The organism is Salinibacterium sp. GXW1014, assembly GCF_044769865.1.
Lineage (GTDB): Bacteria > Actinomycetota > Actinomycetes > Actinomycetales > Microbacteriaceae > Homoserinimonas.
Window position 1 is genome coordinate 1738982 of record NZ_JBIZWA010000001.1, and the last position, 56181, is coordinate 1795162.

General features: G+C 68.2%; 53 protein-coding genes and 1 riboswitch (2 of these 54 only partly in view). Of the genes, 27 read left to right on the plus strand and 26 right to left on the minus strand.

Features of this window, described 5'->3' with window-relative positions; all coding sequences use genetic code 11:
• The 9 genes from ribB to ACIQK7_RS08630 all read right to left on the minus strand — a co-directional run.
• Positions 1–671: the 5' portion of a 3,4-dihydroxy-2-butanone-4-phosphate synthase gene (ribB, locus tag ACIQK7_RS08590; RefSeq protein WP_403023339.1), read on the minus strand. It extends 631 nt beyond the left edge of the window; 671 of the gene's 1302 nt are visible here — the first part of the coding sequence; the start codon lies at positions 669–671; its stop codon lies beyond the left edge, outside the window.
• Positions 668–1297 (minus strand): riboflavin synthase, encoded by a 630-nt coding sequence (locus ACIQK7_RS08595; protein ID WP_403023342.1) that lies wholly within the window; start codon positions 1295–1297, stop codon positions 668–670. The genes ribB and ACIQK7_RS08595 overlap by 4 nt, the downstream gene beginning before the upstream one ends.
• Positions 1297–2454, minus strand: coding sequence for a bifunctional diaminohydroxyphosphoribosylaminopyrimidine deaminase/5-amino-6-(5-phosphoribosylamino)uracil reductase RibD (gene ribD / locus ACIQK7_RS08600; RefSeq protein ID WP_403023344.1), 1158 nt, complete (start codon positions 2452–2454; stop codon positions 1297–1299). Before ribD ends, ACIQK7_RS08595 begins: the two co-directional genes overlap by 1 nt.
• Positions 2455–2531: 77 nt before the next feature.
• A riboswitch (FMN riboswitch) is annotated at positions 2532–2691 on the minus strand.
• 71 nt (positions 2692–2762) lie between these two features.
• Positions 2763–3326: a GNAT family N-acetyltransferase gene (locus ACIQK7_RS08605; protein ID WP_403023347.1), complete on the minus strand. Its 564-nt coding sequence runs from the start codon at positions 3324–3326 to the stop codon at positions 2763–2765.
• Entirely contained in the window at positions 3326–4333 is a 1008-nt protein-coding gene (gene trpS, locus ACIQK7_RS08610) for a tryptophan--tRNA ligase (protein ID WP_403023350.1), read from the minus strand. The genes ACIQK7_RS08605 and trpS overlap by 1 nt, the downstream gene beginning before the upstream one ends.
• 987 nt (positions 4334–5320) lie before the next feature.
• Positions 5321–6184 carry an exodeoxyribonuclease III gene (locus ACIQK7_RS08615; protein ID WP_403023353.1) on the minus strand — a complete coding sequence of 288 codons (864 nt, stop codon included), beginning with the start codon at positions 6182–6184 and terminating at the stop codon, positions 5321–5323.
• Positions 6185–6234: 50 nt separating this feature from the next.
• A complete protein-coding gene (locus ACIQK7_RS08620) occupies positions 6235–7251 on the minus strand; it encodes a YihY/virulence factor BrkB family protein (RefSeq protein ID WP_403023356.1) in 1017 nt (338 codons plus the stop codon).
• A gap of 43 nt (positions 7252–7294) precedes the next feature.
• The gene (locus ACIQK7_RS08625; RefSeq protein WP_403023358.1) at positions 7295–7570 is read right to left on the minus strand and encodes an HPr family phosphocarrier protein; all 276 of its coding nucleotides are present in this window, start codon (positions 7568–7570) and stop codon (positions 7295–7297) included.
• A 26-nt stretch (positions 7571–7596) separates the two neighbouring features.
• On the minus strand, positions 7597–8403 hold the full coding sequence (locus ACIQK7_RS08630; RefSeq protein ID WP_325210914.1) for a DeoR/GlpR family DNA-binding transcription regulator: 807 nt from the start codon (positions 8401–8403) through the stop codon (positions 7597–7599).
• Positions 8404–8569: 166 nt separating this feature from the next.
• Between ACIQK7_RS08630 and ptsP the strand changes: the two genes are divergently transcribed.
• From ptsP to ACIQK7_RS08650, 4 genes are read left to right on the plus strand one after another with little or no spacing between them, the layout of a single operon-like run.
• Positions 8570–10228: a phosphoenolpyruvate--protein phosphotransferase gene (ptsP, locus tag ACIQK7_RS08635; protein ID WP_403023362.1), complete on the plus strand. Its 1659-nt coding sequence runs from the start codon at positions 8570–8572 to the stop codon at positions 10226–10228.
• 49 nt (positions 10229–10277) lie between these two features.
• Positions 10278–11870 carry a PTS mannitol transporter subunit IICB gene (locus ACIQK7_RS08640; protein WP_403023365.1) on the plus strand — a complete coding sequence of 531 codons (1593 nt, stop codon included), beginning with the start codon at positions 10278–10280 and terminating at the stop codon, positions 11868–11870.
• Positions 11871–11895: 25 nt separating this feature from the next.
• Positions 11896–12333, plus strand: a complete 438-nt coding sequence (locus ACIQK7_RS08645) for a PTS sugar transporter subunit IIA (protein WP_325210917.1) — start codon at positions 11896–11898, stop codon at positions 12331–12333.
• Positions 12333–13487, plus strand: coding sequence for a mannitol-1-phosphate 5-dehydrogenase (locus tag ACIQK7_RS08650; RefSeq protein ID WP_403023368.1), 1155 nt, complete (start codon positions 12333–12335; stop codon positions 13485–13487). The genes ACIQK7_RS08645 and ACIQK7_RS08650 overlap by 1 nt, the downstream gene beginning before the upstream one ends.
• A 6-nt stretch (positions 13488–13493) precedes the next feature.
• Here ACIQK7_RS08650 and ACIQK7_RS08655 read toward each other — a convergent pair whose 3' ends face one another.
• The 5 genes from ACIQK7_RS08655 to sdhC form a co-directional block, all read right to left on the minus strand.
• The gene (locus ACIQK7_RS08655) at positions 13494–15065 is read right to left on the minus strand and encodes an MFS transporter (RefSeq protein ID WP_403023370.1); all 1572 of its coding nucleotides are present in this window, start codon (positions 15063–15065) and stop codon (positions 13494–13496) included.
• 82 nt (positions 15066–15147) lie between these two features.
• Positions 15148–15909: a succinate dehydrogenase iron-sulfur subunit gene (locus tag ACIQK7_RS08660; RefSeq protein ID WP_403023372.1), complete on the minus strand. Its 762-nt coding sequence runs from the start codon at positions 15907–15909 to the stop codon at positions 15148–15150.
• Positions 15909–17735, minus strand: a complete 1827-nt coding sequence (gene sdhA, locus ACIQK7_RS08665; protein ID WP_403024020.1) for a succinate dehydrogenase flavoprotein subunit — start codon at positions 17733–17735, stop codon at positions 15909–15911. Before sdhA ends, ACIQK7_RS08660 begins: the two co-directional genes overlap by 1 nt.
• Before the next feature lie 11 nt (positions 17736–17746).
• The gene (locus tag ACIQK7_RS08670) at positions 17747–18193 is read right to left on the minus strand and encodes a succinate dehydrogenase hydrophobic membrane anchor subunit (RefSeq protein WP_403023375.1); all 447 of its coding nucleotides are present in this window, start codon (positions 18191–18193) and stop codon (positions 17747–17749) included.
• Positions 18193–18603, minus strand: a complete 411-nt coding sequence (gene sdhC, locus ACIQK7_RS08675; RefSeq protein ID WP_370454496.1) for a succinate dehydrogenase, cytochrome b556 subunit — start codon at positions 18601–18603, stop codon at positions 18193–18195. The genes ACIQK7_RS08670 and sdhC overlap by 1 nt, the downstream gene beginning before the upstream one ends.
• A gap of 262 nt (positions 18604–18865) precedes the next feature.
• On the opposite strand from sdhC, the gene ACIQK7_RS08680 reads away from it, so the two are divergent.
• From ACIQK7_RS08680 to ACIQK7_RS08715, 8 genes are all read left to right on the plus strand, one after another.
• Complete coding sequence (locus ACIQK7_RS08680) at positions 18866–19984, plus strand: mannose-1-phosphate guanylyltransferase (protein WP_403023378.1); 1119 nt, start codon at positions 18866–18868, stop codon at positions 19982–19984.
• 10 nt (positions 19985–19994) lie between these two features.
• Positions 19995–21062, plus strand: a complete 1068-nt coding sequence (locus ACIQK7_RS08685) for a BMP family protein (RefSeq protein ID WP_403023380.1) — start codon at positions 19995–19997, stop codon at positions 21060–21062.
• A 206-nt stretch (positions 21063–21268) separates the two neighbouring features.
• The gene (locus ACIQK7_RS08690) at positions 21269–22333 is read left to right on the plus strand and encodes a BMP family protein (RefSeq protein ID WP_403023382.1); all 1065 of its coding nucleotides are present in this window, start codon (positions 21269–21271) and stop codon (positions 22331–22333) included.
• Positions 22334–22409: 76 nt separating this feature from the next.
• Complete coding sequence (locus tag ACIQK7_RS08695; protein ID WP_403023385.1) at positions 22410–23909, plus strand: ABC transporter ATP-binding protein; 1500 nt, start codon at positions 22410–22412, stop codon at positions 23907–23909.
• Positions 23906–25246 (plus strand): ABC transporter permease, encoded by a 1341-nt coding sequence (locus ACIQK7_RS08700; protein WP_403023388.1) that lies wholly within the window; start codon positions 23906–23908, stop codon positions 25244–25246. The genes ACIQK7_RS08695 and ACIQK7_RS08700 overlap by 4 nt, the downstream gene beginning before the upstream one ends.
• The gene (locus ACIQK7_RS08705) at positions 25246–26526 is read left to right on the plus strand and encodes an ABC transporter permease (protein WP_403023391.1); all 1281 of its coding nucleotides are present in this window, start codon (positions 25246–25248) and stop codon (positions 26524–26526) included. Before ACIQK7_RS08700 ends, ACIQK7_RS08705 begins: the two co-directional genes overlap by 1 nt.
• Positions 26523–26933, plus strand: a complete 411-nt coding sequence (locus ACIQK7_RS08710; RefSeq protein WP_403023392.1) for a cytidine deaminase — start codon at positions 26523–26525, stop codon at positions 26931–26933. The genes ACIQK7_RS08705 and ACIQK7_RS08710 overlap by 4 nt, the downstream gene beginning before the upstream one ends.
• Before the next feature lie 59 nt (positions 26934–26992).
• Positions 26993–28285: a thymidine phosphorylase gene (locus tag ACIQK7_RS08715; protein ID WP_403023395.1), complete on the plus strand. Its 1293-nt coding sequence runs from the start codon at positions 26993–26995 to the stop codon at positions 28283–28285.
• 133 nt (positions 28286–28418) lie between these two features.
• On the opposite strand, the gene ACIQK7_RS08720 is transcribed toward ACIQK7_RS08715, so the two are convergent.
• Entirely contained in the window at positions 28419–29039 is a 621-nt protein-coding gene (locus ACIQK7_RS08720) for a hypothetical protein (protein WP_403023397.1), read from the minus strand.
• Between the two features lie 484 nt (positions 29040–29523).
• On the opposite strand from ACIQK7_RS08720, the gene ACIQK7_RS08725 reads away from it, so the two are divergent.
• Together ACIQK7_RS08725 and ACIQK7_RS08730 are read left to right on the plus strand one after the other, a co-directional pair.
• Positions 29524–30645 carry an adenosine deaminase gene (locus ACIQK7_RS08725; protein ID WP_403023400.1) on the plus strand — a complete coding sequence of 374 codons (1122 nt, stop codon included), beginning with the start codon at positions 29524–29526 and terminating at the stop codon, positions 30643–30645.
• Positions 30645–31085 (plus strand): PTS sugar transporter subunit IIA, encoded by a 441-nt coding sequence (locus ACIQK7_RS08730; RefSeq protein ID WP_403023403.1) that lies wholly within the window; start codon positions 30645–30647, stop codon positions 31083–31085. Before ACIQK7_RS08725 ends, ACIQK7_RS08730 begins: the two co-directional genes overlap by 1 nt.
• Positions 31086–31127: 42 nt before the next feature.
• On the opposite strand, the gene ACIQK7_RS08735 is transcribed toward ACIQK7_RS08730, so the two are convergent.
• Together ACIQK7_RS08735 and ACIQK7_RS08740 are read right to left on the minus strand one after the other, a co-directional pair.
• Positions 31128–32795 carry a phospho-sugar mutase gene (locus ACIQK7_RS08735; protein WP_403024024.1) on the minus strand — a complete coding sequence of 556 codons (1668 nt, stop codon included), beginning with the start codon at positions 32793–32795 and terminating at the stop codon, positions 31128–31130.
• A 50-nt stretch (positions 32796–32845) separates the two neighbouring features.
• Positions 32846–33703, minus strand: a complete 858-nt coding sequence (locus tag ACIQK7_RS08740) for a purine-nucleoside phosphorylase (RefSeq protein ID WP_403023405.1) — start codon at positions 33701–33703, stop codon at positions 32846–32848.
• A gap of 102 nt (positions 33704–33805) precedes the next feature.
• Between ACIQK7_RS08740 and ACIQK7_RS08745 the strand changes: the two genes are divergently transcribed.
• The gene (locus tag ACIQK7_RS08745; protein WP_403023408.1) at positions 33806–35242 is read left to right on the plus strand and encodes an NAD(P)H-quinone dehydrogenase; all 1437 of its coding nucleotides are present in this window, start codon (positions 33806–33808) and stop codon (positions 35240–35242) included.
• 201 nt (positions 35243–35443) lie between these two features.
• Entirely contained in the window at positions 35444–36403 is a 960-nt protein-coding gene (locus ACIQK7_RS08750; RefSeq protein ID WP_403023410.1) for a DUF559 domain-containing protein, read from the plus strand.
• Between the two features lie 52 nt (positions 36404–36455).
• Here the strand turns inward: ACIQK7_RS08750 and ACIQK7_RS08755 are convergent, their stop codons facing one another.
• Together ACIQK7_RS08755 and ACIQK7_RS08760 are read right to left on the minus strand one after the other, a co-directional pair.
• Positions 36456–38207 carry an acetyl/propionyl/methylcrotonyl-CoA carboxylase subunit alpha gene (locus tag ACIQK7_RS08755; RefSeq protein ID WP_403023413.1) on the minus strand — a complete coding sequence of 584 codons (1752 nt, stop codon included), beginning with the start codon at positions 38205–38207 and terminating at the stop codon, positions 36456–36458.
• A gap of 94 nt (positions 38208–38301) precedes the next feature.
• Positions 38302–38976 carry a Maf family protein gene (locus ACIQK7_RS08760; protein WP_403023416.1) on the minus strand — a complete coding sequence of 225 codons (675 nt, stop codon included), beginning with the start codon at positions 38974–38976 and terminating at the stop codon, positions 38302–38304.
• A gap of 23 nt (positions 38977–38999) precedes the next feature.
• On the opposite strand from ACIQK7_RS08760, the gene ACIQK7_RS08765 reads away from it, so the two are divergent.
• The 4 genes from ACIQK7_RS08765 to ACIQK7_RS08780 all read left to right on the plus strand — a co-directional run bounded on the left by ACIQK7_RS08765 (position 39000) and on the right by ACIQK7_RS08780 (position 43319).
• Complete coding sequence (locus ACIQK7_RS08765) at positions 39000–40247, plus strand: class I SAM-dependent RNA methyltransferase (protein ID WP_403023419.1); 1248 nt, start codon at positions 39000–39002, stop codon at positions 40245–40247.
• A gap of 114 nt (positions 40248–40361) precedes the next feature.
• A complete protein-coding gene (locus tag ACIQK7_RS08770) occupies positions 40362–41039 on the plus strand; it encodes a response regulator transcription factor (protein ID WP_147720509.1) in 678 nt (225 codons plus the stop codon).
• Positions 41029–42273 (plus strand): sensor histidine kinase, encoded by a 1245-nt coding sequence (locus ACIQK7_RS08775; RefSeq protein ID WP_403023424.1) that lies wholly within the window; start codon positions 41029–41031, stop codon positions 42271–42273. The genes ACIQK7_RS08770 and ACIQK7_RS08775 overlap by 11 nt, the downstream gene beginning before the upstream one ends.
• Positions 42270–43319 (plus strand): hypothetical protein, encoded by a 1050-nt coding sequence (locus ACIQK7_RS08780; protein WP_403023427.1) that lies wholly within the window; start codon positions 42270–42272, stop codon positions 43317–43319. Before ACIQK7_RS08775 ends, ACIQK7_RS08780 begins: the two co-directional genes overlap by 4 nt.
• 353 nt (positions 43320–43672) lie before the next feature.
• Here ACIQK7_RS08780 and ACIQK7_RS08785 read toward each other — a convergent pair whose 3' ends face one another.
• Both ACIQK7_RS08785 and ACIQK7_RS08790 read right to left on the minus strand, forming a co-directional pair.
• Positions 43673–43909 carry an acyl-CoA carboxylase epsilon subunit gene (locus ACIQK7_RS08785; RefSeq protein ID WP_403023430.1) on the minus strand — a complete coding sequence of 79 codons (237 nt, stop codon included), beginning with the start codon at positions 43907–43909 and terminating at the stop codon, positions 43673–43675.
• Entirely contained in the window at positions 43906–45474 is a 1569-nt protein-coding gene (locus tag ACIQK7_RS08790) for an acyl-CoA carboxylase subunit beta (RefSeq protein WP_403024027.1), read from the minus strand. Before ACIQK7_RS08790 ends, ACIQK7_RS08785 begins: the two co-directional genes overlap by 4 nt.
• 154 nt (positions 45475–45628) lie before the next feature.
• Between ACIQK7_RS08790 and ACIQK7_RS08795 the strand changes: the two genes are divergently transcribed.
• The 3 genes from ACIQK7_RS08795 (at position 45629) to ACIQK7_RS08805 (ending at position 48383) form a co-directional block, all read left to right on the plus strand.
• Positions 45629–46423: a biotin--[acetyl-CoA-carboxylase] ligase gene (locus tag ACIQK7_RS08795; protein WP_403023433.1), complete on the plus strand. Its 795-nt coding sequence runs from the start codon at positions 45629–45631 to the stop codon at positions 46421–46423.
• A 3-nt stretch (positions 46424–46426) separates the two neighbouring features.
• Complete coding sequence (locus tag ACIQK7_RS08800) at positions 46427–46969, plus strand: PH domain-containing protein (RefSeq protein ID WP_403023436.1); 543 nt, start codon at positions 46427–46429, stop codon at positions 46967–46969.
• 106 nt (positions 46970–47075) lie between these two features.
• Positions 47076–48383 (plus strand): UDP-glucose dehydrogenase family protein, encoded by a 1308-nt coding sequence (locus ACIQK7_RS08805; RefSeq protein ID WP_403023439.1) that lies wholly within the window; start codon positions 47076–47078, stop codon positions 48381–48383.
• Here the strand turns inward: ACIQK7_RS08805 and ACIQK7_RS08810 are convergent.
• Positions 48282–48815 carry a GtrA family protein gene (locus tag ACIQK7_RS08810; RefSeq protein ID WP_403023442.1) on the minus strand — a complete coding sequence of 178 codons (534 nt, stop codon included), beginning with the start codon at positions 48813–48815 and terminating at the stop codon, positions 48282–48284. The genes ACIQK7_RS08805 and ACIQK7_RS08810 overlap by 102 nt on opposite strands.
• Before the next feature lie 163 nt (positions 48816–48978).
• On the opposite strand from ACIQK7_RS08810, the gene ACIQK7_RS08815 reads away from it, so the two are divergent.
• From ACIQK7_RS08815 to ACIQK7_RS08830, 4 genes are all read left to right on the plus strand, one after another.
• Entirely contained in the window at positions 48979–50103 is a 1125-nt protein-coding gene (locus ACIQK7_RS08815; RefSeq protein ID WP_403023445.1) for a 5-(carboxyamino)imidazole ribonucleotide synthase, read from the plus strand.
• 17 nt (positions 50104–50120) lie between these two features.
• The gene (gene purE, locus ACIQK7_RS08820) at positions 50121–50615 is read left to right on the plus strand and encodes a 5-(carboxyamino)imidazole ribonucleotide mutase (protein WP_403023448.1); all 495 of its coding nucleotides are present in this window, start codon (positions 50121–50123) and stop codon (positions 50613–50615) included.
• Positions 50616–50618: 3 nt separating this feature from the next.
• Complete coding sequence (locus ACIQK7_RS08825; RefSeq protein ID WP_403023450.1) at positions 50619–51968, plus strand: LCP family protein; 1350 nt, start codon at positions 50619–50621, stop codon at positions 51966–51968.
• 506 nt (positions 51969–52474) lie between these two features.
• Positions 52475–53095: a hypothetical protein gene (locus tag ACIQK7_RS08830; protein WP_403023453.1), complete on the plus strand. Its 621-nt coding sequence runs from the start codon at positions 52475–52477 to the stop codon at positions 53093–53095.
• Positions 53096–53100: 5 nt separating this feature from the next.
• Here ACIQK7_RS08830 and ACIQK7_RS08835 read toward each other — a convergent pair whose 3' ends face one another.
• The 4 genes in view from ACIQK7_RS08835 to ACIQK7_RS08850 are tightly spaced (at most 33 nt apart) and all read right to left on the minus strand, a layout consistent with a single transcriptional unit that may run on beyond the window.
• Complete coding sequence (locus ACIQK7_RS08835) at positions 53101–54273, minus strand: glycosyltransferase family 4 protein (RefSeq protein ID WP_403023455.1); 1173 nt, start codon at positions 54271–54273, stop codon at positions 53101–53103.
• Positions 54270–55124, minus strand: a complete 855-nt coding sequence (gene rfbD / locus ACIQK7_RS08840) for a dTDP-4-dehydrorhamnose reductase (protein ID WP_403023458.1) — start codon at positions 55122–55124, stop codon at positions 54270–54272. The genes ACIQK7_RS08835 and rfbD overlap by 4 nt, the downstream gene beginning before the upstream one ends.
• Positions 55124–56119, minus strand: coding sequence for a dTDP-glucose 4,6-dehydratase (rfbB, locus tag ACIQK7_RS08845; protein WP_403023460.1), 996 nt, complete (start codon positions 56117–56119; stop codon positions 55124–55126). Before rfbB ends, rfbD begins: the two co-directional genes overlap by 1 nt.
• A 33-nt stretch (positions 56120–56152) precedes the next feature.
• Positions 56153–56181, minus strand: the 3' portion of a protein-coding gene (locus tag ACIQK7_RS08850; RefSeq protein WP_403023463.1) for a glycosyltransferase family 2 protein. The gene runs 850 nt beyond the window's last position; 29 of the gene's 879 nt are visible here — the last part of the coding sequence; the start codon falls outside the window, past its right edge; the stop codon is at positions 56153–56155.

A 56181-nucleotide genomic window follows, 5' to 3' on the forward strand; every position in this document is an offset into this window, starting at 1 on the left:
ACCTCGAACACGACCCGCGAGGTCTGCGGGATGTGCGCACCGAGTGGTTCCGCCGTGTCGTCATCGAGGGCATCCAGGTAGTTGCTGAGCTCCTCGATCGTGATGACGACGAGACCGTGCTCCTGGCCCAGCGCGATGAGGCCGGGCAGGCGCATCATCTCGCCCGAGTCCTCGACGATCTCGGCGATCGCGCCGACCGGCTCGAGTCCCGCGAGGCGCATGAGGTCGACCGTCGCCTCGGTGTGGCCCGCGCGCTCCCGCACCCCACCATCGACGGCGCGGAGCGGCAGGACGTGCCCCGGCCGGATGACGCTCGCCGGAGTCGACGCGGGGTCGGCGAGGGCACGCAGCGTCGTCGTGCGGTCGGAGGCGCTGATGCCCGTCGTGATGCCCTCGGCCGCATCGACCGAGATCGTGTAGGCGGTGCCGCGCGGGTCCTCATTGTTGACGACCATCGCGGGAAGGTCGAGCCGGTCGGCGATCTCACGCGGCATGGGGGCGCAGATGTAGCCGGAGGTGTGACGCACCATCCACCCGATCCACTCGCGGCTCGCGAGCTGGGCCGAGATGATCACGTCGCCCTCGTTCTCTCGGCCCTCATCATCCACGACGATGATGGGCTTGCCGGCGCGGAGCTCCGCGATCGCGGCGGGAATTTCGGCGAGGCTCATGACTCGCTCCTCTCGGTGGTGCCCGCATTCGCGGGAGACTGCAGGCGCAGCATCCGCTGCACATGACGGGCGAGGATGTCGGTCTCGATGTTCACGCGGTCGCCCACCGCGCGCATCCCGAGCGTCGTGGCGCTCAGCGTCTCCGGAATCAGGGACACCTCGAACCAGTCGTCGCCCACCGCGGAGACCGTCAGCGAGACGCCGTCGACCGCGATCGAGCCCTTGTCAACGACGAGGGGTGCGAGTTCGGGGGAGAGGGAGAAGCGCAGCACGCGCCAGGCGTCGCCGGGAGTGACGCTGAGGAGCTCACTCGTGCCGTCGATGTGGCCCTGCACGATGTGGCCGCCGAGGCGCCCGTGCACCGGTGCCGCCCGTTCGAGGTTGACGCGCTCTCCCGGGCGCGGATTCGTGAGGGTGCTCATGGCGATCGTCTGGGCCATGACGTCGGCGGTGAACCAGTCCTCGCCCTGGTCGACGACCGTGAGGCACACGCCGCTGACCGCGATCGAGTCACCGTGGCCGGCATCCGAGACGCACTTGGGGGCGCGCACCGTGATGCGCGCAGCATCCGTCGATGGATCCCAGGCGATGACCTCGCCCTGTTCCTCGATGATTCCCGTGAACATCAGTTGTCTCCTCGTTCGTATTGCTCGTCGAGCTCGCCGCCGAGCCCATCGTCGCTCGACCGGGCCGCGTCGACCTGTGCTTTGTGGGCATGCGGCCGTATCGAGACCCCGCCGCCCATAGGTCGAGCAGTCACCAGCACGTTCCCGCCAAGCACCTCAACCCCGCGGATCTCAAGCCGCCGCGCCTCACCGATCGAGCCGACGCCAATGTCACCGACGGCCGTGCGGCCCGAGCCCAGCAGCTGCGCGCCGAGGTAGATCGAATACTCATCGACGAGCCCCTGCGCGATGAAGGCGCTCGCGAGCGTCGGCCCACCCTCGACATAGAGGCGACGGATGCCGCGGCCATAGAGATCGGCCAGCACCGCGTCCAGGTCGCGGCTCGCTGTGACGATCGCCGCCTGCGGGTGGTGGAGCACGCGCGAGGAGCGCGGCACGAGGGTCTCGCCGATCACGACGGGGACCGGCTGGTGTTCCATGAACTCGCCCGCTTCGCCGCGGGCCGTGAGGGAGGGGTCGTCGCTGAGCACGGTGCCGGTGCCGACGGCGATGGCGTCGCTCGCAGCCCGCTGCTCGTGCACCCGCTGGCGGGCGGCGGCGCCCGTGATCCACTGGCTCGTTCCGTCGGCGGCCGCCACGCGCCCGTCGAGGGTCGAGGCCCACTTGAGTGTGACCCAGGGGCGCTGTCGGCGCACCGCCGTGAGCCACGGATGCATCAGCTCCTGCACCTCGTCGGCGAGCACACCGCCCACCACCTCGATGCCCGCGTCCCGCAGGGTCGCCGCGCCACCGCCGGACTCGGCGCCGGGGTCCGCGACCGCGTAGACGACGCGCGACACACCCGCGGAGATGAGGGCTGCCGTGCACGGGCCGGTCATGCCCGTGTGATTGCAGGGTTCGAGGGTGACGACGGCGGTCAGGCCGCTGGGAACATCCGTGCCGAACTTCGACAGCGCGTCGACCTCGGCGTGCGGGGTGCCGGCACCCTTGTGCCAGCCCTCGGCGACGCGATTGCCCGCCGCGTCGAGCAGCACGCATCCGACCTGCGGGTTGACGCCCCACGCGGGGCCTCGCTCCGCAAGCGAAATGGCGTGGCGCATGGCGTGTTCAAGCGCGCCCGCATCCGGCGCTTCGGTGTCGTGCCCTGTTTCGCTCATCCCGGTCCTCGTGTGGTGTCTCCACGTCTCCAGGGGTGCCGCGTACGGGCCATGGTGTCGCGGTACACGCGAACCACGTGTGCTTCCTCTCATCCGGACTGAGGGAGCGCAGCTTGCTGCCATCCCATTACCGTCGGTGCCGGAATTTCACCGGCTCAACCGCCTTGCTGCTTGCGCAACGCCGCGGGTCGCGGACTATCACCGCCGGTTCGGATTCTCACCGACCCCGGAGCACGTACTGTTCTGGAGTCTACAACGACCGCCTCCGCGAATTATTCCCGGTGCCGGGATCCGGAACGGCGGGGCCGTCAGGCCCTCGGCCACCCAGGCTTGGGATCACGCGAGTCACCCGCGCCGATGCGTCCCCGCCAGGAGAGCGGATGCTCGCCGCTCGCGTCCGGCCGCCGGCCCGAGCCCTCTCCCTCGAATGTGAAGCCACACTTGCGCGCGACGCTCGCCGACGCCAGGTTGCCGGTCAGGCATTCCCACCCCACCGAGCCGACCCGCAGGGGGTTCGCCGGGTCGAACGCCCAGTCGAGCACCGCGTGCACGGCCTCCGGCATGTAGCCGTGGCCGCGGTGCTTGGCGCCCAACCAGAAGCCGATGTCATCCGCCGTCACCCGCCGCAGCGAGATCACTCCCACGAATTCGCCGCGAGCACGGATGCCCCAGGTGAGTTCCTCGCCCGAAGCCCAGCCCTGCTCCGTGAACGCGATGAACTCGTGCGCCTTCTCCAGCGTGTACGGCTGCGTGATCGCGGGAATGTATCTGGAGAGCACCGGGTCCTGGCAGTGCTCGCGGATCGCCTCGGCATCGCCGAGCATGGGCGCCGAGAGCACGAGCCTCTCGGTGCGGAGTTCGAAGGGGTGCATCAGCGGCGGGGGAGCAGGCCCATGCGGTCGTAGACGCGCGCGAGCGTGGCATCCGCGATCTCCGCTGCCTTGTCGGCGTTGCCCGCGAGGATGCGGTCGAGTTCGGCGGGATCGTCGAGCAGCTCGAGCACTCGGGCGCGGATGGGGGCGAAGGTCTCGGTCACGACCTCGGCGAGGTCCTTCTTGAAGTCGCCGTAGCCGCGGCCCGCATACTGGTCCTCGAGGGCTGGGATCGCGGTGCCCGAGAGCGCCGAGTAAATCGTGAGCAGGTTCGAGATGCCCGGCTTCTCGGCCTGGTCGTAGCGCACCGAACCCTCGCTGTCGGTCGTCGCCGACTTGATCTTCTTGGCGGTCGCGTTCGGCTCGTCGAGCAGCCAGACGACACCCTTCTCGGTCGAGGCCGACTTGCTCATTTTTGAGCTTGGGTCCTGCAGGTCGTAGATCTTCGCCGACGCCTTCTGGATCTGCGCCTCCGGCACGACGAAGGTCTCGCCGAAGCGCGAGTTGAAGCGTTCCGCGAGGTTGCGGGTCAGCTCGATGTGCTGGCGCTGGTCCTCGCCCACCGGCACGACCTCGGCGTCGTAGAGCAGGATGTCGGCCGCCATGAGCACGGGGTAGGCGAAGAGGCCCACGGTTGTGGCATCCGCCCCCTGCTTCGCCGACTTGTCTTTGAACTGGGTCATGCGGCTGGCCTCGCCGTAGCCCGTGATCGTGTTGAGGGCCCACGCGAGCTCCGGATGCGCCGACACATGCGACTGCACGAAGAGCGTCGACTTGGCGGGGTCGATGCCCGCTGCGATGTACTGGGCGGCCGTGCGGCGGGTCGCCTCGCGGAGTTGCTTCGGCTCCTGGGGAACCGTGATCGCGTGCAGGTCGACGACGCAGAAGATCGCGTCGTGGGTCTCCTGCATCTCCCGCCACTGCAGCAGCGCCCCGATGTAGTTGCCGATCTGGAGCGAGTCGGCGGATGGCTGCATACCGGAGAACAGGCGGGGCTTAGCGGTCATCCCCCCATTCTCTCGCATCGCGGGTCCCCGCCTGCGCGGTCCCGCTCACCCCGCCCCCTCGCGCGCCCCTCGCGCGGGACCCCTCTCTCGCGACACCTCTCTCGCGCTCCCTCGCGCCCGCCCCGCCGTTGAGATCTGAGTAGTGCATCTTCCCGCTGCCAGCACCCGCATCCACATCCACATGATCGACTCCGGTCGCGAATCTGCCCGGTCGCTGACGAGAGGGAGGCAGCGGGAGATCGCCGGCCTCCCGCGGCGCCCATGCCACCGGCCGAATGCACACTCCAGGGTCGAGCGCGCCATCCGATTCGCGCCGCGATGTTTGTGCCAGATGAGGTAGTCGCCAACGGCGACCAGATCCTCATCGTTCAGCAGGGACGCCAGGTCGCACCATGTTCGCGCGCGCGACGTGACCCGTAGTCCTTCGAACTCGACGATGTCGGTCGGGTCAATTGTGATGCGATGCGAGCGGATGCCCCGGCCTGCGGGCACGGCGACTGGGGTCGGCACACCCACATCGAGAGGGCGCGAGTCGGTCTCGAGGAACGAAGGAAGCGGCATCCCCAGAGGGCGGCTGCGGTGCCGTGAGAGAAGAACGCGCGGGGAGACATGACGACCCCGTAGGTGGCCGCCCTTCCGAGAAGCGTGGAGCCTGTTCCTCGCACCGCTCGGGCGCCCCGGTGTGGTGACTCCAGGTCAGCGCCGAGCATGCGACCGCGTCCGAGTCCCGCGGCTGCGCCCGAGCGCGTGTGAAACGGACCGGCCACAAGGTCTTCGGGGAGAGGAATTCGAGGCTGCACAGCCGCATCCTCACGCAGTCAGCAGCTTCTCTCCGAGTTCCTCGCGCCCGCCGTGCACAACTCCTCGCAGCACCCGCGTGTGGACAAGTTGAGATCCGACTGGTGCAGCTTCGAGACCTCGAGGAAGGTGCACAACTCGGATCTCAGCGGAATGCGCGTGAGCGCGCGAGTGCGCGCGAGGGAGCGCCTACAGCTTGTAGTCGACCACGACCGGGGCGTGGTCTGACCAGCGCTCCTCGTAGGAGGGGTAGCGGTCGACCTTGTAGTCCACGACGGTCTCGGCGAGGGCGGGCGTGACGAGGTGGTAGTCGATGCGCCATCCGACGTCATTCGGGAAGGCCTGTCCGCGGTTCGACCACCATGTGTAGGGGCCGTCGACCTCGCCCGCGTGGCGTCGGCCCACGTCGACCCAGCCGAGGCCGGTGCCGGTCGTGCCGTCCTGGCATTCGAACTCATCGCCGCGAGGGCCGAGGAAGCGGTCGAAGTAGGCGCGCTCCTTTGGCAGGAACCCGGCCTTCTTGACGTTGCCCTTCCAGTTCTTGATGTCGAGCCTCGTGTGGCCGACGTTGAGGTCACCGAGCACGACCGCGTACTTGGAGTGCGCCTCGAGCTCGGGCAGGCGCTCAGCCATCGCGTCGAGGAACTTGTACTTCTCGACCTGCTTGGGCGTGCCGTCCTCGCCCGAGTGCACGTAGGTGCTCACGACCGTGATGATCTCGTCGCCGACCTCGTAGTCGGCCTCGAGCCAGCGCCCCGCCGAGTCGAAGTCGGCGGCGCCAAGCTCGACGCGATGGATCTTGGCCCCGCGTCGGCCGTCGGCACGGGTTCGGCTCGCGAGCGCGACACCCGCGCGGCCCTTCGCTGTCGCGGGGTCGTGCAGCACGTCCCACTCCTCGCCGAGCAACTCGGTGATGTGCTCCGTGTCGGCGCGCACCTCCTGCAGTGCGAGGATGTCGACCTCGCGGGCGGCGAGCCAGTCGCCCATGCCCTTGCGGTAGGCGGCACGGATGCCGTTGACGTTGACGGAGGCAATGCGGAGCGGCTTCGACATGCTTCGACCCTAGCGGCGGCATCCGACAGCGCGTGCACCGCTGGCCCCGCTCAACGTCCGAAGAGCCAGCCCCATCGTCGGGTGCGGCGGATGCGCGCGAGCCGTCGTTTCGCCTTCTCACGCAGGGCAGCCTCGTGGGCAGCAGCGAGCTCCTTTTCTTTGCGACGCTCCTCCTCTATGCGGAGGTCGGCGGCGAGTCCACGGTCTGCCATACCGACGGCCACCCATGCGCCGGCAATGAGGATGACCTGGCAGAGAAAGTTGAACCAGATGAGCAGACCGATGATGACGGCGAAGGAGGCGAGGAGTGGGTTGTTGCTTGCGCCCCCGAGGAGGGTTGAGCCGAGCACCTTGAGTACGCCAAGGCCTATCGCGCCGAGCATGGACCCGGCGGCGAGGCGGCGCACGGGGATGTGCAACCCGGCGAGGAAGCGGAACAGCGCTGCGAGGGTGACCGTGTCGAGCACGAACATCAGCAGGAGACCGACGCCGGAGGCGGCCGCGGTCGCGATGACAGAGTCCTCGGCGACACCGATGAGCCCGAAGATCCATTCGACCGCCTGCGTGCTGAACACGAGAAGTCCGGCGGAGATGAGCAGGGCCACGCCGAAGAGGATGCCGAGTCCCGCATCCTTGAGGCGAAGGAGCACGATGTTGAGCCGTTCGGGCGGCAGCTCGAACATGACGCGCACGGCGTCGCGAGCGGAGGCGAGCCATCCGAGGGCCGAGAACAACAGGCCCCCGAGGGCGATTGCGCCGGTCCAACCGAAGATGCCCGCCTGACTCAGGTCGTCGGGGTCGATTGCGCCTTCGCCGTCGCCCGAGTCGATGAGCCCGGGAACGGATGCGTCGAGCAGTTCGAAGAATCCGCGCTTCAACTCCTCGTTGCCGGTGATGATGAAGCCGGCCACGGAGAAGGCGACCCAGAGCGCGGCGAACACGGCGAAGATCGCCTGGTATGACAGGCCCGATGCGAGGATTGGCCCCCGTTTGAGCGCGTAGTGCTGGAACACCCGCACCGGCCGGGATGCCATCAGCGCGGCGATGAGCTTCTTGAGCCTGTCCATTCCTGACAGGCTATGCCGGTCTGCCCGCCGGCGGGAGGGTCACCTATTGCGGGTCGAGCTCCGAGCCGATGAGTTCCGCGAGGCGGTCGGCCGTGGCATCCGCGTCATCGCCGCTCACCGTGAGGGTCAACTCGTCGCCCTTCGAGACCCCCATCGCGAGGAGGAGCAGCACGCTGGCCGCGTTGGCCTTCTTGCCGTTCGCGGCCTCGATCATGACGCTGTGCCCGCTCTCGCCGGCCGCCTTCGCGATTGTCGCGGCGGGGCGTGCGTGCAGGCCGACTGCTGACCCGAATGCGACCGTGCGCTGTGCTTCTGCCATGGCGTTGTCCTCCCGTGTTGGTGTCGTCATGCTACTGCCGGTGTCGGTGAGGGTCCCGCGAGGATCACGTCTGGGCCGGATGCCTCGACCTCGTGCACGAGCTCAGCGTTGACGCCCGCGTCGGTGATGATCGTGTCGATGGCGGCGAGCGGGGCGACCCTGCTGAACTCCTCGCGGCCGAACTTGCTGTGGTCCGCGAGCACGATGCTGCGGCGGCTGGCCTTGATGATGGCCGACTTCACGGCGGCCTCGGCGATGTTGTGGGTCGTGAGGCCGCGCTCGGGCGTGATGCCGTTGATGCTGATGAATGCCACGTCGACGCTCACCATGCTCACCATCTGATGCGTCCAGGTGCCGACGGTGGCCCGGGAGGTGGACCGCACGAGGCCTCCGAGCACGTGGAGTTCGATGTTCTCGCGGTCGGCGAGCGCGATCGCGACGGGGAGCGAGTGGGTCACGACGGTCAGCCGGCGGTCGGTGGGGATGAGCTCGGCAAGCTTGATCGTCGTCGTGCCCGCGTCGATCAGGATCGAGCCGCCATCCGGGAGTTCGTCGATCGCGGCCGTGGCGATCGCAAGCTTCTCGGCCACCCGGATCTCGTTGCGTTCCGAGACGGCGGGCCCGACGAGGCTCCGCTCGACGGGAATCGCACCACCGTGGGCGCGGCGCACGAGTCCGCGCCGCTCGAGGCTTGTGAGGTCGCGCCGGATTGTCTCGGGGGTGACCCGCAGCAGCTCCGCGAGTTCCCGCACCTCGACGCGTCCGTTCGCGCGAGCCTGCTCAAGGATCGCTTGGTGCCGTTCGGGTGCGTACATCGTGACCTCGTCGTTCACAGGTGCGGCTCGGCGCCGTGGCGCACGAGAGAAACATCACAAACAAAAGTCTGCTTGCGTATTTTTATCTCCGAATTTGTTTGTTTGTCAATCGAGTTGGGGGTACTCTCGGTTTCACATCGCCGCGGCATGCCGTCGGCGAGGCCCAATGACGAGGGAGTGCGGGATGCGAGAGCTTCGAGGAGTAGGCGTGGGGCGCGGCATAGCAGCCGGCCCGGTACTGCGGATGCCCGACCCCCTGCCCGAACCGGATGCGACCCCCCGCACCGCCGACGCCGAGGCCGAGAAGGCCACCGTCAGCGAGGCACTCGCGGCCGTGGCATCCGAGTTGACCGAACGCGGCCAGCGCGCGGGCGGAGACGCCCAGGCGGTGCTCGACGCGCAGGCGATGATGGCGCAGGACCCCGGCCTCGTCGATGACGTGAACGCGCGCATCGACGGCGGCAGCACCGGCGAACGGGCCGTATTCGAGGCCTTCGCCGCCTTCCAGGAACTCCTGACCGGCATGGGCGGCTACATGGGGGAGCGCGCCGCCGACCTCGCTGATGTCGCCCAGCGCATCATCGCGCGCCTCCGCGGCGTGCCGGCCCCCGGCGTGCCGAACTCCGACAGCCCCTTCGTGCTCGTCGCCCGCGACCTGGCGCCGGCCGACACCGCCCTGCTCGACCTCGAGAAGGTGCTCGCCCTCGTGACCCGCGACGGCGGCCCGACCTCCCACACGGCGATCCTCGCGCGCTCGAAGTCGATCACCGCGATCGTCGGCGTCGAGGGTGCCGAGTCACTCACGGACGGCACGATGGTGCTCGTCGACTCCGGAGCGGGCACCGTGACGGTGGAGCCCTCACCCGCGCAACTCGCCGACGCCGAGACGCGCACGGCCGAGATTCGCGCGATCGTGAACGCTCCCATCACCGACGGTGCGCTCGCGGACGGCACCAAGATTCCGCTCCTCGCCAACCTGGGCAACCCGAAGGATGCCGCGGCCGCCGTCGAGCTCGGCGCCGAGGGCGTCGGCCTCTTCCGCACCGAGTTCCTGTTCCTCGACGCAACCGAGGCGCCGAGCGTCGAGCAGCAGGAGGCCGACTACACGGCCGTGCTCGCGGCCTTCCCCGGCAAGAAGGTCGTCGTGCGCTGCCTTGACGCCGGGGCCGACAAACCCCTGAGCTTCCTCAACGACGCCGAGGAGGAGAACCCGGCGCTCGGCCAGCGCGGGCTTCGCTCCCTGCGGGCGAACGAGCAGATCCTGCGCGACCAGCTCACGGCCCTTGCGCGCGCCCAAGAGGCCACCGAGGCCGACCTCTGGGTGATGGCGCCGATGGTCGCCGATGTCGCCGAGACCGAGTATTTCGTCGCCGTCGCCCGCGAGCTCGGCATCCGCGTCGCGGGCGTCATGGCCGAGATCCCCTCGCTCGCCCTCATGGCCGAACAGGTCGCCGCCGCGAGCGACTTCGTCAGCATCGGCACCAACGACCTCACCCAGTACACGCTGGCAGCCGACCGGATGCTCGGTTCCGTCGCCGCGTACCAGGACCCGTGGCATCCGGCAGTCCTGCGCCTCGTGCGCATGCTCGGCGACGCCGGCCGCACGCACGGCAAGCCCGTCGGCGTGTGCGGTGAGGCGGCCGCCGACCCACTCCTCGCCGTCGTGCTCGTGGGGCTCGGGGTCAACTCCCTGTCGATGACGCCCGCCGCATTCGCCGACGTGCGGGCCGAACTCCTGCAGCACACGGCGACGGATGCCACGGCGCTCGCCGAGGCCGCCCTCGCCGCCCCCACGGCTGCCGCCGCTCGCGACGCCGTCCGCGCGGCCATCGCCGAGCGCTGAACGACCACACCCGATACGAACTGCACCACTTGAGAGAAAAGGACACACGATGACAACGGAGTCACCAACGGCACCCGCCGCTGCCAAGCGCGGGGGTGCACGAGTCGGAGTGCAACGCTTCGGCACCTTCCTCAGCGGCATGATCATGCCCAACATCGGGGCATTCATCGCATGGGGCCTCATCACGGCCTTCTTCATCCCGAACGGCTGGGTCGGTTTCGACAGCCCGGTGGCGGCCTGGCAGTGGGCCGACTCCAACATCATCGGCGGTGGTGAGACCCCCGACGGCACCGAGTGGACCGGCCTCGTCGGCCCCATGATCACCTACCTGCTGCCACTCTTGATCGCCTACGCGGGCGGACGCATTGTCTACGAGACCCGCGGCGGCGTCGTCGGCGCGATCGCCACCGTCGGTGTCATCGTGGGCACCGACATCCCGATGTTCCTCGGCGCCATGATCATGGGCCCGCTGACGGCACTCCTCATGAAGTGGATCGACCGCATCTGGGCAGGCAAGATCAAGCCCGGATTCGAGATGCTCGTCGACAACTTCTCGGCCGGTATCCTTGCGGCGATCATGGCGATCGCGGGACTCTTCGCCTTCGCTCCCGTCGTCACCGCCCTCAGCAACGCGCTCGAGGCCGTCGTCGACTGGCTGGTCGGCCTCTCGCTGCTGCCGCTGCTGTCGATCTTCGTCGAGCCGGGCAAGATCCTGTTCCTCAACAACGCGATCAACCACGGTGTGTTCACGCCCATCGGAACGCAGCAGGCCTCCGGCGAGGCGGGCAAGTCGATCCTCTTCCTCGTTGAGGCGAACCCCGGCCCCGGCCTCGGCCTGCTGCTCGCCTTCGCCGTCTTCGGCGTCGGCATCGCCCGTGCGAGTGCGCCCGGTGCCATCCTGATCCAGTTCCTCGGTGGCATCCACGAGATCTACTTCCCCTACGTGCTCATGAAGCCCATCCTCGTGCTCTCCGTCATTGCGGGTGGCATGACCGGTGTCTTCACGAACGTGCTCTTCGACAGCGGCCTCCGCGCCCCTGCGGCGCCCGGCAGCATCTTCGCGGTGCTCATCCAGACCGCGAATGACAGCTACCTCGGCGTCATCCTGTCGGTGGTGCTGTCTGCCACCGTGTCCTTCCTTGTCGCGGCGGTCATCCTTCGCGCGAGCCGCAAGAAGGACCTCGAGGCCGGCGGCGGTGACCTCGGCGCGGCGGTCGCGCAGACCGAGGCGAACAAGGGCAAGTCGTCGAGCGTGCTCGGCGGGCTCTCGGGTGCCGAGACCGCTGAGGCGCGCACGGAGGCGGCCGGGACAGCAGCCGCGAGCGGTGCCGCGACGACCACAGCGACCCGTCCCATCCACAACGTCGTGTTCGCCTGCGACGCCGGCATGGGTTCGAGCGCGATGGGCGCGAGCGTCTTGCGCAACAAGGTCAAGAAGGCTGGAATTGACGGCGTGACGGTCGTCAACAAGTCGATCGCCAACCTGGACGGCACGGAAGACCTGGTCATCACGCACCAGGACCTCACCGACCGCGCGTCGCAGAAGACACCGAACGCCCAGCATGTGTCGGTAGACAACTTCATGAACAGCCCGAAGTACGACGAGGTCGTCGACCTGCTCAAGCGGCAGTCCGACAGCTGACAACAACTGGAAGAGGGAGTTCCCCATGGCGTCACAGGTACTGCAGCTCGCACAGATCCGCACCGAGGGTGAGGCAACGACCAAGCTCGAGGCGATGCGGGAGGCCCACGGCATCCTCGTCGATGCCGGAGCGGTGACGGCCGCGTACCTGCCGGCGATGCTCGAGCGCGAAGAGTCGGTCTCGACGTACATGGGGAACTTCCTCGCCATCCCTCACGGCACGAACGAGAGCAAGGAGGCGATCCTCTCCTCGGCGCTCTCCTTCGTGCGCTACGCGCAGCCGATCGACTGGGACGGTAACCCCGTGCACTTCGTCGTCGGCATCGCCGGCGTCGAGAACGAGCACCTCGAGATCCTCTCCAAGATCGCGATCGTGTTCTCTGACGAGGACGAGGTGGATGCGCTGCTCAAGGCGGGCAGCGCCGAGGAGATCCTCGACATCCTCTCGGAGGTCAACAACTGATGAAGGCTGTCCACTTCGGAGCCGGCAACATCGGCAGGGGCTTCGTGGGCCTCCTGCTCCACGAGGCCGGCTTCGAGGTGGTCTTCGTCGACGTCGCCGCGGAGCTCATCGACTCACTCGCCGCCGCGGAGAGCTACACCGTGCACGAGGTGGGGGAGGGCGCGCGCGACCATCGTGTCGAGTTCTTCCGTGCCCTCAACAGTGCTGCTGATCCGGATGCGGTGGTTGCCGAGATCGCGACCGCCGAGGTGGTCACGACCGCCGTGGGGCCCAACGTGCTTAAGTTCGTCGCCCCGCTCATCGCCGACGCGCTCCTCCAGCGTTCCGCCGAGGCGCCGCTCGCCGTCATGGCGTGCGAGAACGCCATCAACGCGACCGACACCCTGCGCGAGCACGTGGCGCAGGCGCTCGCCGACAAGGGGAGCGAAGCGGATGCCGCGACCGCCCTCTCCCGTGCGGTTTTCGCCAACACGGCCGTCGACCGCATCGTGCCGGGCCAGCCCGGCGAAGGCGGGCTCGACGTCACGGTCGAGTCGTACTTCGAATGGGCGATCGACCGCTCACCCTTTGGGGGAGAGGAGCCCAGCATCCCGGGTGCCACCTGGGTCGACGACCTCGCGCCCTACATCGAGCGCAAGCTCTTCACGGTGAACACCGGTCACGCGACGATCGCCTACTACGGCTTCGCCGCCGGGGCAAAGACGATAGCGGATGCCCTTGGTCGCGCCGAGGTCGAATCCGCCGTGCGCGCCGTGCTCGCCGAGACAAAGCAGTTGCTCGTAGCCAAGCACGGCCTCGATGAGGCGGCCCAGCAGGCCTACATCGACAAGATCCTCGCCCGCTTCGCCAATCCCCACCTGCCCGACACCGTCGACCGGGTCGGCCGCCAGCCGCTGCGCAAACTCGGCCGCAACGAGCGTTTCATCGGTCCCGCGGCTGAACTCGCCGAGCGCGGCGTCGTGCCGCAGGCGCTCGTCGACGCCGTCGGTACCGCACTCGGCTTCGACGTGCCCGACGACGAGCAGTCGGTTGGACTGCGCGAGAAACTGCAGAACCTCACGCCGGAGGAGTTCGTGCAGGAAGTGTGCGGCATCGGCCCGTCGCATCCGCTCTTCGAACCGCTCGTCGCGGTCGTGCCGACGCCCTCGGGCTGATCGCCGTCACTCAGCCGCGGCAACGCCCGTCGCTTCGGCTGCGAGTTCCTCGGCGGCGCCATTGTCGATCTCGACGCGGCGCAGGCTCACGAGTGCCACCACCACTGCCGCGACGACGAGCGCTGCGCCGATCGCGGAGGTGAGCGCGACGCCGCTGTCGAACGCGCTCCTCGCCGATTCGAGCAGCTCGGCCGCAAGACCGGGGCTCAGGTCGCGAGCGACGGCGACCGCCCCGCCCAGCGTCTCACCGGCGGCGGACGCAGCCTCGGCGCCCACGGCCTCGGGGACGACGACATTGTTTCGGTACGACACCGTCAGGATGGTGCCGAGCAGCGCGGTGCCGAGCACGGCCCCCAACTCGTAGGCCGTCTCGGAGATGGCAGCGGCAGCGCCGGCCTTCTCGGGCGGGGCCGTGGCAATAATGAGGTCGTTGGACACCGTCTCGGCCGCGCCAGCGCCCAGCCCCAGGAGTGAGAAGGCGAGCACCAGCACGAGGGCCGACGCATCGCCGCCGGTCACGGCCACCAGCACGAAGCTGCTCGCCGCGACCACGAGGGAGACGGCGACGATGCCCCGCGGTCTCAGCCTGCGCGAGAGCGGAACGACGGCGAGGCCGGCTACAACCATGGCGATGAGGCCCGGCAGCAACGCCATCCCTGCGACCATCGGCGCGAGGCCCAACACCAGCTGGAGGTGCTGCGAGCCGAAGAAGATGAAGCCGATGTAGGCGACGATCACGAGCAGGTTGATGAGCACGGCACCGCTGAAGGCTGGCCGCGAGAACAGGGTCAGGTCGATCATCGGCTCGGGTTCGCGGCGCTGGCGGCGCACGAACAGCACGCCCGCCACGAGTCCCCCCACGAGGGCGACACTGCCGCCGGGCGACAGTCCTTCGGTGGAGAGCACCTTCACGGCATAGACCACGGGCGCCATCGTGAGCATGGCGAGCAGGATGCTGAGCACGTCGACCCTGCCAGGATTCGGATCCCGCGATTCAGGGATGAGCAGCGGGGCGAAGACGAGCAGCGGCACGAGCACGGGAACCGCGAGGAGGAAGATCGAGCCCCACCAGAAGTACTCCAGCAGCGCCCCTCCCACGATGGGGCCGAGCGCACCGCCCGCGGCGAAGCCAGCCGCCCAGATCGCGATTGCGAGTCGCCGCTCGTTCCTGTCGAGGAAGATGTTGCGCAGCAGTGACAGTGTCGACGGCATCAGCATGGCGCCAAAGAAGCCGAGCGCTGCCCGCGCAGCGATGAGCGCCTCAGCGGTGGGGGCGAAGGCCGCGACGACCGACAGCGCTGCGAAACCCGTCGCGCCGACCAAGAGCATCCGCCGTCGGCCCAGCCGGTCCCCAAGGCTTCCCATGGGCACCAGGAGACCCGCCAACACGAGCGGATACGCGTCGATTATCCAGAGCAGGCCCGTGCCGCTGGGTCGCAGGGCCTCAGAGATCGCGGGGAGCGCGAAACTCAGCACGGTGTTGTCGATCGACACGAGCAGCACCGGCAGCATGAGCACCACGAGGGCCAGCCAACGACGCCTGGTCGCCAGCTGCGCTTCGGGTGTGGGGAGGGGCATCCGCTGTTCTCGTCTGTCGTGTCCGTGAAAGGCGAAGGCGCCGGCCCCCAGGGGGAGCCGGCGCCGTCGCTTGCGAGCTGCCTTAGGGCTTGCCGCGCATGATGGCCTGCTTGACCTCGGCGATCGCCTTGGTCACCTGGATGCCGCGGGGGCATGCCTCGGAGCAGTTGAAGGTCGTGCGGCAGCGCCACACGCCCTCCTTGTCGTTGAGGATGTCGAGACGCGTCTCAGAGGCCTCGTCGCGCGAGTCGAAGATGAAGCGGTGCGCGTTGACGATCGCCGCCGGGCCGAAGTACTGGCCGTCGGTCCAGAAGACGGGGCACGACGAGGTGCAGGCGGCGCAGAGGATGCACTTGGTCGTGTCGTCGAAGCGCTCGCGCTCGGCGACGGACTGGTGACGCTCCTTGCCCTCCTTGGGTGCGGTGCTCGACACGAGGAAGGGCTGGATGTCCTTGTAGGAATCGAAGAACGGCTCCATGTCGACAATCAGGTCCTTCTCGAGGGGGAGCCCCTTGATCGCCTCGATGTAGATCGGCTTCGAGATGTCGAGGTCCTTGATCAGCGTCTTGCAGGCGAGGCGGTTGCGGCCGTTGATGCGCATCGCGTCGGAGCCGCAGATGCCGTGGGCGCAGGAGCGACGGAACGTGAGCGAGCCGTCCTGCTCCCACTTGACCTTGTGGAGCGCGTCGAGCACGCGGTCGGTCGCGAAGAGCTCGACGTCGAAGTCCTGCCAGCGCGGCTCCGAGTCAACCTCGGGGTCGAAGCGGCGGATGATGACCGTGACCGTGAAGGACTGCACCGCCTCAGCTGCTGCGGGTGCGCCCTCGAGTGTTGCCGTGGACATCAGTACTTCCTCTCCATTGGCTGGTAGTTGGTGATGACGACGGGCTTCCAATCGAGACGGATGTGGTCTGCCGCATCCGCCGACAGGGGGTCGCCCGAGAGGTACGCCATCGTGTGCTTCATGTAGTTCTCGTCGTCGCGGTCGGGGTAGTCGTCGCGCATGTGGCCGCCACGGCTCTCCTTGCGGTTGCGGGCGGAGAAGACGACGACCTCGGCGAGGTCGAGCAGGAAGCCGAGCTCGATCGCCTCGAGCAGGTCGGTGTTGAAGCGCTTGCCCTTGTCCTGCACCGCGATGTTGCGGTAGCGCAGGCGCAGCCCGTGGATCGTCTCGGTGACCTTCGCGAGCGACTCGTCGGTGCGGAAGACCTGGGCGTTGCGGTCCATCTCCTCCTGGAGCTCACGGCGGATGGCCGCGATGTTCTCCGTGCCGGTCGAGGACTGCAGCATCTCGATGAGGCCACGGATCTCGGCGGTCGGGTCTTTCGGCAGCGGCGGGAACTCGGCCGTCTTGGCGTACTCGGCGGCGTTGACGCCGGCGCGCTTGCCGAAGACGTTGATGTCGAGGAGCGAGTTGGTGCCGAGACGGTTGGAGCCGTGCACCGAGACGCAGGCGCACTCGCCGGCGGCATAGAGGCCGGGCACGACGGTCGTGTTGTCGGCGAGCACCTCAGCGTTGTTGTTGGTGGGGATGCCACCCATCGCGTAGTGCGCGGTCGGCATGACCGGTACGGGCTCGTAGACGGGATCGACGCCCAGGTAGGTGCGTGCGAACTCAGTGATGTCGGGGAGCTTCGTCTCGAGCACCTCGGCACCCAGGTGGGTGCAGTCGAGGTAGACGTAGTCCTTGTTCGGGCCGGCGCCGCGGCCCTCCGCGACCTCCTGCACCATGCAGCGGGCGACGATGTCGCGCGGCGCGAGGTCCTTGATGGTCGGCGCGTAGCGCTCCATGAAGCGCTCACCCGAGGCGTTGCGGAGGATGGCGCCCTCACCGCGGGCACCCTCCGTGAGCAGGATGCCGAGGCCGGCGAGGCCGGTCGGGTGGAACTGGAAGAACTCCATGTCCTCGAGGGGGAGGCCCTTGCGCCAGATGATGCCGACGCCGTCACCCGTCAGGGTGTGGGCGTTGGACGTGGTCTTGTAGACCTTGCCGAAGCCACCCGTCGCGAAGACGACCGCCTTGCCGTGGAAGACGTGCAGGTCACCCGTCGCGAGCTCGTAGGCCACGACGCCGGCGGGCTTGCGGTCCGCGCCCTCGCCGCTCATGACGAGGTCGAGCACGTAGAACTCGTTGAAGAAGTTGATGCCGTGCTTGACGCAGTTCTGGTAGAGCGTCTGGAGGATCATGTGACCGGTGCGGTCGGCCGCGTAGCAGGCGCGGCGCACGGGCGCCTTGCCGTGGTCACGCGTGTGGCCACCGAAGCGGCGCTGGTCGATCTTGCCCTCGGGGGTGCGGTTGAAGGGAAGGCCCATGTTCTCGAGGTCGATGACCGCGTCGATGGCTTCCTTCGCGAGGATCTCGGCCGCATCCTGGTCAACCAGGTAGTCGCCACCCTTGACGGTGTCGAAGGTGTGCCACTCCCAGTTGTCCTCCTCGACGTTCGCGAGCGCAGCGGCCATGCCGCCCTGCGCCGCGCCCGTGTGGGAACGCGTCGGGTAGAGCTTGGAGATCACCGCGGTGCTCACATTGGGGCCCGCTTCGATGGCAGCCCGCATGCCGGCACCACCCGCACCGACGATGATCACGTCGTACTGGTGGTAGTGCACGCCGTCAACGACGCGCGTCTCTCCTACAGCCGGCTTGGCGTCGGCCCAGAGCGAGCCTCCGATGTTGCGTTCACTCAATTGATGTCTCCACAGAACTTGGGCAGAAGGTCGGCAGGGGAGCCGGCAGGGCAGGGGTCGAAGGTGAAGATGACGAGTGCCCCAAGGATGAGCAGGATGACGGTCGCGCCGGCGAGGGCCCAGCTGAGCACGCGACGCGTGCTCGGCTTCTGCGCGTAGTCGTTGATGATCGTGCGCATGCCGTTGGCGCCGTGGATGAGCGCGAGGAACAGCAGCAGGGTGTCCCACACGATCCAGAACGGGTCGGCCCACTTGCCGGCGACGAAGGCGAAGTCGATGGCGTGCACGCCGTCGCCGACCATGAGGTTGACGAAGAGGTGGCCGAAGATCAGCACGACGAGGATCACGCCGCTCGCGCGCATGTAGATCCAGCCCCACTTCTCCCAGTTGACGCCGCGGCGCTGGGGCAGGGTGCGAGGGGATTCGATCGAGACAGTCATCATCACGCTCCGAAGACGTTCATGAGGTGGCGCGGCACAAAGCCGAGCATGAGCACGACCCAGAGGCCGAGCACGAGCCAGAAGAGGAGGCGCTGGTGGCGCGTTCCCACCGACCAGAAGTCGACGAGGATGATGCGCAGGCCGTTGAGCGCGTGGAAGCCGATGGCGCCGACAAGGCCGACCTCACCGAGGCCCATGATGGGCGTCTTGTAGGCGCTCATGACGGCGTTGTACGCCTCGGGGCTGAGCCGCACGAGGGCCGTGTCGAGGATGTGCACGAGGAGGAAGAAGAAGATGCCGACGCCGGTGATGCGGTGCAGCACCCACGACCACATTCCCTCACGACCGCGGTACAGGGTGCCGCCAGGTCGTGGATTGTGCTTGATCTGATCCAATGGCTGGGCTTCGGCCAGGCCTCCCGCCGACTTCTCTGGCACGAGCAACCCTCCTCGAGATAGGTGCGACTTTGACTGTGCCCGCCCGTCTCGCCGGGAGCGCGTGCGTTCCGTGGGGGATGGGCGGCATGCGAGCGCGATGCGTCGCAACGGCCTCCAGTCTATTCCCTGTCGGAGAGTGCTATCCGCTTAGGTATGCCTAACCATCTCGATGTCGAGATGCCGTCACATCGACCAAAGGTCGGTCGAGGCGACGGATGCCGCGGCTAGGGTGGTGCGCATGACCGACACTCCCGCGCTCGAGCGCTTCTACAGCGTCATTCCGGCCGGCGGCATCGGCTCGCGGCTCTGGCCGCTCTCCCGTGCCGACGCCCCCAAGTTCCTCCATGACCTGACCGGAACGGGCAAGACCCTCCTTCGTGGCACCTGGGATCGTCTCGTGCCTGTCTCGGGGGAGCAGCGCATCATGGTTGTGACGGGGCGCGCGCACCGCGCGGCGGTTGAGGCACAGCTGCCGACCCTCGCCGACCACAACGTCGTCCTCGAGAGCGAGCCGAAGGACTCGACGGCCGCGATTGGACTCGCTGCCGCGATCCTCCAGCACCGCGAGCCGGGCGTGATCATCGGTTCCTTCGCAGCCGACCATGTCATCTCCGACACCCGCAGCTTCAAGCGCAGCGTCGTGGAGGCGGTCGCCGCGGCCGACGCCGGCTACATCGCCACGATCGGGATCACTCCCACCGAGCCGGCCATCGGCTTCGGCTACATCCTGTGCGGCGCCAAACTCGACATCCAGGGGGCTCCCAACGCCTACGCGGTCAACAGTTTCGTCGAGAAGCCGAACCTCGACGTCGCGAAGGGCTACCTGCAGCACGGCGGCTACCTCTGGAACGGCGGCATGTTCATCTCCCGCGCCGACGTGCTCCTCGAACAATTGGGGCAGGCCGAGCCCGAACTGCTCGCCGGGCTGCAGGAACTTGCGGAGGCCTGGGACACCCCTCGGCGCGGTGCGACCGTCGACAGGGTGTGGCCGAAGTTGCGCAAGATCGCGATCGACTACACGGTCGCCGAGCCCGCGGCCAAGGCTGGGCGCCTCGCGGTCGTGCCTGGCGACTTCGACTGGGATGACGTCGGCGACTTCGCGGCGATCGGCAAGCTCCACTCGGGTGGCCGCTCCAACAACCTCGCGATCCTCGGTGAAGACCCGCGCGTGCTCTCCGATGCCTCGACGGGCGTCGTCGTCAGCCACTCGAAACGACTCATCTCCCTCATCGGCGTGCAGGACATCGTCGTCGTCGACACCCCCGATGCGCTGCTCGTCACCACGACACAGAATGCGCAGCGCGTGAAATCAGTCGTCGATGCACTCAAGCTCTCGGGACGCGGCGACGTCCTCTAGATTCGAGCGTATGACCTCGTCAACCTCGTTCCTCCGTATCCCGGCCGCCAGCGCCGTCGTCCTCCTCGCCCTGGCCGGGTGCGCCGCGGCTCCCGAGGAGTCACCGGATGCCGCGGCATCCGACTACACCGCCTGCATGGTGGCCAATAGCGGCAACCTGGAGGACCGCTCCTTCAATCAGGCGAGCTACGAGGCGCTGCAGCGCGCCGAGTCGGAGCTCGGCATCGAGTTGCGCACGGCGGTGTCGCAGTCTGAGGGCGACTACGAGACGAACATCAACGCGATGGCGGATGCGGGATGCGACTACATCCTCACGGTCGGTTGGGAGCTCGCCGAGGCCACCGCGGTGGGGGCTGAGACCTACCCCGACATCAACTTCTCGATCGTCGATGAGACGGTCGAGGGCGACAACATCCGCTCGATCGTCTACGACACGGCGCAGGCGGCGTTCCTCGCGGGCTACCTCGCAGCCGGGCTCAGCCAGACCGGCGTCGTCGGTACCTTCGGTGGCGGCAACCAACCGCCCGTGACCGTCTTCATGGACGGCTACTGGGACGGCGTGCAGCACTACAACGCCGAGAAGGGCACGAACGTGCGGGTCGTCGGCTGGGACAAGCCCTCGCAGACCGGCTCCTTCACGGATGACTTCGTCAATGCCGTGCTCGCACGCACCCTCGCCGACGGGCTGATCGAGCAGGGCGCCGACATCATCATGCCGGTTGCGGCGCAGGCGGGAGAGGGTGCCGCGACGGCGGCGCTCGAGGCCGGGGGAGTCGGCATCATCTGGGTCGACGCGGATGGCTACGAAACCCTGGCCGCCCAGTTCCAGCCGTTGATCGTCACAACCGTGCTCAAGCAGATGAGCGACGCCGTGTTCGAGATCGTCTCGCAGGACCTCGAAGGCGAGTTCGAGGGTGGCAGCTACATCGGCACGCTCGAGAACAACGGGGTCGCCCTCGCGCCGTTCCACGACTGGGAGTCGAAGGTGCCTGCCGAGCTCGCTGCGGAGCTCGACGCCCTCCGCGACGCGATCATCGCGGGCGAGATTGTGGTCGAGAGCGAAGCCTCGCCGCGCTGACTCCAGCTCACGCGTGCTCGCCTCTGCGCGAGTGGAGCAGCGGAGTGCTCGTATGAGCGCTTCACTGTCGCGCGCGGATGAGAGAATATCGGTCTGATACCAACCGGCGTCCCGTGGTCGGGCGGCGGGTGTCAGGCATCTACGATCGATTCATCTGCATCGCAGAGCGTTCGAGCAATCACTGCATACATGTCTTTGGAGGACACGTGAACACAATCTCCCGCAAGCGGGTGCTGGGTACCCTCGGCATCCTCGGCGCTGCCGCACTCACGCTGAGCGCCTGCGCCGCTGCACCCGAGGGCGACGACAACGCCAACGGTGACGCCGGCAGCGACTTCCTCGCCTGCATGGTCTCCGACGAGGGCGGCTTCGACGACAAGTCGTTCAACGAGCTCTCCTACAACGGCCTCCTCCAGGCGGAGGAGGAGCTCGGCATCGAGATCCGCGAGTCCGAGTCGAGCAGCGAGGCGGACTACGAGCCCAACCTCGAGGGCATGGTCGACGCCGGCTGTGGCATCATCGTGCCGGTCGGCTTCAAGCTCGCCGACGCAACTCAGGCTGTTGCCGACGCCAACCCCGAGGTGAACTTCGCGATCGTCGACGTTGACTACCTCACGGGCGACAACATCAAGCAGCTCAACTACGACACGGCCCAGGCCGCGTTCCTCGCGGGCTACGCCGCAGCCGGCTACAGCACCTCGAAGGTCGTCGCGACCTACGGCGGCGCCGAGATCCCCTCCGTCACGATCTTCATGGACGGCTTCAAGGCTGGCGTCGAGCAGTGGAACGAGGCAAAGGGTGACTCCGTCACCGTCCTGCCGTTCGACTACGTCGGCGACTTCACCGACCAGGTGCGCGCACAGCAGATCACCGAGGGCTTCCTCAGCCAGAACGCCGACGTGATCCTTCCCGTCGGCGGCCCCCTCTACCAGGGTGGCGCTGAGGCGATCCTCGACGCGGGCGCTGACGCCGTCATCCTCGGTGTCGACTCCGACCTCGCGGTCGCAGACGAGAAGTACAAGGACCTCATCTTCGTCTCGATCATGAAGGGTCTCGACGTCACGGTCTTCGACTCGATCAAGCAGGCGTTCGATGGCGAGTTCGAGGCTGACGTCTACACCGGCACGCTCGAGAACGAGGGCGTTGGCCTCTCGTCCTTCTACGACTTCGAGGGCGAACTGCCCGAGGGCATGATGGACGAGCTTGACGCGCTCAAGCAGCAGATCATCGACGGGGAGCTCTCGGGCTTCTCGGAGTTCTCGCCCAAGTAGCGAGACACCCGCACGTCGCACCACATCGCCGAGGAGGCCGCCCTGCGGCCTCCTCGGCCCATGACCGGGAGAACACATGAAGCTTGAGCTGCGAGGGGTCACCAAGCGCTTCGGCGCACTCGTCGCCAACGACCACATCGATCTCGTCGTCGAGGCGGGGGAGATCCACTGCCTCCTCGGAGAGAACGGGGCGGGCAAGTCCACGCTCATGAATGTGCTCTACGGTCTCTACGAAGCCGACGAGGGCGAGATCCTCCTCGACGGTGCCGTGCAGAACTTCTCGGGGCCCGGCGACGCAATGGCGGCGGGCATCGGCATGGTGCACCAGCACTTCATGCTCATCCCCGTCTTCACTGTTGCCGAGAACGTCATGCTCGGTCACGAGCAGACGAAGGGCGGGGTCTTCCTCGACCTCGATGGCGCCCGTGCCAAGGTGCGCGAGATCTCTGAGCGTTTCGGCTTCAACATCGACCCCGACGCCGTCGTCGGCGACCTTCCCGTCGGTTCGCAACAACGCGTCGAGATCATCAAGGCGCTCTCCCGCGAGGCCAAGGTGCTCGTGCTCGACGAGCCGACCGCCGTGCTCACGCCGCAGGAGACCGACGAGCTCATGGAGATCATGCGTCAGCTCAAGGAGAGCGGCACCTCCATCGTCTTCATCACGCACAAGCTTCGCGAGGTGCGGGCCGTTGCCGACCGCATCACCGTCATTCGCCTCGGCAAGGTCGTCGGCACCGCGCTCCCCAGCGAGAGCACGACGGAGCTCGCCTCCAAGATGGTCGGCCGCTCCGTCGACCTCAGCGTCGACAAGGCGCCGCCGACACTCGGCGACCCGACCTTCGAGGTGCAGAACCTCACGGTCTTCGACGCGAACGGCAACCGCGTGGTCGACGACCTCAGCTTCGACATCCGCCAGGGCGAGATCGTCGTCATCGCGGGCGTGCAGGGCAACGGCCAGACCGAACTGACGGAAGCCATCCTCGGCCTGCAGAAGAAGACCGCCGGCAGCATCCGCCTCGATGGCAAGGAACTGCTCGGCCGCAGCGTCAAGCAGGTGCTCGACGCTGGCGTCGGCTTCGTGCCGGAGGACCGCACGGAGGATGGCCTCGTGGCCGAGTTCACGATCGCCGAGAACGCCGTGCTCGACCGCTTCGACCGTGCACCATTCGCCCGGGGCCTGTCGCTCGCGCTCGGCGAGATCCGCGCCTTCGCGGAGCGGGTCGTCGGCGAATACGACGTGCGCACCCCGTCGATCGACACCCACGCAGGCCGCCTCTCCGGCGGCAACCAGCAGAAGGTCGTGCTCGCGCGTGAGCTGGAGCGTGACCTGCGAATCTTCATCGCGTCGCAGCCGACCCGAGGACTCGACGTCGGCTCCATCGAGTTCGTGCACGAACAGATCGTGCGGGCCCGGGACTCCGGCATCCCCGTGCTGATCGTCTCCACCGAACTCGACGAGGTCGTCGAGCTCGCCGACCGCATCATGGTCATGTACCGCGGCAGGAGCGTCGGCATCGTCGAGCCCACCACAGCGAGAGAGGTCATCGGCCAGATGATGGCGGGAATTCCAGCATGAGCACCCTGACACCCAACATCGAGCCTCCTGTCACCCCAGAAGAGAAGGCGCCTGCCGCTGACAACCGCTGGGAGGGCGCGTGGCGTGACATCCTCGGCGGCGGCCTCGTGCGGTCGGTGCTCGCGGTCGTGCTCGCGCTCTTCATCGGAAGCCTCCTCGTCGTCATCGTGAACGAAGACGTGCAGGCGGCCGCCGGCTACTTCTTCTCGCGCCCGAGTGACCTTCTCTCGGCGGCGTGGGAAACGATCGCCGGTGCCTTCCGCGCCATGTGGGAGGGTGCGGTCTTCAGCCCTCGCGGAGGCTTCAAGCCGCTCCTGTCCACCCTGTCGTGGGCGAGCCCCCTCATCGCCGCCGGCCTCGGCCTCGCGGTCGGCTTCAAGGCGGGCCTCTTCAACATCGGTGGCCGCGGGCAGATGCTCATCGCCGCCCTCTTCGTCGGCTTCGTGGGGTCCAACCTCGACATGCCCTTCGGCCTGCACCTCGCGGTCGCCGTGCTCGGTGGCATCGTCGGTGGCGCCCTGTGGGCATCCGTCGTCGGAGTGCTGAAGGCTCGCACAGGCGCGCACGAGGTCATCGTCACGATCATGCTCAACTTCGTGGCGCTCTACCTCGTCACCTGGCTGCTGAAGACGCCCGTCTTCCAGGCAGAGAATGCCGGCGGTAACGCGAAGGCGAAGGCGATCGACAGCACGGCCGTATTCCCGACGCTCATTCCCGGCACCGACCTCGACATCGGCTTCGTGCTGGCCCTCATCGCGGCCCTCGTCTACTGGTGGCTCATGGAGCGCTCGACGACCGGTTTCCGCATCCGTGCCGTGGGTCTCAACCCGCACGCGGCCCGCACCGCCGGCATCAATATCGGACGCACCTACGTCGTGACTCTCGCGGCATCCGGTGCCTTCATCGGCCTCGCCGGCGCCATGCAGGTGCTCGGCAAGGTGCCCGCCGGATGGACGCCCACGGTCGACGCCGGCATCGGCTTCGACGCGATCACGGTCGCGCTCCTCGGTGCCAACAGCGCCGTCGGTATTGTCTTCGCCGGCCTGCTCTTCGGCGCCCTCAAGGCCGGAAGCTTCCCCATGCAGATCGCGGAGGGCATCCCGATCGACATTGTGGCGGTCATCCAGGGGCTCATCGTGCTCTTCATCGCCGCCCCGCCGCTCGTTCGCGCTATCTTCCGGCTGCCGCAGCCGACCAGGCGCGGCCTGCGTGACCGTCTGAGGCGACCAGCGCCGCAGACGCCCGCCGCCCAGATCCAAAGCGCAAGCATTGACCAGAGCGCAAGCACTGAGCAGGGCGCAAGCATTGACCAGAGCGCAAGCACGGAGGAGAAGTGATGAGCACTGCGACCATCACCGAGGCGGATGCCCGTGCATCCGCCATCGAGACACCGCGCAACTGGAAGGCCCCCATCGCCTTCGGCGTGTTCGCCGTCGTCTCCTTCGTCGTCTTCGGCCTGCTGGGCCGTGAGGGCACCAGCCGGCTGACCTTCGCGAGCAGCACCGACTTCTTCACGATCACACCGATCGAAGTGCCGAGCCAGGTCGCCGGGATCATTGTCGGCGTCGTGCTGATCGCCCTTGCCTCGGTGTCCGCCTGGTTGACGTGGCAGCGGCGTCCAGCAGCCCCCATGTGGATGCTGCTGGTCTTCGGCGTCTTCTTCGTCTTCGGCCTGCTGGTGTGGATCGGCACGGGGGCCACCGTGCCCGTCGTGTGGCTCCTCACGGGCACCCTCGCGCTCGCGACCCCGCTCGTCTTCGGCGCCATGGCCGGGGTTATCAGCGAGCGCGTCGGCGTCGTCAATATTGCGATCGAGGGCCAGCTCCTCGCGGGCGCGTTCACCTCGGCGCTCGTCGCGTCGCTCACGCAGAACCCCTTCATGGGCCTGCTCGCGGCGCTCGTCGCGGGAGCGCTCGTCTCGATCATCCTCGCGGTGTTCTCGATCAAGTACCTGGTGGAGCAGGTCGTCGTCGGTGTCGTGCTCAACATGCTCGTCATCGGCCTCACGAGCTTCCTGTACTCCTCGGTGCTCAACAAGAACCCGAGCGTGCTGAACTCGCCCGTCAAGTTCACGCGCGAGCCGATCCCGTTCCTCTCCGAGATTCCGGTGATCGGTCCGCTGCTGTTCAACAACACGGCGATCACCTACCTGATGTTCATCACGGTCGCGGTGGTCTACATCGGCCTCTTCCATACCCGCTGGGGCCTGCGCGTGCGGGCCGTCGGTGAGCACCCGAAGGCGGCCGACACGGTCGGCATCAAGGTCAACGCGACCCGCTTCTGGAACGTGCTCCTTGGTGGCGCTGTTGCCGGAATGGGTGGGGCCTTCTTCACGCTCGGTGCTGTCGGCGCCTTCGGCAAGGAGATGACGAGTGGCCAGGGCTACATCGCCCTCGCGGCGCTCATCTTCGGCCGGTGGAACCCACTGTGGGCCGCCCTCGCGGCACTCCTCTTCGGGTTCGCGATCAACATCAAGACGCTCGTCACGCAGGTGGGCGCCGACATCCCGACCGAGTTCCTGTCGATGATCCCGTACCTCGTCACGATCCTCGCGGTCGCCGGTTTCGTCGGGCAGTCGAAGGCTCCTGCAGCATCCGGAAAGCCGTACCTGAAATGACAATCGACTGGAGTGAGCTCCGCACCGTCGCGCGTGCGGCCATGGAGAAGGCATACGTGCCCTATTCGAAGTTTCCGGTGGGGGTCGCGGCCCTCGTCGACGACGGCCGCATCGTGAGCGGATGCAACATCGAGAACGCCTCCTACGGCGTCACCCTCTGCGCTGAGTGCTCGCTCGTGAGCGACCTCATCATGGGCGGGGGAGGTCGCCTCACGGCCTTCGTCTGTGTCGACGGCAACGGCGACGCGCTCATGCCGTGCGGACGCTGTCGCCAACTGCTCTTCGAGCACTCGGCCGAGGGCATGCTGCTCGAGACGGTGTCGGGCATCCGCACGATCGACGAGGTGTTGCCCGACGCCTTCGGCCCGCGCCAGCTCGACGACTACAGCGAATCGCGCGGCGAGTAGCCCCACGAGGGCGGCTCGACGCCACCACGGCCGACCCGGCCAGATCAAGGAGCACTACCATGGCCATCGAGAAGTTCGACGCGGTCGACCTCATCCACACCAAGCGCGACAAGGGTGTGCTGAGCACCGAGCAGATCAACTGGCTCGTTGACGCCTACACGCGCGGCTACGTCGGCGATGAGCAGATGGCGGCAATGACGATGGCGATCTTCCTCAACGGCATGGAGCGCCAGGAGATCCGCGATCTGACCCTCGCGATGATCGCGAGTGGGGAGCGGATGAACTTCGACTCGCTCTCGAAGCCCACGACCGACAAGCACTCCACGGGTGGGGTCGGCGACAAGATCACGCTGCCGCTCGCGCCGCTCGTGGCATCCTTCGGCGTCGCGGTTCCCCAGCTGTCGGGCCGCGGCCTCGGCCACACTGGCGGCACGCTCGACAAGCTCGAGTCGATCCCGGGGTGGCGGGCCGACCTCAGCAACGAGGAGTTCTTCGCCCAGCTCGAAGACGTCGGCTCTGTCATCTGCGCGGCCGGTGCCGGCCTCGCGCCCGCCGACAAGAAGCTCTATGCGCTCCGCGACATCACGGGAACGGTCGAGGCCATCCCGCTCATCGCCTCGTCGATCATGTCGAAGAAGATCGCGGAGGGCACGGCAGCGCTCGTGCTCGACGTGAAGTTCGGCTCGGGCGCCTTCCTGAAGGATCCGGCCCGCAGCCGCGAGCTCGCCGAGACGATGGTTGCGCTCGGCAAGGATGCGGGCGTCGCGACGGTCGCGCTCCTCACGAACATGAACGTGCCCCTCGGGCTCACGATCGGCAACGCGAACGAGGTGCGCGAGTCGGTCGAGGTGCTCGCGGGTGGCGGCCCGGCGGATGTCGTCGAGCTCACGGTCGCGCTCGCCCGCGAGATGCTCGCGCTGGCGGGCCAGCCCGACGCGGATGTCGAGGCGGCCCTCAAGGACGGCCGCGCGATGGACACCTGGCGCGCCATGATCAGCGCCCAGGGCGGAGACCCGGATGCCGCACTGCCGGTTGCCCGCGAGCAGCACGTCGTGACGGCCGACCGTGACGGCATCCTCGTGAAGCAGGAGGCCCTGCCCTTCGGCGTCGCCGCGTGGCGTCTCGGCGCCGGTCGCGCCCGCAAGCAGGACCCCGTGCAGCACGCGGCGGGCATCGACCTGCACGCGAAGCCGGGTGACACGGTCACGAAGGGCCAGCCGCTCTTCACGCTCAGCGCGGACGAGCCGGAGCGCTTCAAGCGGGCACTCGAGTCGCTCGAGGGCGCGTACGAGGTCGCGGAGCCGGGCACGCCCTTCGAGGTGCAGCCGCTCATCGCCGACCGCATCGCGTAGCCCGGGCATCCGTCTCCAGCTCATCCGCTCGCTCATCCGCTCGCTCGTCCGCTCGTCCTTTCCACTCTTGCGAGAGCGGCCAAATGGTTCAGCGGAGGGCTCTTGGGTGACCATTTGGCCACTCTCGTGCGCCCTACTCGGGCGCTGACCACCCGCGCCGCTGCAAGCGAAGCGTCAGGTGGCGGATGAAGTGGCGCGGGTCGCGGAGGTCGGTCCGTCCAGCGCGAAGGTGCAGCCATCCGGCGTTCTCGAGTCGCGGCACGCGGGCGAGGTCCTTCGCCCATTGCTTTGCGTCCGTGCGGTGTATGTCACCCTCATAGTCCGCGCTGACCATGTACCGGCGCCAGCTGAGGTCGGTCATGGCAAGGAAGTTGCCGAGGCGGTCGTACAGCTCGATGTTCACGTCGGGCTCGGGCAGGCCGGCGTCGATGACACTGCAGCGGATGAGTGACTCCGCCCACGAATCGGAGCGATCGGTCAGTCGACGTTCCGCCGCGAGCCGCTTCTCCCGCCACCGCCGGCCGCGATGCCGCTCGGCGGTCGCGCAGAACTGCGCCCTCGATGTGCGTGACAAGCGCGGACGCCTCCACCACAGCACAGAATCGCCAGCCGCGATCAGGTCGTGCAGGTTCAGCAGGCCGGCGAGGTCGCACCATGTCCGCGCCGGGGAGGTAACCCGCAGGCCCTCGAACTCCACGACATCTGTCTGGTCGATCAGCATGTGGTGCCCGCGGATGCCGCGTCCCGAAGGCACGACCGAACCGGTGGGCACACTGACGTCAAGGGGACGGTCGGGCCTCTCGAGGGGGGGGTGGGGAGGGGGATGCCCCAGAGCCGCGCAGCCGTCACATGTGAGAAGAACGCGTGCCGTGACATCCGGCATGCGTAGGCGCGCGCGAGATCGAGCGTTGTTGTGGGTGGCGTAGGGGCTCGCACAGCGTGGAACGGACGTGACAGGTCGGCGGAGCGCATGCGCCCCCGCGTGAGTCCATGTTCGTGGCCGCTCGCCACTGAGAACACCCGCTCCCGCAGGGGGTCGGGCAATTCATCGCGGCGCGGCATCACCCAAGCGTGGCCGGGAGACCGCTCGGGTTCTCGCTTTCCACAGCCAGCGCGACCGAGTTCGTCTTGTGAAGGTCACTTTCCGCATGGCGAGAGTGGTCAGATGGTCGCTTGAGCCTGCCAAACCAGACCATATGGCAACTCTCGGGCGAGGGAAGGGGCGGTAGATTTGAGGGATGACAACGTCGCCTGATGCCCCGCTGCTGCCCGGAGGGGTTGCCGAGATCGCCGCTCTGCCCAAGGTCTCGCTGCACGACCACCTCGATGGGGGACTGCGGCCGCAGACGATCATCGAGCTGGCCGACGAGATCTCGCTCGACCTGCCGGCCACGGATGCCACGGCGCTGGCCGATTGGTTCGCCGAGAGTGCCGACTCGGGGTCGCTCGTCGACTACCTCAAGACCTTCGATGTGACGACGGCCGTCATGCAGACCCGGCAGGGACTCGAGCGGGTCGCCCGCGAGTTCGTGCATGACCTCGTCGCCGACGGGGTCATCTACGGCGAGATCCGCTGGGCGCCGGAGCAGCACCTCACTCGCGACCTCAGCCTCGATGAGGTCGTCGAGGCCGTGCAGGAGGGCCTGGATGCAGGCGTGACGGATGCCGCGCGCTCGGGTCACTCGATCCGGGTGGGCCAGCTCGTGACCGCGATGCGCCACGCTGACCGCGGCCTCGAGATCGCGGAGCTCGCCGTGCGGCACCGGGACAACGGGGTCGTGGGCTTCGACTTCGCTGGGGCCGAGGCGGGGTTCCCGCCGAGCCGGGCGCGGGCGGCGTTCGACTATCTCGCCGAGCAGCACTTCCCCGCCACCATCCACGCGGGCGAGGCTGACGGGCTCGACAGCATCCGCAGTGCCCTCGTCGACGGGCGTGCGCTGCGGCTCGGCCACGGGGTGCGCATCGCGGAGGACATCGAGATCGACAGCAGCGATGACGAGGCCACCTACGTGACGCTTGGCCGCCTGTCGCAGTGGGTCAAGGATCGCGAGATCGCGCTCGAGTTGAGCCCGTCGAGCAACCTCCAGACGGGGGCGATCGCGGCGTGGGGCGAAGAGATCGTCGACCACCCCTTCGACCTGCTCTACCAGCTGGGCTTCCGGGTCACGGTCAACACCGACAACCGGCTCATGAGCCGCACCTCGCTCACGGCGGAGCTCGCGCTCCTCTCCGACGCGTTCGGCTATGACCGTGCCGACTTCGAGGTCTTCCAGCGCAACGCCGCTGCCGCTGCCTTCCTGCCGCTCGAGGAGCGACTCGATCTGCTGGATGCCATCAGCGCCGGCTTCGAGGACGCCTGATGCCGCTTCCCGCGATCGATCCATCGGGTGTCGTCATCCGCGCCGAGGCGAAGAACTGGCGTGATGCCGTGCGCCTCGCTGGCGACGCACTCGCGGCGGCAGGATTCGCGACTCCACGCTACTCCGACGAGATGGTGCGGATGATCGAGGAGCACGGCCCCTACGTCGTCATCGCTCCCGGGCTCGCGCTCGCGCATGCCCGCCCGGGACCCGAGGTGCTCGCGGACGGCCTCTCGGTCGTGACGCTGACCGAGTCGGTCGCATTCGGGCATCCGCACAACGACCCGGTCTCGGTCGTGTTGGGGCTTGCGGCGCTGCGCCCAGACACGCACCTGCCGTCGATCGCCGCGATCGCCAACATCTTCAATGACCCGGGCGCCATCGCAGCCCTGCGGAGCGCTCGTACGGCCGAGCAGGTGCTCGACATCATGGGCGGCTGAGCCGCCAGCCCAAGACGAGGCCAGCGCCAGACGCAGCCAGCCCTAGGCGATGAGGTCGCGCACAGCCTGTTCGAGCTCCTTCACGACCGCCTCGGCAGCCGCGCGACGCATGTCGACGTCACCGTCGAACACGGCCGCGTCGATGTAGGCCTTGAGCTTGGGCTCGGTGCCACTGGGTCGCACGATCACGCGCGACCCGCCCGCGAGGTTGATGCGCAGTATGTCGCTCGGCGGGAACGCGCCGATGCCCTCCGCGTAGTCGTCGATCGAGTCGACGACGTGCGTGCCGAGCGCCCGCGGCGGTTCATTGCGCAGTCGCGCCATGATGTCTGCGATGACGCTCGTGTCGGTGACACGTAGCGACACCTGCGAGGAGGCGAAGGTGCCGAACTCGCGGTCGAGCCGCGCCTGGTGCTCCTCGATGTTGGTGCCGGCGTCGGCCAGGTCCGACACGAGGCCGAGGAAGTCGAGCGCGGCCGAGATACCGTCCTTGTCGCGCACCTTGCCTGGGTCGACGAGGTAGCCGAGGGCCTCCTCATAGCCGAAGGCGAGGTCGTCGACGCGCGAGACCCACTTGAAGCCCGTCAGGGTGTCGGCGTAGTCGAGCCCGTAGTGCTGCGCGATATGGCGCAGGGCAGGGCTGCTGACGACGGATGCCGCGAGGGCGCTCTTCTCGCCCGACGCCGCCAGCCGTTCCGCCGCTCGCCAGCCGAGCAGCGCGCCCACCTCGTTGCCGCTGAGCCTGCGCCATCCGTCAGCCTCGGGAACCGCGACGGCCAAGCGGTCGGCGTCGGGGTCGTTCGCGATGATGAGGTCGGCACCCACCTCGCTTGCCTTCGCGTAGGCAAGGTCCATGGCGCCGGGTTCCTCAGGGTTGGGGAACGCGACCGTGGGGAACGTGCCGTCGGGCTGCGCCTGCTCCTCGACGAGCACGGGCTCAGGGAAGCCCGCGGCGAGGAAGACGCGGCGGGCAACCTCGAGGCCGACGCCGTGCATCGCCGTATAGACGTAGCGGAGGGGCGCGGCCTTCCGCGGGGCGAGTTCGACCGTGCGCCGCACATACTCGTCGACGACCTCGTCGTCCGCCGTGACGTAGGCGGTCGAGCGGGGCAGGGCGTCGATCGTTCGCTCGCTCGCGATGCGGCTGATGTGGGCCTCGATCTCGGCGTCGGCAGGGGAGACGATCTGCGAGCCCTGCGACTCGCCGCCCAGGTAGACCTTGTAGCCGTTGTCGCGCGGCGGGTTGTGGGAGGCGGTGACCATGACGCCAGCGCTCGCGTCGAAATGCCGCACGGCGAACGCGAGAACGGGGGTCGGCAGCATGCGGGGCAGCAGGATGGCGCGCACGCCCGCGCCCGTCATGATCTCGGCGGTGTCGCGCGCAAAGACGTCGGAGTTCTTGCGACCGTCGTAGCCGATCACGACCGAGGGCTCGTCGTTGTGGCCGAGGAGGTACGCGGCGAGGCCGGCGGCCGCCTGTGAGACGAGCACGCGGTTCATGCGGTTCGGCCCTGCGGCGAGCTCGCCGCGGAGGCCGGCGGTGCCGAAGACGAGCCGGGCGTCGAAGCGGTCACGAAGGCCCGCGATCGCCTCGGCGTCACCAGCACGGGCAGCCTTGATGAGCCCGTCGAGCTCGGCCCGCGTCTCGTCATCCGGGTCCTGGTTGCGCCACGCGGATGCCGCGGCGATGACATCCTTCTCCGGGCGCAGCTCCTCGCCAGCCTCGTCGACGTCGCCCGGCACCTCGTCGCGCTGGGCACTCACAGCGCGCTCACGATCTGCGCAAGGAGGCGGCTGATGACGGGCTCGGCGGCGCGGCCGGCCTCGATGACCTCCTCGTGGCTGAGGGGGGTCGACTGGATGCCCGCGGCGAGGTTCGTGATGAGGGACATTCCGAGCACCTCCATCCCCGCCTGGCGGGCCGCGATGGCCTCGAGGGCGGTCGACATACCGACGATGTGGCCGCCGATCGCCTTCGCCATCTGCACCTCGGCGGGGGTCTCGTAGTGGGGGCCGCGGAACTGGCAGTAGACGCCCTCGTCGAGGCTTGCGTCGATGCCCTTCGCGAGTTCCCGCAGGCGCGCCGAGTAGAGGTCGGTCAGGTCGATGAAGGTCGCACCCTCGAGCGGCGAATCCGCAGTGAGGTTGATGTGATCGCTGATGAGCACCGGCGTGCCGGGAGTCCAGTGCTCCTTGATGCCGCCGGCGCCGTTCGTGAGGATCATGGTCGTCGCGCCCGTCGCCGCGGCGGTTCGCACGCTGTGCACGACGCGGCGCACCCCGTGGCCCTCGTAGTAGTGCGTGCGCGCGCCGATCACGAGCGCCCGCTTTCCGCTCGGCAGGAGCACGGAGCGCAGCGAGCCCACGTGACCCTCGAGCGCCGGGCGGCTGAAGCCCGTGACATCCGTCGCTGGAATCGTGGCGGTCGTCTCGCCGATGAGGTCGGCGGCCTTCGCCCAGCCGCTGCCGAGCGTGAGGGCGATGTCGTGGCGTTCGACGCCCGTGAGCCGCGCGATGTCTGCTGCGGCGGCGGCGGCAACCTCGAAGGGGTCCGTTGCCGGGTCGTCGAGGGGGTGGCTCTGAGTGATCTGGCTCTGAGTGATCGGCTCACGTGTCATCCGACCACTCTATTGCGGAGCAGGGCGCCCGGGTGGATGCCCGCTGCGGAGTTCCTGTCGCTTTCACATGGAATGTTCGGAAGGTGCGAGAGAATGTTTGTCATGGCCGACAAATTCGAGCGCAAGCACAGGATCGCGATCATTGGGGGAGGCCCAGGAGGGTTCGAGGCAGCGCTCGCGGGGGCCCAGCTCGGCGCGGAGGTCACGCTCGTCGAGCGGGTCGGTGTCGGCGGCAGCGCCGTGCTGACGGATGTCGTGCCCAGCAAGACCCTCATCGCGACGGCCGAGGCGGCCAACGCGATCGGCGAGGCGGGCGACCTCGGCGTGCAGTTCTTCGCGCGCGGCGAGTCGGGGCGGCCGGTGCGGCCCGAGATCGCCGTCAACCTTCGTGCTGTCAACCAGCGACTCCTGCGCCTTGCTCGCCAGCAGTCCGAGGACATGCGCTCGCAGCTCACCCGCGCCGGCGTCACGATCGTGCAGGGCGACGGGCGCCTCGACGGGCCGAGCCGCGTCGTCGTCTCGGCCGGGTCGGGCAAGTCGCGCAAGGACTTCGACGAGATCGAGGCCGACACGATCGTCGTCTCGACCGGATCGCATCCGCGCGTGCTCGACAGCGCCAAGCCAGACGGCGAACGCATCCTCACCTGGACGCAGCTGTACTCGATCGACACCATCCCCGAGCACCTCATCGTCGTCGGCTCCGGCGTCACGGGTGCCGAGTTCGCCTCCGCCTACCGTGCCCTCGGCGCCGAGGTCACCCTCATCTCGAGCCGCGACATGGTGCTGCCGGGTGAGGACGCGGATGCCGCGCGCGTCATCGAAGACGTCTTCACCCGCAACGGCATGAACGTCATGAACAAGAGCCGTGCCGAGAGCGTCGTGCGCAAGGGTGACACGGTTATCGCGACCCTGACGGACGGCCGCACGGTCGAGGGCAGCCACTGCCTCATGGCCGTCGGATCGATCCCCAACACGGCCGGCATCGGCCTCGAGGAGGCCGGCGTGCAGCTGAGCGACTCGGGGCACATCCGGGTCAACCGTGTCGCCCGCACCTCCGTGCCGAACATCTACGCGGCCGGTGACTGCAGCGGGTTCCTGCCCCTCGCATCCGTCGCCTCGATGCAGGGCCGCACCGCCGTCTATCACGCGATGGGCGACGCCGTGAACCCGACCGAGCTGCGCAACGTGACCTCCAACGTCTTCACGCAGCCCGAGATCGCGACCGTGGGCTACACGCAGAGTGACATCGAGAGCGGCCTCGTGAAGGCGAGCGTGCACAAGCTTCCGCTCGCGCAGAACCCGCGCGCCAAGATGATGGGCATCAAGCACGGCTTCGTGAAGCTCTTCGCTCGCACCAGCACGGGCACGATCGTGGGCGGCGTCGTGGTCGCGCCCCGGGCATCCGAGCTGATCCTGCCGGTGTCGATCGCGATCGAGCAGCGCCTCACGGTCGACGAGGTCGCGCAGGCCTTCGCCGTCTACCCCTCGCTCTCGGGCAGCATCACCGACGCGGCGCGAGCCCTCCACATCGTCAACTAGGGTCTGCTTTCCCAACTCAGGAGTCCCCTTCCCTTTTCAGGAGTCTGGCTTTCCTAATTCAGGAGCTGACCCTTGCTAACTCAGGAGTTCGGCCGCTTCGCCGAGAGGAATGGCCCCTTCACAGCACCAGCGGATACGTAGCTCTCACGGTTTCGTTGATGAGCGCGGCCCGGTCAACCCGGTCCGGCGCAGCATGGCGCCATGTTCGATCCGGTGGTAATCGTCAACAAGTTCGGCGGCGTCGCGACGCGTGAACAGATCCTGGCAGGCGGATGCTCGGGCACTGACATCACGCGCGCCGTGCGCTTGGGGCAGCTCCGTCGCATCCGTAGGGCCAGGTATGCCAGTGCGGAGGCATCGCTCGACGCGATCGTGGCGGCACGTGTCGGCGGGATGCTTGCCGGACCTTCTGCTGCCCGGTCATACGGTCTCTGGGGCGGTCTCGACACGCGGCTCCATGTGAGTGTCGCGGATAACGCGTCGCGGCTGCGCACGGTCGTACCCCCGAGCGCTGTCGACCGCGGTGAGCCGCTCACGGGCGACCTCATCCGCCGCGCTGTTCGGCTGCATTGGTTGCAGGGCGGAGGGGTGCGAGGCCCCGACGTCGAGTGCTGGCGAGTCACGCTGGAAACGAGCCTCAAGCAAGTGGTCGCGTGGTGCGATCCCGAGACTGCGCTGGCCTGTCTCGACACGGCGATCGAAGTGGGTGGGCTCACGTCTTCGCAGCTCGCCATGATCTTCTCGGATGCCTCGCCCGCCGATCAGGGCCTGGTCGCGCGGGCGCGTGCGGGGTCACAGTCCGGCACTGAGTCGCTAGCGCGGCAGAGACTTGAATCACTTGGTGTCGAGGTTGAGCAGCAGTTCGAAGTGCCCGGCGTCGGCCATGTGGATCTTCGGATCGTGGGCTCGAAGGTCGTGATTGAGATCGACAGCAGCTTCCATGACACCCCCGAGGCGAGGGTGGAGGACGCCCGTCGCAACAGGGAGCTGGTCGCGCAGGGCTATGTTGTGGTGCGTCTGCGCTACGAAGAGGTCGTCGGGGACTGGGAGGGCTGCGTGAGTATTATCTTCTCCTCGTTGACGCAGGGCGAGGCATCCGTCATTACTCTGCGGTCTGATCAGGGCGAGCCGCTCTCAAGGGGCACTGGACACTATTCCTGAGTTGTGAAAGCCAACTCCTGAGTTGTGAAAGCCAGCTCCTGAGCTGGGTGTGCTAGACGATGTTGAGGAGGAGATGGCCCGACGAGACCGTCGTGCCGACCTTCGCGTTGATGCCCTTGACGACGCCGTCCTTGTGCGCGGTGAGGGGCTGCTCCATCTTCATGGCCTCAAGCACGAGCACGAGGTCGCCCTTGACGACGGCATCGCCCTCGTCGACCGCGAATTTCACGACCGTCGCCTGCATGGGCGCCTTGACGGAGTCGCCGGTCGCGGTCGCGACTGACCCGCTGACGCCGCGACGCCGCGGGGCGGGCGGCAGCACGGGCGCGCCCGCGGTGGGGATGACGCGTCCGGGCAGGCTGACCTCGACCCGCTTGCCATCGACCTCGACCGTGACGGCACGGCGTTCAGGGCTGGGCCCCGCGGTCTCGAGCTCACCGCTCCACGGTTCGAGGGTGTTGTCGAACTCGGTCTCGATCCAGCGCGTGTAGACGCTGAACGGGGACGAGGTGAACGCCGGGTCGGCCACGATGGCCCGGTGGAAGGGCAGCACGGTCGGCAGGCCGGCGATCTCGAACTCGTCGAGGGCACGGCGGGCACGCTCGAGGGCGTCCTGCCGGGTCGCGCCCGTGACGATGAGCTTCGCGATCATCGAGTCGAAGGCGCCGCTGATGACGTCGCCCGTCGTGACGCCGCTGTCGACGCGCACACCAGGCCCGCCGGGGACGCGGAAGACGTGGATGGGCCCGGGGGCGGGCATGAAGCCGCGGCCGGGGTCTTCGCCGTTGATGCGGAACTCGATCGAGTGGCCGTGCGCAACGGGGTCGTCGTAGTCGAGCACGCCGCCCTCCGCAATGCGGAACTGTTCGCGCACGAGGTCGATGCCGGTGACCTCTTCAGACACCGGATGCTCGACCTGCAGTCGCGTGTTCACCTCGAGGAACGAGATGGTGCCGTCCTGCCCGATGAGGAACTCGCAGGTGCCGGCGCCGACGTAGCCGACCTCGCGGAGGATGGCCTTGGAAGCGTCGTAGAGCAGGCGGTTCTGTTCCTCGCTGAGGAACGGCGCTGGCGCTTCCTCGACGAGCTTCTGGTGGCGACGCTGCAGGGAGCAGTCGCGCGTGCTGATGACGACGACGTTGCCGTGGGCATCCGCAAGGCACTGGGTCTCGACGTGGCGGGGCTTGTCGAGGTACTTCTCGACGAAGCACTCGCCGCGACCGAAGGCGGCGATGGCTTCGCGCGTGGCGGAGTCGAAGAGCTCCGGCACCTCTTCGCGCGTGCGGGCGACCTTGAGGCCGCGACCGCCGCCACCGAAGGCTGCCTTGATCGCGACGGGGAGGCCGTGCTGGTCGACGAAGTCGAGCACCTCATCGGCGCCCGAGACGGGGTTGAGGGTTCCGGGGGCGAGCGGTGCGCCGACCTTCTCTGCGATGTGCCGCGCGGAGACCTTGTCGCCGAGCTTCTCGATGGCCTCGGGCGAGGGGCCGATCCAGGTGAGCCCTGCGTCGATCACGGCGCGGGCGAAGTCGGCGTTCTCGGCGAGGAAGCCGTAGCCGGGGTGCACGGCGTCGGCCCCGGAGCGGCGCGCGACCGACAGGATCTTGGCGATGACGAGGTAGGTCTCGGCGCTCGTGCTGCCGTCGAGGGAGTACGCCTCGTCCGCGAGTCGCACGTGGCGGGCGTCGCGATCCTGATCGGCGTAGACGGCGACGGAGGCGAGCCCCGCGTCTTTCGCTGCCCTGATGATGCGTACGGCGATCTCGCCTCGATTGGCGATGAGGACCTTCGAAATGCGGGGCATAGTTGCTTAGCCTATTCGCCCTCCGGGCCGCATTTTTAGATACACACGACAAAAATCACGGATGCTTTCGCAGCCATGTTCACAAGCGGTGCGGTCAGCGGTTCCAGAGGCGGTGCCACTCGACGCCGAAGCCTTCGCGCAGGAGGCTGCGGAGTGCGGGCACGGAGAGGCCGATGACGGTGCTCGGATGCCCGTCGATCGTGCGGATGTAGGCCTGGCCGCGGCTGTCGATCGTGAATGCGCCCGCGACCGAGAGCGGCTCGCGTGTCGCGATGTAGGCGTCGATCTCGGTGTCGGTCACGTCGTCGGCGAACTCGACGACGGCATCCTCGACCCGGCCGACACCGAGTCCCGGCACGCCGCCGCGGTGGTCGATGAGCCAGTGGCCGGAGTGCAGCACACCGCGACGGCCGCGCATGGCCTTCCAGCGCTCGCGCGCGACCTCATCCCGGTGCGGCTTGCCGTGCACGACGTCGTCGATCTCGAAGGCGCTGTCTCCGCCCAGGATGAAGCCGTCGATGGGCTCACCCTCGACGAGGCGTCCGACGACGGCCTCTGCCTTGGCGCGCGCGAGTTCTCCGACCATCTCGGCCGCGCTCAACGGTCCCCGCGACGACGTCAGCGACTCGACGAGCGCATCCTCGTCGACGCCGGGGCTGATGAGTCCGGCAGGTTCCACGCCGGCCGCCCGCAGCGTCGCGAGGCGCGCGGGGGAGGTCGAGGCGAGGTAGAGCCGCACCGGGGCGTCGTCTGCTCGGCGCTCTGGCATCTGTGGGCTCCTATGCTCGAGGGATGGCTGAATCGCATGGCACCGCGTCCCGGGGCACCGAGGTCGAACTCGACGTTACCAACATCGCCCATGGGGGCGTCTCCGTCGCCCGCATGGAGGGGCGCGTCGTCTTCGTCGCGGATGCGATTCCCGGTGAGCGGGTCGTGGCCCGAATCACGGATGACTCGAAGAAGAAGTTCTGGCGCGCCGAGACCGTCGGCGTGCTCGAGCCCTCAGAGCATCGCCGCGAGCACGTCTGGGCCGAGGCATCCGTCGACCGTTCTCCCGAGGTGCGTGCCGGGGGCGCCGAGTTCGGCCACATCGACCTCGAGCACCAGCGCGAGCTGAAGCGCCAGGTGCTGGTGGACTCCCTGCAGCGCATGGGTGGCATCGAGGCGGCGGATGTCGCGGTCGAGGCGATCCCGGGCGAAGCCGATGGCACGGGCTGGCGCACGCGGCTCCGCCTGCACGTCGCCCCCGACGGCACGCTGGGCCCCTATGCGGCGCGGTCGCACGACGTGGTGCCCGTGGCATCCGTGCCCCTCGCGACTCCGGAGGTGGCCCGCATCACGCCGCTCGACGAGCGCTTCGCGGGCTCGACCCACGTCGATATCGTTGCGCCGTCGGCAGGCAACGCCTTCGTGCTCGCGGGCGATTCGACGTCAAAGACGCGCCCAAAGCCCCAGCGCATCACCGAGGTCGTGGGGGAGCGCGAGTTCCGGGTGGATGTTCGTGGGTTCTGGCAGGTGCACCGTGCGGCTGCCCAGACGCTGACAAGCGCGGTGCAGGACGCGATCGACCCGGAACGCTTTGACCCGCGCGCCGCGAATCAAGATCTCTATGGGGGCGTCGGCCTGCTCGCGGCCGCCGTCGCCGACCGCTTCGGCCCGACGACTCGCATCACGACTGTCGAGGGCGACTCGCTCGCGACCGACCACGCGGCTGAGAACCTCGTCGAGTGGGTCGGCGCGCGCGCCGTGACGAACCGGGTCGACCGCTACCTTCGCGACCTCACGTCGTCGAAGCAGCGGCTGGAGGGCGCGACCGTCGTGCTCGACCCGCCCAGGGCGGGAGCCGGCCGACAGGTCATCGATTCGCTCGTTGAGTTGGCACCGACCCAGCTCGTCTACGTCGCATGTGATCCCGTGGCGCTCGCGCGCGACGCTGGCTTCCTCCGCGAGCGTGGCTACCGGCTTTCACGCCTGCGCGCCTTCGACCTCTTCCCGCACACGCACCACGTCGAGGCGGTCGCCAGTTTCATTCGTGAGTGACATACCGAAGGAATGTCGCGTACTCGCCGTCCCCCGCGGTGCTCCGCGGTCTAGGCTTGGTGAGGGCGACGTTTGCCGCCCGAAGGTTCAGACGCAAGCGAAAGATCCAACCCGATGAATGCAACCCCAGCGTCGCCCGTGAGGGTGTCGGTCGTGGACGACCACGAGTCGGTCAGGCTCGGCCTGCGCTCAGCGTGCATCGAGGCAGGCTACGAGTTCCTCGTCGCCGCGGCATCCGTCTCGGAGTTCGAGCGGGAGCTCGCTGGCCGCGAGAATGATGTGGTCGTGCTCGACCTGTCGCTCGGCGATGGTTCGACCGTCACAGAGAACGTCAAGCGCGTGCAGGCCACCGGCTCCGCCGTGCTCGTGCACAGCATCGCCGACCGCGTCGCGCTCGTGCGTGAGGCGCTCGCCGCAGGGGCGGCCGGTGTCATCCCCAAGTCCTCCGCGACGCAGATCGTCATGACGGCGGTCGAGACCGTCGCGAGGGGCGAGGTGCTCAACAATTTGGAGTGGGCGACCGCGATTGACGCGGACAGCGACTTCGCCAAGGCCCAGCTCGGGCGTCGCGAGCGCGAGATCCTGCACCTCTACGCCTCGGGCCTGCCGCTCAAGCTTGCGGCCGAGAAGCTCGGCATCGGCTACTCGACCGCGCGCGAGTACCTCGACCGCATCCGCATGAAGTACGTGGAGGTCGGGCGTCCCGCGCCCACCAAGGTGGACCTGCTGCGCCGGGCTGTCGAAGACGGCATCCTGCCCAGCATGGATGTCGACACGCTCAATGGCGCCTGAGCGCCCGGTCGCGCTCCCACCCCAGCCGGGGCAGAAGCATCCGAGACGCCCCATCAGCGTGGCGAGCCTCGAGGTCGTCATCGCGCGCGCCGTCGCCCTCTTCGGGATCCTGTTCGGAGCGCAGACCCTGCCAGCGGCACTCGGCCAGCGTGCGCTGATCGATCCCGTCTGGTGGACCGTGATGGTCGTCGCGTTCTACGGCGCGCTCCTCGCGAGCGGTGTCGCGTCGATCCTGCGCAAGGGGACGCGGCTCGCCAACGCGGCAATCGCGGTCGTGTTCCTGCTCTCGCTCGTCTTCTGGATCCCCGGTGTGGCGGAGGGCGGCTGGAGCGCGGTCGAGCGGCCCTGGGTGTGGTTCATGGTCACGGTCGCGACGGCGGCCGCGGCGGTCGCGTTCACGGTGTGGGCTGCCGCCATCTACCTGCTCGTCACGCCGATGCTCTACGGCATCCTGCGGCTCTCGGTCTTCGGCGGCAGCGCCGACCCCACCATCACGGCACTCGATGTGATCTATTCCGTGCTGCTGGGCGGCGCCGTGCTGGCGATCATCACGATGCTGCGCTCGGCCGCCGCCTCGGTCGACGCGGCCCAGTCGACCGCGCTCTCGCGCTACCTGGATGCCGTGGGCGAACACGCGCGGGAGGTGGAGCGCGTGCAGGTGGATGCGATCGTGCACGACACCGTCTTGAGCGCGTTTCTCTCGGCCGGCCGGGCCGAGACCGACGAGCACCGGCAGCAGGCGACGAGTCTCGCGAAGACCGCGATCGTGCACCTCAAGGCGGCCGAGTTGGCGCCGCCGGATGAACGGGGCGGCGTCTACGCGCAGGTCGTGGCGCGGCGCATCACCGAGACCCAGGCGCGGATGGGGCAGCCGTTCCACATCGAGATCGATGACCTTGGCGACACCGTTCTGCCCGTGCTCGCCGCCGAGTCCCTGTATTCGGCGACGAGGCAGGCGATGGTCAACAGCATCCAGCATGCAGGCGCCGAGGGTGTGTCGCGGTGGGTGACCATGCGACGTCGTGGGCTCGCGGGTGTGCGCATCGAGGTGGGCGATACCGGTGTCGGGTTCGTCGTCGAGGAGATCCCGTCCGAGCGGCTGGGCGTGCGGGTCTCGATCATCGACCGGATGCACGGAGCCGGCGGTGAGGCCAGAATCGAGTCCGCGCGCGGCGAGGGCACACTCGTCTTCATCGATTGGCCAGCCGAGACGGGGGAGGGGTCGAGCGCATGAACATCGCGGTGCCGAAGTTCGCGATCATCGCCCTCGGGGCCGTCTTCTCGGCGTACCAGCTCGTGCTCGCGGCATCCTCCCTCCCGGTCGGCAACCGCCCTGGCCAGGTCGTGCTCGCGATGGTGCTCTATGCGGTCGCCACGATCGTGAGCCTCGCGGTGGTCGACCGCCGCTTCACGCCGTGGATCGCGTCGGCGAACGTGCTCGTGGCCATCCTGCTGCCCGTGCTCGTGGCCACCCAGCTGCCGGAGGATCACGAGATCGGCTCCGACTACTCCACGTGGCACGTGGCGGCGGTCGGCGTGCTCATGGTCATCACCTCGGCCCGTGGCTTCCAGCTGCTCGCGTGGATCGGCGTCGGTACCCTCGTCGTGCAGTCGGTGCTGTGGGCCGGCGTGGGCTCGCTCGGTTCCCTCGGCGTGATCGGCAGCGTGCTCTGGGTCGGGGTCTCGCATATGCTGCAGCGCTCGCTCGCGAAGGCGGAGCGGGATGCGAAGGCGTACTCGGTCGCGGAGCGTGAGGCGGCCGAATGGCGCACCGCCCAGGAGGCACACCTCTCGGAGCGTCGCACGCGCCTGGGGCAGACGGCGCGGATGGCGCTCCCCATGCTTCGCCACATCGTTGCGAGCGAGGCGGTGCTCACGCCCGGGCAGCAGCGCGAGTGCATCTACCTCGAGGCGGCGATCCGCGACGAGATCAGGGGCCGCACGCTGCTCGATGATGCTGTTCGCGAGCAGGTCATGGCCGCCCGGCGGCGCGGCGCAACGGTCACCCTGCTCGACGAGGGCGGCCTCGACGACCTGCCGCCGGAGGAGAGCGAGCGGATCCACCGCGAGATCGCTGCCGCCATGCGATCGTCTGACGCGGACACGATCATCGTTCGCACCGTTGCGGATGAATCGGACGTCGCCGTGACCGTCGTGGGGCTCATGGCGAGCGGGGTGAACCTGCTTGGCCACTCCGATGCGGATGCCGATGATTCCGAGGTGGCGCTGTGGTTGGAGATTCCCCGCAGCGCTGCTGACGTCGTCGTGCAGGAGGGTTAACGGGCGAAGGGCCGGAACCTCGGTTCCGGCCCTTCAAGACCCCGGGTCAGGGCGATAACCCGAATATCGCCCTGACCCGCCCCCAATTCGTTAGCCCGCTTACCCTAGTCGGCTATCGAATGGTGGTGTGACTCTTGGAGTGACACCTAGCACTGTCTATGTTGCTTGCTCGAAACCATACAGCAAAGTCGTCATTTCGGGGGACGGTTGGGGGACAATTTTGCCAAATATCCCTGAAATACTGCGATGCGGCCGGGGTTCCGGCCCCACTTCGGGGTACGTATCGGGGGACAAATCTGATGTGAGCGCTCCCACGCTGATGCGTCGAGGGAGCGGAACGGCAGACCAGCTCGTCAGCCCGTGAAGGAGCGCCAGCTTCCCGGCACGAGGGGCGTTCGCAGGCCGCGGGCGCTGCGAGCCCAGGCATCCTGTCGGGGCGCAGGCAGCACCTGGCCCTGCTCGCGAAGCTCATCGATCGCCGACGTCACGACCGCGACGACCGCGGCGGCCTCGGCCGGGCTGGGATTGCCCGCAAGCACCGAGATCTCGGCAGGAGAGGTCGGCTCTGGGAGCGAGGAGCGATCGGTCACAGCGGGATGTTCCCGTGCTTCTTGGGCGGCATGCTCGCGCGCTTGGTCGCGAGGGTGCGGAGCGCCTTCGTCACGATGACGCGGGTCGCCGCGGGTTCGATGACCCCGTCGAGCTCGCCACGCTCAGCTGCAAGGAAGGGGCTCGCGACGTTGTAGGTGTACTCGTTGGCGAGGCGGGTGCGCACGGCCGCGACATCCTCGCCGTTGGCCTCCGCCTCCTTGAGCTCGCTGCGGTACAGGATGTTGACGGCGCCCTGCCCGCCCATGACAGCGATCTCGGCGGTGGGCCAGGCGTAGTTGAGGTCGGCGCCGAGTTGCTTCGAGCCCATGACGATGTAGGCACCGCCGTAGGCCTTGCGCGTGATGACCGTCACGAGCGGCACGGTCGCCTCGGCATAGGCGTAGAGGAGCTTGGCTCCGCGCCGGATGACGCCCGTCCACTCCTGGTCGGTGCCGGGCAGGTAGCCGGGCACGTCGACGAGCGTGAGGATCGGGATGTTGAAGGCGTCGCAGAAGCGCACGAAGCGTGCGGCTTTCTCTCCCGCCTCGATGTTGAGGGTGCCCGCCATGGCGTTGGGTTGGTTGGCGATGATGCCCACCGAGCGGCCCTCGACCCGGCCGAAGCCGACGACGATGTTGGGCGCGAAGAGCGGCTGCACCTCGAGGAAGTCGCCGCCGTCGACGATGTGCTCGATGATCGTGCCGACGTCGTAGGGCTGGTTGGGGCTGTCGGGGATGACGGCGTTGAGCTTGCGGTCGTCGTCGGTGATCTCGAGCTCGACCTCGCTCGCGTAGAGCGGCAGCTCGGCGAGGTTGTTGTCCGGGAGGAAGGAGAGAAGGGTGCGCGCGTAGTCGAGCGCGTCGTCCTCATCGCTCGCGAGGTAGTGCGAGACGCCCGAGACCTTGTTGTGGGTCAGCGCGCCGCCGAGCTCCTCCATGCCGACGTCCTCACCCGTGACGGTCTTGATGACATCGGGGCCGGTGACGAACATCTGGCTCGTCTTATCGACCATGATGACGAAGTCGGTGAGGGCGGGGGAGTAGACCGCGCCGCCGGCGGCGGGGCCCATGACGATCGAGATCTGCGGGATGACGCCGGAGGCCATCGTGTTGCGGCGGAAAATCTCGCCGTACTTGCCGAGGGCGACGACGCCCTCCTGGATGCGCGCGCCGCCAGAGTCGAGCATCCCGATGATGGGAATGCCGAGGCGAAGGGCGAGGTCCATGACCTTGATGATCTTCTCGCCCGCGACCTCGCCGAGGGAGCCACCGAAGATCGTGAAGTCCTGCGCGTAGACGGCCACATGGCGACCGTGGATCGTGCCGGTGCCGGTCACGACCGCGTCACCGTAGGGGCGCGACTTGTCCATACCGAAGGCGTGCGTGCGGTGGCGCACGAACTCGTCGAGCTCGACGAAGGAGCCCGGGTCGAGCAACTGCTCGATCCGCTCGCGGGCGGTCTTCTTGCCCTTGGCATGCTGCTTCTTGATCGCGGCCTCGCCGCTCGCGGTCACGGCCTCGTGGTAGCGAACCTTGAGGTCGGCGAGCTTGTCGGCCGTCGTCATGGGCGTCACGCTCGACTGCTCGGCTGCGGCGGGAACAGGAGTGGGGGCGTCGTTGTCGGCAGTCACCCGCATCACTTTACCGGCCACCCCTCCCCGGGCTTGGGAGGTTTGCGACAAAAGCCTTGGAGGTTCACTGCCCCGATACGCTAAACGGATGCTGCTGCCACTGAGTCGCGCCGAGGCCACCGTTCTCGAGTTCCTGCCCGAGTGCGGGTCGACCAACACGGAACTGGTGGCACGGGCATCCGCTGGTGCCGAGCACTTCACGGTCGTCGCGACGGATTCGCAGACCTCGGGTCGCGGCCGTCTCGGGCGCACCTGGGTGGCCCCGCCGGGGCAGACGCTCGCGGTCTCGGTGCTGCTGCGGCCGAGCTTCGGCACGGATGCCTGGGGCTGGCTTCCCCTCGTCGCGGGCCTCGCGATGGCGCGCGCCGTGCGGTCGGTGCTGCCCGGCGACGATGACCGGCCGGTTGCCGTGAAGTGGCCCAACGATGTGCTCGTTCGCGGGCAGAAGGTCTCGGGGCTCCTCGCAGAGGTCGCGCCGAGCAACGGCGGAGCGGCCGTCGTGCTGGGGGCGGGACTGAACCTGACGATTCCCGAAGACGCCCTCCCGATCGAGACGGCGACCTCCCTCACGCTCGAGGGGGCCGAGGCCGACGATCTCTTGGACCGTGCGCTCTCCGTCTACCTGCGCGAGTTGCGGGAGCTGTACTCCGCGCTGCAGGAGCACGACGGGGATGCGGAGCGCAGTGGCATCCGCTCGCTCGTCTCGGAGGAGTGCGCGACGCTCGGCCGTCGGGTGCGCGTGACCCTGCCGGGAGATGAGACGGTCATGGCACTCGCGGTAGAGATCGACGAGGCGGGGCGGCTCGTGATCGAGCGGGACGACCGACCCGGAACGCGGCAGGTGGTTGCCGCCGGTGACGTGAGCCACGTGAGGTATGAATAAGGGATGTCCACCGAGTTCGCGGATCCGGCGCCCCCAAGCGAGCGAGTGCTCGCGCGCCTGCGGCCACACGCCCGCGCACTCTTCTGGCCGAGTCTCATCCTCATCGCAGGAGCCGGGGCGCTCGCCTACTTCTCCGAGGCGTTCCCCGAACCGTGGCAGAACGCGCTCCTCCTCGGGCTCGGCAGCCTCGCTCTCACGCTGATCTGGCTCATTCCCCTCCTGCGCTGGCTCGCGAGCCGCACCGTCATCACGACCCGGCGCATCGTCATCCGTCGGGGGCTGTCGACGCGCACGCGGCAGGAACTGCTGCACAGCAGGGGCTACGACATCACGGTGCGGCAGCGGGCACTGCAGTCGATGTTCGGCAGCGGCGACGTGCTCATCAACTCGGGACTCGAGCATCCGGTCGTGCTGCGCGATGTGCCGGGCGCGCAGCTCGTGCAGGGTGCGCTGCACGACCTCATGGAGAAGAACATGAACCCCATCGCGGCACGCCGACAGCAGGACGCATCACACGCGAATGATGAGACGACGGCCTGGAACTGACCACGGCCGGTAACCCGGGTGAGGTAGGTTGCCCTCATTCGGATGCAGTGACGCGCCGGGGTGCGACACCGCCGCCCCCGGCGCTCGGCCTGGAGAGGGAGACGGCGTGAAGATCTCGGTCATCGGTTGTGGGTACCTGGGAGCCGTCCACGCGGCCTGCATGGCAGAGATCGGCCATGAGGTCGTCGGCATCGACGTCGACGAGCACAAGATCGAGCTGCTCGCCGAGGGCCGGCCGCCCTTCTATGAGCCAGGGCTGCCCGAGCTCCTGACGACCGCGAGCGCGTCAGGCCGCCTGTCGTTCAGCACGGATGTCTCGGCCGTCGCATCCGCCCGCGTGCACTTCATCGCGGTCGGCACGCCTCAGCTCGACGGCAGCAACGCCGCCGACCTCACCTACGTGCACGCCGCTGTCGAGTCGCTCCTTCCACACCTGAAGCCCGGCGACCTCGTCGTCGGCAAGTCGACCGTGCCCGTCGGCACGGCCGCCGGAGTGTATGAGCGCATCCGCGAGGCCGCACCCGGTGCCTCCCTCGCCTGGAATCCGGAGTTCCTGCGCGAGGGCTTCGCTGTGAAGGACACGATCGCGCCCGACCGGCTCGTCTACGGGCTCGCCCCCGGCGACGACACGGCCGAGGGCCTGCTCGACGAGGTCTACGCGGCCGCCCTCGCGAATGGCTCGCCCAAGGTCGTCACCGACTTCGCGACCGCGGAACTGGTGAAGGTCTCGGCCAACGCCTTCCTCGCGACCAAGATCTCCTTCATCAACGCCATGGCCGAGGTCGCCGAGGCGACGGGGGCGGATGTCACGGCGCTCGCCGACGCGATCGGCCACGACGCCCGCATCGGTCGCCGCTTCCTCAACGCCGGGCTCGGCTTCGGCGGTGGCTGCCTCCCCAAGGACATCCGTGCCTTCATGGCGCGCGCTGAGGAGCTCGGAGTCGACCAGGCGCTCTCCTTCCTGCAGGAGGTCGACGCGATCAACCTGCGCCGCCGCGAGCGGATGGTCGACCTCGCGAAGGAGGTCGTCGGCGGCGACGTGCGGGGCAAGCGCATCGCCGTGCTGGGGCTCGCCTTCAAGCCCGACTCGGATGACGTGCGCGACTCGCCAGCCCTCGACGTTGCGCTGCGCCTGACCGAACTCGGCGCCGACGTCGTCGCCACCGACCCTCAGGCCCTCAATACCGCGCTCCGCCGTAAGCCCGACCTCGCCGTCGCGCGGACGGCCTCGCAGGCCGCCGAGGGAGCGGATGCCGTGCTCCTCCTCACCGAGTGGCGCGAGTACCGCGAACTCGACCCGGCGGCGCTCGCGTCAGTCGTTCGCGTGCCGGCGATCGTCGACGGGCGCAACTGCCTGGACCCGGTGCAGTGGCGCGACGCCGGATGGCACTACCGGGCGCTCGGCCGCCCCTGAGGCTGCCGGCTCAGCGAAGACCCACGTGCGGTAGAGCCAGAATCGGAACACCATGCCGAGCGCGAGCCCGACGACGTTGGTCGACACGTTGTCGGCCAGGAGGCTCGTGAAGCCGAGCAGGTAGTGCGAGACCCAGAGGCAGGTGAGCGGGATGCCCATGGCCGCAATGCTCACGGCGGCGAAGCGCAGGCCCTCGCCGACGGGATGGGCACGCTGCTCGCGGTGGAAGGTCCAGTAGCGGTTGCCGAGCCAGTTCGCGAGGATCGCGACGGAGGTGGAGATGACCTTCGCCGCGACGGGACCCTCGTGCAGCACCTCGGGTGAGAGCACTGTGAGGCGCAGCACGTTGAAGAGTGTCACGTCGATCACGAGGCCCACCGTGCCGACCACACCGAAGCGGGCGAGCTGCGCGAAGAGGCGACTCTGCAGCATCCGGCCGACCCGTGCCGTGGTGCTCGGTACGCTGCGCAAAGTGGGGACCCCGTGGATAGGCGAAGATGGTGTGTGGCGGTTCGCAGTCTAACCGCCGACATCCGCCCGTTCACTGTGCAGGAACGGGCTGTGCGAACGCTGCTCGTCGACCCCAGGAGATCCCATGACCTTGACCGTCGGTGTAATCGGGGGCGGGCAGCTTGCCCGCATGATGATCCCCGCAGCGACCCACCTGGGCATCGGGCTGCGGGTCTTCGCTGAGACGGAGGGCAGCCCCGCCGGGCTCGCCGCGACCGCCGTCGGCGACTACCGCGACGCCGATCAGGTGCTGCGCTGGGCGGAGGGGCTCGACGCCGTGACCTTCGACCACGAGCACGTTCCCCAGGCGGTGCTGCAGCGCCTCGTCGAGTTGGGCGTGCCGGTGCGGCCCGGCCCGCACGCACTCCTGTACGCGCAGGACAAGCTCCTCATGCGCGAGCGGCTCGGCCAGCTCGGGCTGCCCATGCCCGAGTGGGCCGCCGTATCGACCGAGGCGGAACTCGACGAGTTCATCGAGGCCCACGGGGGAGCGGCCGTCGTCAAGACGCCGCGGGGCGGCTACGACGGCAAGGGGGTCAAGGTCGTGCGCCGCGGCCACGAGGCCATCGCCTGGTTCGAGGATGCCGCGGTCGGCGCCCTGCTCGTGGAGGAGCTCGTCGAGTTCCGCCGCGAGCTCGCACAGTCGGTGGCGCGCCGCCCCTCGGGCGCGATCGCGGCGTGGCCCGTCGTCGAGAGCGTGCAACAGAACGGCGTCTGCGCTGAGGTCATCGCCCCGGCCCCACGCTCGATGGGCAAGCTGTCGGATGTCGCGGAACAGATCGCCGTCACCGTCGCCGAGGGCCTCGACGTCACGGGTGTGCTCGCCGTCGAGCTCTTCGAGACGACCGACGAGCGCCTGCTCGTCAACGAGCTCGCGATGCGTCCCCACAACAGCGGCCACTGGAGCATCGAGGGGTCCACCACGAGCCAGTTCGAGCAGCACCTCCGGGCCGTGCTCGACCTCCCGCTCGGCGGCACCGGATGTCGCGACCCCTGGTCAGTCATGGTGAATGTGCTCGGCGGCCCCATGGGTGAGTCCCTGGACTCGCGCTATTCGCGGGCGATGGGGGGGCATCCGCTCGTCAAGTTCCACTCCTACGGCAAGGAGTCGCGCCCCGGCCGCAAGGTCGGCCACGTCTCGATGGGCGGCGACGACCTCGACGATGTCGTCTATCAGGCGCGCGCGGCTGCCGAGATGCTCGCCTCCTAGCCGCTACTATCGTGCCCATGCCTTCACCGCTCGTGTCGATCATCATGGGCTCCGACTCCGACTGGCCCGTCATGGGCGAAGCGGCGGCGGTGCTCAGCGAGTTCGGCGTGCCCCATGAGGTTGAGGTCGTCTCGGCGCACCGCACGCCCGACAAGATGATCTCCTTCGGCCGTGAGGCGGCCGGCCGGGGCATCCGTGCGATCATCGCGGGTGCCGGCGGGGCAGCGCACCTGCCGGGCATGGTCGCCTCCGTCACGACGCTGCCGGTCATCGGCGTGCCCGTGCCGCTCGCGCGACTCGATGGCATGGACTCCCTGCTCTCGATCGTGCAGATGCCCGCCGGCATCCCCGTCGCGACCGTCTCCATCGGGGGAGCGAAGAACGCCGGTCTGCTCGCGCTTCGCATCCTTGGCTCGACGGATGCCGCGATCGCCGGGCAGCTCGCGCAGTACTCCCGTGACCTCGAGCACATCGTCGAGGAGAAGAACACCGCGCTGAAGGCACGCCTCTAGCCCGTGGCATCCGCAGCACGCAGCGTGCACTCGGCGAGGCCGACCGTGCGCCACCCCGACACCAGCTCGCGAGAGGTGATGACGGCGAGGGCGTGGTGGCTGGTCGCGCTCAACGTGCTCATCCCGGGCTCGGCCCAGTTGTTGGCAGGCAACCGCCGCCTGGGCCGCTTCGGTGTCTCGGCGACCTTCGTGCTGTGGGCGGTCGCGCTCCTCGCGCTGGTCGTGTTCCTGGTGAACAGCTCGGTGCTGCTGACCCTCGCGACGAACCCGATCGCGCTCACGGTCGGTCAGGTGCTGCTCGGCGCATACGCCGTGCTCTGGGTAGTCCTCACGCTCGACGCCCTGCGGCTGGTCAGGCTTGTGAAGGCCTCGCCGGGTGCTCGGCCGTTCCTGGCCGGCGTCGCGGTCGTCGCCCTCGTCCTGACGGCGGGTGGGGCCGCATACGGTGCACACCTCGCGGGCGTGGCGCGCGACGCGATCGTCTCGGTGTTCCAGAGCGGTGACTACGCCGAGCCGGTCGATGGTCGCTACAACATCCTCCTCCTCGGCGGGGACGCGGGAGCCGACCGGGAGGGCCTGCGACCCGACAGCATCTCCGTCGTGAGCGTCGACGCCGAGACCGGCGCGACGACGATCATCGGCGTGCCGCGCAACTTCGAGCGGGCCACCTTCTCCGAGGGCTCGCCCATGTTCGAGGCCTACCCGAACGGCTACGACTGCGGCGACGAATGCCTCATCAGCTACCTCTACACGATGGGCGAACAGCACTCGGAGCTGTATCCGGATGCCGAGGCGAACGGCAGCAACGCCGGCCTTGAGGCGATGCGCGACGCCGTCGAGGGCGTCACCGGCCTGCACCTGCACTACTACGTGCTGATCGACATGCAGGGGTTCCAGCAGCTCATCGACGCGCTCGGCGGTGTCGAGATCGAGGTGCCGGAGCGCCTGGCATACGGGCCGGTCACGAGCCCAACCCCCTTCGGCTACTTCGAGGCAGGGCCGCAACGCATGAACGGCGAGCAGGCGCTCTGGTACGCGCGCTCCCGCTTCGACGGCAACGACCTCGAGCGCATGGAACGCCAGCGCCAGGTGCAGCAGGCCATCATCACGCAGATGGAGCCGACGAACGTCGTCAACAAGTTCCAGGCGGTCGCCGACGCCGGGACCCAGGTCGTGAAGACCGACATCCCCGATGTCATGATCAGCGTCCTCGTCGACCTCGCTGGCAAGTCGCGCGAGCATGCGATCGCCACGCTCGAACTCGTTCCCGACTCGGGCGTCGACACGATCTACCCCGACTACGCGTCGATCCACGCGATCGTGCAGGACTCGCTGGTGCGCCCCGCGGAGTAGCCGGCGTCAGCAATCTCCGATATGTGATCGTTGCCTCAAGCCCCTGTGGGGAGGGGCCATCGGACTGGCAGTATCCAAGCATGTCTCGAATGCTGAAGGTCCTCGCCATGCCTGTCTCAGTCGCTGCCGTCCTTTCCTTGGCCGCGTGCGGCACGAGCACAGCGAGTTCAACGCCACCATCGCCCGAACCAGTCGCGCAAGGCGAATCGACAACCGCGCCTCAGCCTGCGTGGGATCTCGGATGCGACGACCTAGTGGGTACGGAGGAATTCGACCTGCTGGGAATCCAGGGCGCATCACTCGACCTAGCTGACCCGGCCCTCAACAGCTCGGTTCCCAGCTCGTACGTGATTCGCACCGTGGGAGGGATCGCGTGCCAGTGGGGGGACTCGCCTAAGGGCAGCTCCAGCGCCGCAGTGGAGATAACGATCCTGCCCCAAGCTCAGGCTGAGTGGGACCACCCGTGGCATGTCCCGGCGGAACCCCAGTGCGTGGACAGCGCTTGCGTGGGCGACCTCCTGAGCGAGGAGGGCGACTGGATTCGCATCTCCGCCCACGGCGCAGGGGCCGATTCCGCGGATTTTGCCGCCCTCGCAGAGGGTGTGGCGGATTCGCTCGCGTCAGCAGCGCGCAATGATGTGAGTGTGCCCTCGCAGGACCTCGCTGCGACATGTGACGACATCGCGGACATCGACCTCATCCGCGGCACCCTCGAGACGAATACCCCACTCATGTTCGCCGGAGGAGGGGGCGGGTGGTCACCCCGGTCGGCCGCGCAGTCGATGGCTGGCCTCCCAGGCATCCCGTCCTGCGGCATCTCCGCCGCGTCGAATGACCTCGCGGCGTACGGCACCATCGACTGGCTGCAGGAGGCTGAATGGGCGTTCGACAGCGCTGGAGTTGAGGAGCTTGAGAACGTCAGCGTCCCAGGCGCCCGGGAAGATTCGGGCTACGCGACGTGCGATGAGGCAGACGACTCCTGCTCCGTGCACTTCGTGCTCGACGGCAACTGGGTCATCGTCACCGCAGTCGCGCTCCAGCTGCCGTTTGACGACCCAACTATCCAGGCTTCCGAAGTCGCTCCGCGAGACGCGGCGCTGGCTATCGCTGCTCTGGTATCGCAGTAACGGCGTCAGAGTTCGGCGTGCAGGTTCCAGACCTCGCGCGCCGCGGAGTCCCACGCGTAGGCGCGTGAGCGGTCCTGCCCGAGCAACGACAGTCGCGATGCTCGCTCCTTGTCGCTCACGACGTCGCTGATCGCGCGGGCGAGCCGTGCCGGGTATTCCGAGTCGTCGGATGCCTCGACCGCGACACCGGCGTCGGCCGCGACTTCAACAACCGAAGGGTCGTCGGAGTGCACGACGGGTACCCCAAAGCTGAATGCTTCGATGACGGGGAGCGGGAAGCCGCCGGAGACGCTCGGGTGCACGAATGCGCTGGCGCGCGCAATGACGACCGCGAGGTCGGCGTCGGGCAGAAAGCCGAGCGTGCGCACCCGGTCGGGCGCGAGTCCGTGGTCGGCGGCGACCGCCGCGACATCGACACCACCCCAGCCCTCCGGTCCCGCGATGAGGAGCGGGAGATCGACGGAGTCCCGGTGCGCGAGTGATGCGATGAGTGCACCGAGGCGCTTGCGAGGCTCGAGGGTCCCCGCGGTGAGGATGTAACGCTCCGGCAGGTCGAGGGCCTCGGCACGGGCATCCGCATCGACCGGTGTCGCGAGCTTGCTGCTCACGGCACCGCCGATGACGCGGATGCGGTCGCCGAAATTATGGGTCTCGTTGAGTTGCTCGGCCACCGCGTGCGTCGGCGTGATGACGGCGTCGGCGTAGCGGTGAGCCCGCTTGACCATGGCCCGCAGCAGCGCGGCCCGGCCCTTGGGGAGGGCGTCCGGATGCGTCCAGGCGGTCACGTCGTGCACGGTCACGACCGTCTGGTTGCCCGGTTCGTTGATGCGATCGTGCCTGCCGAGCGGAGCGACGGCATTCGCGCTGTGGAGCATGCCCTTGGCGCTCCGGATCTCGCCGTTCCCCGTGCGCCCGGGGAACGTGGTCACGCCCGCCCGCCAGGCGAGGTGGAGCTCGCGGCGCGGCAGGGGCAACTCGATTAGCTCTTCCAGGCCGGGAAGCAGCGTCGTGAGCCGTTCGCGATCCTCGGCTGGCGATCGCGGGATGACCCCTGCGACGGCACAGCCGTCCGGTGCGACCTCGATCAATGCGCGGGCAAGTTCCTCCGTATAGCGACCGATACCGCCCGGCACGGGCGCCGTGACGGGGTCAAGGAGCACGCGCAGGGTCGTCGTCATGACGCGCTCGCAACTCCAGTGGCCAATGCCTCCGCGAGGGCCTCCTGCCAGGAGCGCATGGGGGAGAGACCGGCATCTGCCCAGCGAGCGTGGCCGAGCACCGAGTAGGCGGGGCGCGCAGCGGGGCGCACGAAGGACGCGCTGTCGGTGGGCAGCACGCGCTCGGGGTCGAGGCCGCTCAGGCGGAAGATCTCGCGCGTGAAGCCGAACCAGCTCGTCTGACCGCCGTTGGTGCCGTGGTAGGCGCCAGCCGGCGCATCCGAATTGATCAGCGCTGCGATCTGGCGCGCGAGGTCGAGCGTCCACGTGGGCTGTCCGACCTGGTCGTCGACGACGCTCAAGGTCTCGCGGTCTGCGGCCAGGCGCAGCATCGTCTTGACGAAGTTCGGCCCGTGCTCGCCGTAGAGCCATGCCGTGCGCACGATGTAGGTGCTGTCGGGGTGTGCGGCGAGGGCGAGCCGCTCGCCCTCCGCCTTGGTGCGCCCGTAGGCGTTCTTGGGGTCGATCGGAGCGTCCTCGGGGTAGGGCTCGCTCGCGTCTCCGGCGAAGACGTAATCGGTCGAGACCGTCACGAAGCGCGCGCCGTGCCGCGCCGCCGCCGTCGCGAGGTTGCCTGTGCCCGTCGCGTTGACGGCGAAGGCGTCATCCTCGTGCGTCTCCGCGTCGTCCACCTTCGTGTAGGCGGAAGCGTTGATGATGACGTCGTGACCTTCGGATGCCGCGAGCACGGCGTCGAGGTCGGTCACGTCGAGTTCAGCGCGGCCCAGTGCCGTGACATCCGTGCCGGCCAGTACCGTCTGCAGGTCGCGGCCGAGCATCCCGTTCGCGCCGGCGATGAGGATGCGCGACATCACTGTCCCTGCGCCTTGTAGCGGGCCTCGGTCGCGTCCTTCTGCGGCGCCCACCAGTGCTCGTTCTCGCGGTACCACTCGATCGTGGCGGCAAGACCGGCCTCGAAGTCGGAGTAGGCGGGTGTCCACCCGAGTTCGGTGCGCAGGCGCGTCGAGTCGATCGCGTAGCGCAGATCGTGGCCGGGGCGGTCGTTCACGTGGTCGTAAGCGTCGGCGGGCTGGCCGAGCTGCGTGAGGATGAGCTCGACGACGTCCTTGTTGTTCTTCTCCCCGTCGGCGCCGATCAGGTAGGTCTCGCCGATCTCACCCTTCTCGAGGATCACCAGCACGGCGGAGGAGTGGTCATCCGCGTGGATCCAGTCACGCACGTTCTCGCCAGTGCCGTAGAGCTTGGGGCGCTCGCCGCGGAGCACGTTCGTGATCTGGCGGGGGATGAACTTCTCGACGTGCTGGTAGGGCCCGTAGTTGTTGGAACAGTTCGAGATGGTCGCCTTGACGCCGAAGGAACGCACCCACGCCCGCACCAGCAGGTCGCTGCCAGCCTTGGTCGAGGAGTAGGGGCTCGAGGGGTTGTAGGGCGTGTGCTCCGTGAAGCGCTTCGGGTCATCGAGCTCGAGGTCGCCATAGACCTCATCGGTCGAGATGTGGTGGAAACGGATGCCGTGCTTGCGTGCCGCCTCCAGCAGCGTGTAGGTGCCGATGATGTTGGTGTCGAGGAAGGGCCGCGGGTCGTCGAGCGAGTTGTCGTTGTGGCTCTCGGCGGCGTAGTGGACGACGGCATCGTGGCGGGAGAACAGCTCGTCGACGAGTTCAGCGTCGCAGATGTCGCCCTGCACGAACTCGAAACGGTCCTTCGGAAGGCCTTCCAGCGACGCCAGGTTGCCGGCGTAGGTCAGTTTGTCGAGCACCGTGACACTGTGGTCGGTCTCGCTGAGCACGTGGTGCACGAAGTTGGAACCGATGAACCCGGCTCCGCCGGTGACGAGCATCTTCATAAGGGGTGTGCCTCCTTGGCGGTCCCCCAGATTCTAGCCGCGCGCCATCCGGCGCTTCATGA

Coding starts and splice junctions, on each gene's coding strand:
- ACIQK7_RS08780 (WP_403023427.1), top strand. CDS start 42,270: ATGAACATCGCGGTGCCGAAGTTCGCGATCATCGCCCTCGGGGCCGTC.
- ACIQK7_RS08760 (WP_403023416.1), bottom strand. CDS start 38,976: ATGCCAGAGCGCCGAGCAGACGACGCCCCGGTGCGGCTCTACCTCGCC.
- ACIQK7_RS08705 (WP_403023391.1), top strand. CDS start 25,246: ATGAGCACTGCGACCATCACCGAGGCGGATGCCCGTGCATCCGCCATC.
- ACIQK7_RS08605 (WP_403023347.1), bottom strand. CDS start 3,326: ATGCACCCCTTCGAACTCCGCACCGAGAGGCTCGTGCTCTCGGCGCCC.
- ACIQK7_RS08680 (WP_403023378.1), top strand. CDS start 18,866: ATGACCGACACTCCCGCGCTCGAGCGCTTCTACAGCGTCATTCCGGCC.
- ptsP (WP_403023362.1), top strand. CDS start 8,570: ATGCGAGAGCTTCGAGGAGTAGGCGTGGGGCGCGGCATAGCAGCCGGC.
- ACIQK7_RS08710 (WP_403023392.1), top strand. CDS start 26,523: ATGACAATCGACTGGAGTGAGCTCCGCACCGTCGCGCGTGCGGCCATG.
- ACIQK7_RS08790 (WP_403024027.1), bottom strand. CDS start 45,474: ATGACGACGGCCGACAAGCTCGCCGACCTCAAGGTTCGCTACCACGAG.
- ACIQK7_RS08810 (WP_403023442.1), bottom strand. CDS start 48,815: ATGCTGCAGAGTCGCCTCTTCGCGCAGCTCGCCCGCTTCGGTGTGGTC.
- ACIQK7_RS08685 (WP_403023380.1), top strand. CDS start 19,995: ATGACCTCGTCAACCTCGTTCCTCCGTATCCCGGCCGCCAGCGCCGTC.
- ACIQK7_RS08640 (WP_403023365.1), top strand. CDS start 10,278: ATGACAACGGAGTCACCAACGGCACCCGCCGCTGCCAAGCGCGGGGGT.
- ACIQK7_RS08595 (WP_403023342.1), bottom strand. CDS start 1,297: ATGTTCACGGGAATCATCGAGGAACAGGGCGAGGTCATCGCCTGGGAT.
- rfbD (WP_403023458.1), bottom strand. CDS start 55,124: ATGTCGCGCATCCTCATCGCCGGCGCGAACGGGATGCTCGGCCGCGAC.
- ACIQK7_RS08755 (WP_403023413.1), bottom strand. CDS start 38,207: ATGCCCCGCATTTCGAAGGTCCTCATCGCCAATCGAGGCGAGATCGCC.
- ACIQK7_RS08770 (WP_147720509.1), top strand. CDS start 40,362: ATGAATGCAACCCCAGCGTCGCCCGTGAGGGTGTCGGTCGTGGACGAC.
- ACIQK7_RS08750 (WP_403023410.1), top strand. CDS start 35,444: ATGTTCGATCCGGTGGTAATCGTCAACAAGTTCGGCGGCGTCGCGACG.
- rfbB (WP_403023460.1), bottom strand. CDS start 56,119: ATGAAGATGCTCGTCACCGGCGGAGCCGGGTTCATCGGTTCCAACTTC.
- ACIQK7_RS08725 (WP_403023400.1), top strand. CDS start 29,524: ATGACAACGTCGCCTGATGCCCCGCTGCTGCCCGGAGGGGTTGCCGAG.
- ACIQK7_RS08645 (WP_325210917.1), top strand. CDS start 11,896: ATGGCGTCACAGGTACTGCAGCTCGCACAGATCCGCACCGAGGGTGAG.
- trpS (WP_403023350.1), bottom strand. CDS start 4,333: ATGACCGCTAAGCCCCGCCTGTTCTCCGGTATGCAGCCATCCGCCGAC.
- ACIQK7_RS08660 (WP_403023372.1), bottom strand. CDS start 15,909: ATGTCCACGGCAACACTCGAGGGCGCACCCGCAGCAGCTGAGGCGGTG.
- ribD (WP_403023344.1), bottom strand. CDS start 2,454: ATGAGCGAAACAGGGCACGACACCGAAGCGCCGGATGCGGGCGCGCTT.
- ACIQK7_RS08625 (WP_403023358.1), bottom strand. CDS start 7,570: ATGGCAGAAGCACAGCGCACGGTCGCATTCGGGTCAGCAGTCGGCCTG.
- ACIQK7_RS08695 (WP_403023385.1), top strand. CDS start 22,410: ATGAAGCTTGAGCTGCGAGGGGTCACCAAGCGCTTCGGCGCACTCGTC.
- ACIQK7_RS08655 (WP_403023370.1), bottom strand. CDS start 15,065: ATGCCCCTCCCCACACCCGAAGCGCAGCTGGCGACCAGGCGTCGTTGG.
- ACIQK7_RS08730 (WP_403023403.1), top strand. CDS start 30,645: ATGCCGCTTCCCGCGATCGATCCATCGGGTGTCGTCATCCGCGCCGAG.
- ACIQK7_RS08650 (WP_403023368.1), top strand. CDS start 12,333: ATGAAGGCTGTCCACTTCGGAGCCGGCAACATCGGCAGGGGCTTCGTG.
- ACIQK7_RS08815 (WP_403023445.1), top strand. CDS start 48,979: ATGACCTTGACCGTCGGTGTAATCGGGGGCGGGCAGCTTGCCCGCATG.
- ACIQK7_RS08765 (WP_403023419.1), top strand. CDS start 39,000: ATGGCTGAATCGCATGGCACCGCGTCCCGGGGCACCGAGGTCGAACTC.
- ACIQK7_RS08615 (WP_403023353.1), bottom strand. CDS start 6,184: ATGTCGAAGCCGCTCCGCATTGCCTCCGTCAACGTCAACGGCATCCGT.
- ACIQK7_RS08700 (WP_403023388.1), top strand. CDS start 23,906: ATGAGCACCCTGACACCCAACATCGAGCCTCCTGTCACCCCAGAAGAG.
- ACIQK7_RS08740 (WP_403023405.1), bottom strand. CDS start 33,703: ATGACACGTGAGCCGATCACTCAGAGCCAGATCACTCAGAGCCACCCC.
- ACIQK7_RS08775 (WP_403023424.1), top strand. CDS start 41,029: ATGGCGCCTGAGCGCCCGGTCGCGCTCCCACCCCAGCCGGGGCAGAAG.
- ACIQK7_RS08835 (WP_403023455.1), bottom strand. CDS start 54,273: ATGACGACGACCCTGCGCGTGCTCCTTGACCCCGTCACGGCGCCCGTG.
- purE (WP_403023448.1), top strand. CDS start 50,121: ATGCCTTCACCGCTCGTGTCGATCATCATGGGCTCCGACTCCGACTGG.
- ACIQK7_RS08620 (WP_403023356.1), bottom strand. CDS start 7,251: ATGGACAGGCTCAAGAAGCTCATCGCCGCGCTGATGGCATCCCGGCCG.
- ACIQK7_RS08800 (WP_403023436.1), top strand. CDS start 46,427: ATGTCCACCGAGTTCGCGGATCCGGCGCCCCCAAGCGAGCGAGTGCTC.
- ACIQK7_RS08670 (WP_403023375.1), bottom strand. CDS start 18,193: ATGATGACTGTCTCGATCGAATCCCCTCGCACCCTGCCCCAGCGCCGC.
- ACIQK7_RS08745 (WP_403023408.1), top strand. CDS start 33,806: ATGGCCGACAAATTCGAGCGCAAGCACAGGATCGCGATCATTGGGGGA.
- ACIQK7_RS08795 (WP_403023433.1), top strand. CDS start 45,629: ATGCTGCTGCCACTGAGTCGCGCCGAGGCCACCGTTCTCGAGTTCCTG.
- ACIQK7_RS08715 (WP_403023395.1), top strand. CDS start 26,993: ATGGCCATCGAGAAGTTCGACGCGGTCGACCTCATCCACACCAAGCGC.